Origin of the sequence: Streptococcus sp. HMSC073A12 (assembly GCF_001812815.1) — a bacterium.
Classification (GTDB): Bacteria; Bacillota; Bacilli; order Lactobacillales; family Streptococcaceae; genus Streptococcus; species Streptococcus vaginalis.
The window spans coordinates 272,759-319,783 of record NZ_KV810527.1 but is presented as its reverse complement, the minus strand read 5'-3'; the positions used below and the strand labels follow the sequence as shown (position 1 = coordinate 319,783).

Here is a 47,025-nt window from a genome sequence, read left to right as displayed (position 1 = left end):
TAACCGTTTGGTCTTTAGCCTTAGGTTCGTTCTTATCCGCATCTGGAGTTGGAGTCACTAATGTTTTTTCTAGATCAGAAACCTCTGTTATTTTATTATCAATATCTGCTTGTGTCTTGGGATTAATATCGATATCTGTTTTAATGTCATCTAACCCTGTTAAAACTTTATTGCGACTTTCCTCATCCCATTTAGGGTCCTTCGCATTCTTTTCAACTTCATCTATTTTAGCTCTCAATTCTGAAGAATTGTAAATTGTCAATGAAACACTTACAATATCTACCTGTCCATCAGGTTTTAAGTGATTACTTCCGTCTGCTTCAAATATAGTATAATTGATTGTAGCTTGTCCAATATTAGTCAATTCAGAAGGTTGCGTGAAATAACGACCGCCTTGTCTAATGACATACTGAGCTGTAAGAGTAGGTGGATTTAACGTAATTAATTGTAATGGGTCTATTTTTCCATTTTTTACATCATATAAATCTATGTAAGCTCTGCCATTCTTAATGTTTTTAGTCATTTTTGTGTTTAACGTAGCAGCACTTCCTGGAATTACTTCAGCCGCAAATACTGTACTTACAGAAGTATTAAGCTGTCCTTGAACAACTCCCCCTAAAAAACTAAGACCTATCAATACAGACGCTACACCAACTTTAAATTTCTTAATCGAAAAACGCTGTTTCGTCTGTGCGACATCATAATTTCTTTGATCATATTTCCTAAGCATAACTTGCCTCCTTTTCAAAATTTAAAATAAAGTAACTAACAACAGCTATTTGCTATTTATATTTTACTCTATTAAAGGTTTTGGAGCTTTACATTATCTTGATAAATGTGAACTATTATTTGAATTTGTATTGTATACTCGTGGTACTAGTTAAATGCCCTGTTGTAAAATGAAGAGCAATATGGTCCTTTCTCGATGTTGACTTTTCCTTACCCACTACAGTTGACATTGAGTCCTAAATCCTTACAATAATTATTTGTCCAATTTTCGAGGCGGTTTACCTCTAACTAATACTAGCTTTTTATTACTTGCAATTAAATAGCCTCTCCAGCCAACCGATAAATCGTTTCAGCATAAATATCCATTGCGTTATATAGATCGTCAATCACAGTTCGTTCATTCGCTTGATGTTCTGTTTGCAAAGCACCAGGGAAAAGTGCACCAAAAGCTACACAATTTGGCATAGTACGAGCAAATGTAGCACCGCCAGAAGACACAGCAGGGCTATCATCATTGGTTTTTTCTTTATAGACAGCCATTAAGGTGCTGACCAATTCACTATCAAGTGGCACATATAACGGTGCAAGATAGTCAAATTCTTCATAACGTAATTGATATTTTTCAGCAATTTGACTTAGTTCTCGTACTAATTTATATTTGTCAGCAAGAACTGGAATCCGCAAATCAATCCGAATCTCGGACTCGTCTTGATTTATAGTTAACCCAGAAACATTGAACGACAACGTTCCTGAAGGCTCATCTGAAATTTCACCAAACAAGCTGCTGCCTGTAGCATCTTCACCAACTGCTTCAGCCATAAATTGAATAGTAGAGTGTTGAACAAGTGGATTTAGCCCCATTGCCAAACGTACAATAGCATTCACTCCCTCAGCTGCATCTTTTGAATGCTTAGGGACACCAATGACTGTTACTGTATCTGCAGTTCGTTCGTATTCAAAAGCCTGTTTTTTCAATTCAGCTTCTAATGAATCTGCTAAATTTCCCGTATAGCTTGCTTTTGCAGGTACAACATTAAAAGCTTCTCCTGCTTCAATAGCAAGTTCTTGCGAACCTGAACCATGTAACTTAACCTGCAGTAAACCTTTTTCAGCATAGGTCAGCGGGAAAGAAGAATCCGGTGCAAAACCAAGCGTTGCTGTTTCCTCCAGCTCATTGTAACGAGCCATACAGCGCCACAGCGTTTCTTCGTCTGTACCATAGATAAAACGAATCCGCTTGTTAAATGTCACACCCGCATCCATCAGTGCTTTAACAGCATAAAGTGCAGCTAGGGACGGACCTTTATCGTCCTGAACCCCACGCCCATGTATCCAACCATCTTTTATCGTCGCTTCAAATGGAGAAGTTTCCCAATCAGACAAATCTCCCGCAGGAACAACGTCTAAATGGCAGAGAACGGCCAGGAGTTCTTCTCCCTGACCAATTTCTGCATATCCATAATAGCCTTTAGGATCAATGTAAGTTTTAAAACCTAAACTCCTAGTGAGATCTAGCATTTTTTCTAAGACGTTTTGAATAGATTGTCCGAAAGGTGTTCCGTTTTCTCCTTCATTAAGAACTGATGGGTAGGAAACGATTGTTTTCAGCGATTCTAAATAATCAGACTTAATTTCTTCGGTTAAAAATTGTTTCATAGAGAACACCTCATTAATTTCTTATTATAAGAAAGTTCCTAAAATAAGAAGTAGAATACTTACTACAAAGATTCCCGCAACCAATTTTGCAACGAATTTCCACCAAGTACCCAAATCAATACGTCCAAGAGCAAGAGCTCCCATTACGATACCAGATGTTGGAGTAAGAAGGTTCAAAAGACCGGAAGCTGATTGGTAAGCAGTGATAATCAAGCTTGCTGGAACGTTGACGAATTTTCCAAGAGGTGCCATGATACCCATTGTTGCACTGGCAAGACCAGATGTTGATGGGATAAGGAATGACATTGGCAGATAGAAAATGTAAGTCAATACGATAAATACTTGAGATGATAGACCTTTCAGTCCTACTTCACCCCAGTGAAGGATTGTAGCAGTAATCATACCGTCGTTCATGATAACTTGAATACCACGCGCAACAGCTACGATAAGCGCAACACTTAGAAGATCAGCCGCACCATTGATAAAGACAGTGATAAAGCGGCTTTCTTTCATGCGGTAAACAAAACCAATGATGATACCCATTACCATAAAGAGCATTGCCCCTTCTGGGAAGTACCAGGTACCCAAAGCAGATGTTGAACTACCAACAATCTTACCAATGAACGGAAGTCCAATCAACCATTTATTGAAACTTTCAAAAATAGTTACCTTCAAGTCTGTCCATGGAATGAAACTCATAATCATGAGAACAAAGGTCAAGACAAAGAGTACCAACACTTGTTTTTGTTTCTTGCTAAGAGTGGATTCTACATTAGCAACTGCATCTACATTGAAATGTTTTAAATCTTCTTCACGATGACTGTAAACCAAAGATTTTGTAGGATCTTTTTGAATCTTATCCGCATAACGATAAACGAAATACGTACCAAGTGCTGTCATTACAACAAAGAAGATTAACCGAAGAACGATACCGTCACCAGTACCTACACCTGCTGTCGCAGAAGCTATACCTGTAGCAAATGGATTCAGAGTAGAAGCCAAACATCCAATTTGAGAACCAAGAAGGATAATAGCCACCGCAGTCAAACTATCAAATCCTACTGCCATCATAACTGGCACAAGAAGTGGATAGAAAGCCATGGTTTCTTCACCCATACCATAAGTGGATCCGCCAAGAGCAAACAAAGGCATCAAGACTAAAATCAACATCTTTTCGCGGCCTTTGTACTTCTTCACGATAGAAGCAATCCCTACATCAAGGGCACCTGTTTCGTTGACAACACCAAGGAAACCACCAACCATCAGAATAAAGAAGGCAACATCAATTGCTGCTGATGTTGGTTCTTTCCCAAGCATAGCACGAATCGGAGCCATTAAGACATCCCAAATCCCTTGCGGATTTTGAGCAACAGTCTTATAGGTTCCTGTAATTAGATTACCAGACTTATCAGCATCATATTGACCAGCTGGAATAATCCAGGTCAATACTGCCATAATGGCAATGATAATCATCAAAACGGTATAAGATGACGGCATCTTAAACCCTTTTTTTGCTTTTTCACTCATTTGTTTTCCTCCTAAATGTAACAAATTGTAAAAATTTAACCGAATCCCATTTTAAGAAAGCGTTTCCTTTGACTATATTTTAACATATTCAAATGAAAAATACTAGTCATTTTCAAAAAAATTATCATTTTACAACAGTAAAATAGACTTAAAGAAAGCAAATCTAAAAATAGGAAACACCGACATTGTTTTAAAAAGTTTTATTACAGTCTTAAACTTATAAATGATAACACTCTGTTATCCTTTTTCAATAATCGTTCCGCTTTCAGACTCAATTAAAGCACCTAAGTTTTCAAGAGAAGTAATGACAGCTTCGCCTTCTGGTCGATCATTTACAAAGGCAATAGCTGCTTGCACTTTAGGTAACATACTTCCTGGTGCAAACTGTTCTTGCTTGATGTATTCTTCAAGCTGAGCTACATTAACACGCTCTAACTTAGCTTGATCTGGTTTATTGTAGTTCACATAAACATAGTCAACACCTGTCAAGACAATGAAAAGATCTGCTTCGACCAATTCAGCCAGACATTGTGAAGCAAAGTCTTTGTCAATTACTGCTTCTACGCCGGCAAGATGACCATTGTCTTCCTTGATAACAGGAATGCCGCCACCACCAGCAGCCACAACGACATGTCCTGCATTGATGAGTGTACGAATAGTTTCAATTTCTTTGATTCCAACTGGTTTTGGTGAAGCAACTACTTTTCTCCAGCCACGTCCAGCATCTTCTTTGAAAGTAGCTCCACTCTTTTCAGCTTCTGCTTTTGCTTCTTCCTCTGTGTAGAATGGTCCGATTGGTTTGCTCAAATTTGTGAAAGCTGGGTCGTTTTTGTCAACCACGACTTGTGTCACAACAGAAGCAACTTCTTTTTCAATCCCTTCTTCACGTAAAGCATTTTGAAGAGCATTTTGCAACCAGTAGCCGATACTTCCTTCTGTCATCGCAACGAGCGAATCAAGCGGGAATGCTGGATTTTTTTCAGAATCTGCTGCTAAATGTTGCAATAAAAGATTTCCAACTTGCGGTCCATTTCCATGAGTGATAATCAAGTCATCACCATTTTTAATCAATTTTACAAGATGACTTGCTGTTTCTGCTAATGCTTCTTGTTGTGCTTTAGCTGATGGATCAGATGAAAGGATGGCATTTCCTCCCAAAGCCACAACGATTTTCCGATTTGCCATAAATAATTAGCCTCCTTAGAGTTTTCTCATTATAGTGTTTCAATTTCATTTTAGTAGTCCAAGATAGAATCCAGCTGCAACAAACGTAGGAATGAGGTTAGAATAGCATTGTCTCAGACTACATTTCTCTGAGAGTGACTGCATCAGTAATTATAGTTGTTTGTTCTATCGCCTTTTTCCTCTATTAACATCATACTAAAATGAACACAAGAACTATCAAAAATGAGGACTGGACTAAAGCTATTAGTCGCAGCCCTCATAGCTGTTGGTAAACGGTTTTGGTTTTAAATTATACTTTTGGAATATAAAGGTTACCAAGAGTTGCTGCCATAACTGCTTTAATAGTATGCATACGGTTTTCAGCTTGGTCAAATTGGCGAGCGTATTTGCTGCGGAATACTTCGTCAGTTACTTCCATTTCTTCAACGCCGAATTTTTCAGCAACATCTTTACCATAAACAGTATTTGTATCATGGAAAGCTGGTAAGCAGTGCAAGAAGATCAAATCTTCATTGTCAGCTTTCTTAATCAAATCCATATTTACTTGATAAGGTTTCAACAGTGCAACACGTTCTGCAAATTTGTCTTCTTCACCCATAGATACCCAAACGTCTGTGTAAAGGACATCCGCACCTTTAACAGCTTCATCTGCATTGTCAGTAATTAAGACATGTGCGCCACTTTCTTTCGCATATCCTTCTGCCAATTTCACAATATCTTCAGCTGGGAAGAGTTCTTTTGGAGAAAAGATATGAACATTTACACCGAGGATAGCACCTGTTACAAGGAGACTGTTTGCAACGTTATTGCGTCCGTCACCACAGTAGACAAGAGTCAAACCTTCCAAACGCCCAAAGTTTTCTTGAACTGTCAAATAGTCAGCTAACATTTGAGTTGGATGCCATTCGTCTGTCAAACCATTCCATACAGGAACGCCTGAAAATTCTGCTAGTTCTTCTACCATACGTTGGCTAAATCCACGGAATTCAATCCCGTCAAACATACGTCCCAATACTTTAGCTGTATCTTCAGTAGATTCTTTCTTGCCAAGCTGAATGTCGTTAGCTCCTAGATATTCTGGATGAGCGCCAAGATCAATCGCTGCTGTTGTGAAAGCTGCACGAGTACGAGTTGAAGTTTTTTCAAACAAGAGAGCAATATTTTTACCTGCTAGGTAGTGATGTTCAATATTGCGTTTCTTCAAATCTTTCAAGTGAGCTGCTAAACCAATAAGGTATTCTAATTCTGCACGTGTAAAATCTTTTTCTGCCAAGAAGCTGCGTCCTTGGAACACTGAGTTTGTCATTCTATTATTTCCTCTTTCTAATCTTAAAGTTCTTCACGTTCAAATGGCATTGACATACAACGAGGTCCACCACGACCGCGAACCAATTCACTTCCGCGAATCTTAATCAAACGAAGTCCGTATTCTTCAAGAATCTTATTTGTAACAACGTTACGGTCATATACCACTACTACACCTGGTGCTATTGTAAGGGTGTTTGAACCGTCGTTCCATTGTTCACGAGCAGCTGCAACAGCATTTCCGCCACCGCAACGAATCAAATGAACTTTATCAATACCAAGATTCTTAGCTAACAATTCAGCCAAATCGCCTTTTTCTTCTGCAATATGAAGTTTTTCATTTTCATAAGTAACAGAGTAAACGCGAAGGTCGCCTTCAATTTCTGGGTGAATCGTGAATTTGTCATAGTCAACCATTGTGAAGACTGTATCTAAGTGCATGAATTTACGATTATTAGCAAATTCAAATGCAATCACTTTCTTAAAGCCAACATTCTTCTTGAAGATATTAACCAAAAGTTTTTCAATAGATGCTGCGTCTGTACGTTGTGAAATACCTACTGCAAGGACATCTTTAGAAAGAACGAGTTCATCTCCACCTTCAATACGAGTTGTTTCTTCACGGTTATAAACCAAGTCAACATTGCCACCATATACTGGGTGGTATTTGAAAATGTATTTACCATAAAGTGTTTCACGATTACGTGTATCTGAGTACATGTGGTTCAATGACACCGCATTACCAATTGTAGCAAATGGGTCACGTGTGAAATAAAGGTTTGGCATTGGGTCAATGGCAAATGGATAGTCTGATTCTACCAAGTCAGTCAGTCCTTTAGCTTCTTCAGGAATTTCTGGCAATTCTGCTTTTTGGAAGCCTGCCATTGTCTTTTCAACCAACTCAAGGTTATCTTCTATACCATGAAGAATGTCGCGAATAGCAACTTTTGTTTGTGCTCCGCGAATATTTGCTTCGTCAAGATATTCTTCAATAAATTCGTTACGAATTTCTGGAGAAATCAATGATTCAGCAGTCAATTTTTCGAGGTAAAGAACTTCAATACCTTCTTTACGTAGAGCGTCTGCGAATGCATCGTGTTCTTTTTGAGCATCTTCCAAGAATGGAATATCGTCAAAAAGTAGACGTTCCAAATGGTCTGGCATCAAGTTTTCCAACTCTTTACCAGGACGATGTAGCATAACTTTTTTCAGTTTTCCTATTTCTGAGAAAACATGAATAGGATGTGTAGACATCTTATGTCCTCCTCTTTTTTTCTTTGTGACTTAAGTTTCCTTAAGTTCTATTTACATGTCATATTGTAATATCTTTTGTTTTCGCTTTCACAATCAATTATACATTTAAAATGCCAAATCCTTTGCTTTTTTTAAAAGAAATTCAGATATTTCTCCAAAATAAAACGCTTTCTATAAATATTTTATGCATTTTATTGATTTTATGAATAATTATTTTTTAGAAACAAATGAAGTTTTTGAGGATATTTTTAAATGTTTAGGTTTCTAAATTAAAAAAGGACCAAAAATTGCTTTTTGGACTGCAATTCTGTCCTTCTTTTCTACATATCTTCAAAATACTTTAAAAAGTATTCTTTATTCAAAAAGACGAGTTTCTTTCGATTATATTGAATAATGTTTTCTTCTGTCAATTTTTTCAACACTTGATTAACTGTTTCACGAGTGGTCGCCCCCAACTTGGCTAACTCTTTCATACTAAGGGCAAAAGGAATATCATCTCTATCTTGACAAAAATCAATACATAAAATTGAAATCACTTGGATAACTCGCTCTGTCGCACTCGCTAAAACGGAATTTCGCAAGCGTAATTCATGGAAACGCAAAATATTTGATAACTTATGCGTAATGAATAACATTTGCTCTATAATTTGTTTGGAATAGTATTCATACAAGTCAACAGGAATCGAAAAGTATTCTAAATCCGTCACAGAAATCCCAGAATAATGATAATCTTTATCTTCAAACATGCCACCATAAGGAAACATGGTATTTTCTTTCACATAATCAATGTAATTAAACGAATCTGTCTGATCATACTGCTCAATCCGAACATAACCCTTATAAATCAAAAAAAGTCGCTCTCGCTTATCTCCAGAAAAGAAAATAATTTGCCCTTTTGGCACTTTGCGAAATTGAATTTCAACCGCTATTTTATCAAAATGTTCAACTGGTAAATTTTCAAAAGCAGGATGTTCCCTAATGTAACGATAATGCTCTTTGTTAATCATGATATCCTTGTGATCCTTTTTTACATTCTGTTCTTATTATAACACAAAAGGGCTTCAATCTTAAAGAGAACCCTTACATTTTTCTGAAATTTGTTCTTTTTACAACGTGTCCTTCACCCTATAAATATATGCATCTTAATTCATATTCACTCGATGCCATTCATTGATGACATAGGCCAATTGTCCAACTTGCGTAATACCAACGCCGCTAATCTCATCGCTTTCGGAAGTCGTTCCCCCTAGACCTGCTGTATAAAGGGCAATCAAATAAGACTTTGCTTCACATACAACTGCGTCTATATTCAGGGCTTCTGCAACGTAACCTGGCTTTTGGTAGATTGGAATATCTCTTACATATCGTTTATAGTATTCGTTTGGAAAAGATTCACCGATATAATACAAAATCTCTTTATACTTCTCCTGATGTTTCCAAAGATAATCCAATACCTGAATATAATAATCCGTCGTTGTTTGATTCTGTTGGTTGATTGTCTTAATCTCGCCCTTTCCTTTTCCATAGCGCTGATACATCGTATAGGCTTTATCCAAGCCACCTAAGCGTTCTGCTAAAGCATAAGCAGGTGTATTTTCAGAATAGAGAAGAGAGTATTCCTGCATCTCAGGAATGTTCATTGTCCCATTAAATGCCGCTACGTAATTATTGTGTTCACCGATATATTCATAGCGAGTATGTGTAATATCAAACCGCTCGGTTAGTGATAAATTTCCCTTTTCTACCTCATCAACGACCAACATATTTAATGGCAATTTGTAAGTTGAGCCTGCTGTCATCGGCTGCGTCTCATTCATAGCATAGGTTTGCCCACTCGTTAAATCCTTATAAGAAAATGCAACTTGTGAATGTTCAATACCCATTTCATCAAGATAAGCCTGTACAACTTGAACCAAATTTAGATTGGCATAATCATAATACAAACCATAGGCACTCATTACCGGCAAATCAGCTTCCATGACCTTCTGCTTTTCTTCCATACTTTTTATTGGAACACGAGTGGCTGGTTTTGACTCTTTTGACGGACTTTTTTCTTTTCTTGACTAACTGTGTAACTTTTAGCTACCTTCGTATGATGTGGCTTTCTAGCTTGCCCAAAGTGCACAGTACTTAACACCAACACACCACACATCATAAAGCAACCAAGCAAACAAAGAATTATTGTCTTTTTACTCACGCACTTCTCCTAACTTATATACCTCATTATATAGGAAGAATGAAAAAATGACAAGATATGATAAACAGAATCATCAATTATTTTCAACTTCCTTTATTGTATATATACAGTATAAAGTAACAATTCTAGTTCATTTAAAATAAGCCTGAATGGTAGCTTTCACATCCTAAATAGTGTTTTTTAACCATTTAAGACATCAGAACTACCATTTAAGATTAAAATACTCTTTTTCTTGCGTATTTTGAGAAAATAACATTACAAAACGAAAGGAAAACATTATAGTGAATTTTAAAAAATCGTTTGTTCCACAAATAGATGCTAGAGATTGTGGTGTTGCTGCTCTGGCTTCCATTGCTAAATACTATGGTTCAAATTATTCTTTAGCACACTTGAGAGAGCTCGCAAAGACAAACAAAGAAGGGACAACTGCACTTGGAATTGTCAAAGTAGCAAAAGAAATGGGCTTTGAAACCCGACCAATCCAAGCAGACATGACATTGTTTGATACAGAAGAGCTTCCCTATCCTTTCATCGCACATGTCAACAAAGACGGCAAGCTTCAACACTATTATGTCGTTTATAAAAACGAGCAAAAGCACTTGCTTATCGGTGATCCTGATCCAACTGTCAAAATAACTAAGATTAGCAAAGAACAATTTACTAAAGAATGGACAGGTGTTGCTATCTTTCTCGCCCCAAAACCTAGCTATAAACCTCATAAGGATAAGAAAAATGGACTTGCTAGCTTTTTACCACTCATCTTTAAACAGCGTTCTTTGATTTTTTATATTGTCTTAGCTAGTTTGCTCGTGACCCTCATCAACATTGTTGGCTCCTATTATCTGCAAAGTGTTTTGGACGAATACATCCCAAATCAGATGAAATCAACTCTTGGGATTATTTCGATTGGACTTATCATTGCCTACATCTTACAGCAAATGATGAGTTTTTCAAGAGACTACCTGCTAACAGTACTCAGTCAACGATTAACAATTGATGTGATTTTGTCTTATATTCGGCATATTTTTGAATTGCCAATGTCCTTTTTTGCGATGAGACGCACTGGAGAGATTATTTCTCGTTTTACAGATGCCAACTCTATTATTGATGCTCTAGCTTCAACTATCCTGTCTTTCTTTCTTGATTTGTTCATTGTGATGATTGTCGGTAGTGTTCTTTTACTGCAAAATGTCAATCTCTTTTTACTAACTTTGCTTGCAATTCCTATCTACGCTCTCATTATTTTTGTTTTTATGAAGCCCTTTGAAAAAATGAATAACGATGTTATGCAAAGCAATGCTATGGTAAATTCTGCCATTATCGAAGATATCAATGGAATTGAAACTATTAAATCCTTAACCAGTGAAGAAAGTCGTTACCAGAAGATTGATAGCGAGTTTGTTGATTATCTGGATAAAACTTTCAAATTAAGTAAATATTCCATTATGCAGACCGCTCTCAAACAAGGAGCACAATTTGTTTTGAATGTGGTCATTCTCTGGGTTGGATCGTCCTTAGTCATGTCTCAAAAGATTTCAATTGGTCAACTGATTACTTTTAATGCACTCCTTTCGTATTTTACAAGCCCGCTTGAAAGTATTATCAATCTTCAAACCAAACTGCAATCAGCTAAAGTTGCCAATCATCGACTGAATGAAGTTTATCTGGTAGAATCCGAATTCAAAACCAAACAAGTCCTTACGGAGAAAAATTTCTTAGCTGGTGATATTACTTTTCATAACGTCTCCTATAAATATGGCTTTGGACGAGATACTTTATCAGATATTAGTTTAACTATCAAGAAGGGAGATAAAATCAGTCTTTTCGGTATTAGCGGTTCGGGAAAAACAACACTTGCTAAGATGATTGTTCATTTTTATGAGCCTTATCAAGGACAAATTCGCCTCAATGGAAATGACCTCAAGACAATTGATAAGAAAGTTCTTCGGCAATATATCAACTACTTACCTCAGCAAGCTTACATCTTTAGTGGTTCCATTCTAGACAACCTCACATTAGGAGCCGATCAAACAGTTTCTCAATCAGATATTCTTCGTGCCTGTGAAATTGCAGAAATTCGTTCAGATATCGAACAAATGCCCATGGGATACCAGACAGAATTGTCTGACGGAGCTGGATTATCTGGTGGACAAAAGCAACGAATTGCACTTGCACGCGCTCTGCTGACGAAATCTCCCATTCTCATTTTAGATGAAGCAACGAGTGGATTAGATGTTTTAACAGAGAAAAAAGTCATTGATAATCTCATGAAATTACCCGACAAAACCATTATTTTTGTTGCTCATCGTCTCAGCATTTCAAAGCGTACAAATCAGATTATCGTCCTTGACCAAGGAAAAGTGACTGAAATTGGTTCTCATACTGAATTGATAGGAAGAAAAGGTTTTTATTATCATCTATTTAATAAATAAGGAGTAAATTATGAATCCCAATCTGTTTAAAAGTGCAGAATTTTATCATCGAAGATACCACAACTTTGCGACTGTTCTCATTCTGCCTTTGGTAGTCTTCGCTCTATTTCTTGTCCTCTTTTCCTTTGTCGGGCAAAAAGAAGTGACTGTCAAATCCATTGGCGAAATCACACCAACGAAAGTCATTACCATGATTCAGTCAACTAGTGACAATACGGTTCTGACCAATCATTTAGCTGAAAATAAGACCGTCACCAAAGGAGAGCTGTTGGTTCAATATACAAAAAATATAGATTCTTCTCAACAAACAACCATTGAAACGCAACTTGCCACTTACCAGCGCCAAAAAGCAGAATTAGAAACATTAAAAAACAGTTTACATCAGGGAACAAATCTTTTTACAGGCAAAGATGAGTTTGGCTATGCCAACACATTTAACATTTTTATCAAACAATCAGAAGATTTAACTATCGGCATTTCAAAAAATAATTCTGAAGTTAGTAAGCAAGTGTCTTTAACCAATCAAACAATTGCTACTATTGATCAGCAAATGAACGAATTAACAAAACAAATCAATGATTATCATGAATTGTATAATGCCATTTCTAGCAATGCCTCAAATTTCCCAAAAAGCAATCCTCATCAAGCAACCTTTAACTTATATAAAAATGAATATCACGTCAAACATGATTCGTCAACTACAAATCAATACTTAGCTCAAATTGATACAAAGATATCCAGCCTAAATTCTTCCATTGCCAATCTAAAGATTCAAAAAGCTGGCACTAGAACTGCGACGACCTATGATAATAGCCTTTCGACTAAGATTGAGGTACTTCGCACACAATTTATCCAAACAGCAGACCAACAGTTAGCAAGTCTTACGACACAAATTACTGATTTGCAAAATCAATTGAACCAAGCAAATGCTCAGCTTCAAAACAATCAGTTAACTGCTCCTGAAACAGGTATTCTTCATATCAGCAGTACGCTCAAAGGAAAGACTTTACTACCAAAAGGAACGGAAATTGCTCAGATTTATCCAGATATTACGAAAACAAAAGAAGTTCTTATCACCTATTACGTTCCTTCAACCTATATGACCAATTTAAAAAAGGGACAAACTTCCCGCCTTACTCTAGAAAAAATTGGAAATCAGACAATCACTATTATCGGTAAAATTAACAGCATTGACACTTCTGCTACTGAAACAAAACAGGAAAACCTGTTTAAAATCACTGCAAAAGCCTCCGTATCTAAAAAAGATAGCCAAATCTTGAAGTACGGTTTGCAAGGACGAGTAACGAGTGTCATTGCGAAAAAATCATTCTTTCATTACTACAAAGATAAACTGTTAAACAACGTTGAATGATCGTTTAAGACGAAATCAATTCCGTTTAAGATCCAATGATACACAAAGCAAAATTTAGTTTATAATAAATTTATCAAAAAGGGGGGTCCTATTATGGACAAAGAACAAACACTTAATCACTTTCATACTCTCACAGACCAAGAACTTGAACAAATTGTTGGTAGTGGCTGGTTAGAGAAGCTACTTTCTCCTTACTTAAATAAATATAAATTAGGTCAATCCAGCCAAACTAATTTAGGATAATATACAAAATCATTACTGAATTTAATTACAGTAATGATTTCCTTTTATTTGAATCTCAATTGTCTGACGAAAACAATAATTTTGACTAGTTGTATTAAGCGAAACATTAGGATATCTATCCAAAATAGATATTACATTATGCAGTCCCACTCCTCTCGTACCCCCTTTCGAACTAACTCCCAAGTCAAAGATTTGTGAAATATCCACACTTTCTTCTTTTACTGAATTTTCAACGGAAAATATCTGCTTTTGTCCTGATGAAACATAGGCAATCGTCATATTTGGAGCAGCAGCTTCAATAGCATTATCGCACAAAACGGAGACAATAGTGATAAAGTCAACTAATTCCATTCCCTGTGAATAAATATCTTCTGGAATCTCCAATGAAACTGCCACATTATGTTCTTGAGCTTGTGCACACTTAGCTGCTAACAGGCTCTTTAAAGCATCATTTTTGATATGGATTAATCGTCCAATATCATACTTTGGATTACGAAAGTGCTTATTGGAATCTTTTAACACTGAGTCATAAACATTTTTTACAATTTCTATATCATTTTGCTCAATTCCTAATTTCAAAGTCGTTAAAATATTTGCGTAATCATGCCGAAAACTCCGAACTTCTGTATATAATCCCTCAAAATGATGACTGTAGTCTTTCAAATTTTTTAACTGCAAATCTTTTTGGAACATTAAATCACTTTGAATCCTTTCTCGTAAACGCTTATCCAAATAATTTGCAGCACTCATGAAAAGGATAAGATAAAAGACTACCAAACTTTCTCTAAAAACTAATGTTTGTGCACCACTCTCATTCTCTAAATAAGCCAAGATTTGAACAATTAAATGGTAAATTATCATACTCAAATTTACAAAGATTAAAACTTTTTTTATCTTTTTGGTCAATCAATTGAAATGATAATGTCTTAAAATTATATTGAATCAATCGTAAAAAAGGCAATACCATTAAAGCAGCCATAATCGATGTCATAATCGGCCCCAACAAACTTTTATTAAGTCTTACCACACCAAATCCAAATAAGGGAAATATAAAAAAGATTATCAAACGTTGTATCAAATTCCATAACGTAATCGGAAAAAGCCCATAAAAAATCTTTAATGTTTTACTATAAGACTTTCCAATAATCCAAGCAAATATCAAGGAATAGGTCGGACCTATTAAGTACGAAAATAAACTATTTGGGATAGCAGAAAAACTTATACTATAAAGTAAATTTGTTAAAATTGCTACTAGATATATTTTACTTGTTAATTTTTGGCCACTAACATAAGAAAAAAGAAACAATAACAGAAACATATCTAAAACTACTAATAATAGTTGTATTATCTATCATCTCCTCCGATGTAGGGCTGCAACTACTTCTAACAACCCCTTTAATTTTGTTCTTGCAATAAGGCAAGTAGCACCGTTTGGGAAATAAAGGATACGTTCTTTTTTCTCTATTCGAGCAATGTTCGCAGGGTTAACAACAAAGGAACGGTGACATTTATATAGCCGTTTTTCTTGCTCTAAAATATCTGAAAGATTAGCAGTAAATTCTGTCCGTCCTCTATATGTGTAAAGGACTAAGCGATGAGGGCGAGACGAAGTTTCTATATAAAGGATGTCTTTAAATGGAACTTGAATCTGTGCATTAGGAGACTCAAAAATAAAGGAGTCATCCGCCAGTCCTTTTCCCGTCATACTATTAGCGTGAAACAACGCAGTTTCTATCCGTGCTTTAAAGGCTTTATTGGATAAAGATTTGTCGATATAATCAAGAGCAGCAACCTGTAGTCGAAAAGCAGTGGGCATCAATTCAGAATGACTGGTTACAAACACGATGACTGCATAAGGAGCTATTTCGCGTATCTTTTTGGCAACATCTAAGCCCTTTTTTCTTCGGTTTTTATTTCAATATCTAAAAAGAAAACCTGATGGCTTCCCTTCTCAGATATGGCTTCTAGTAATTGTTTAGGTTTTCCAAAGACTTCAAAATTGTGATATTGTAGATGATGTTCTTCTAGAATCTCTTTAATAATCGTTTCAATGCGATATTGTTGCACAATGTTATCTTCTAATATAAAAATATTCCTTTCATGATTCTCCCTATCATATAATTTATTATATAAAAAGAATAAGAAATTCACAAAAATAAAATGAAAGAATATTTTGTATATTCAAAATAATTAAACAAAAATAAACAAGCTAATACCTATCAACTTGTTTTCACCTATTAAAAAAAGAAATGAAAATAAATCCAATTATAAATGATATACCAAATAGAAGCTATAAAAGTATATACATTCCATGATATATGAAAGAAAATCTGGAGTCGTATATTTTTACAATAACGATAAAATAGAGACATTGCAAACCCACTTAAGAAATAAAAGCTGAGATTGACCCAATCTCTTTGAAGTAAGACCATATGCCCCAATGCAAACAGACTAGCTGAAAATAAGACATCTAAATAATATTTTGACTTAACAAAAATACGAGACATGACATAACCTCGGTAAAAGAGTTCCTCAATTATTGGAGAAATCAACATTGTTATCAAAACGCTACAAATCTCAAATAGTTTACCCCCAGTCCAAATACCAACCTTACTATAAAGTTTTGCATTCATGGTTGTCCGAGCCATATACTGCACCAGCTCTTGTCTAATATGCGTTAAGAAGTAAAATATAAAACACAAAGCAAGCAACCCTAGTATATCTCCTCTACGGATCTTTTTCTTTTTAAAAATAGAATATAAATTTGCTCGTTTCAAGAGATAAATGATGAAGAATAGCAACAAAATCTCTTGAACCAACACCATCACACCAACTGCATCTAAATTCCACTTAAACAAAATAGCAATATGAAGCGCTACTGTTTCCGGAAAGCCAGCTAGCAAAATAGTGAAAAATATTAGAAAAATAAATGAACATGCTAGTTTCTTCATCACGTCTCCTGATTTTAATTATGGACGAACTCCATATGCCCATGCAGTCATACGTGCGTGTAAAGCTTGTGGGCTTAATGCTTGGCTATAATATGATGGTGGCGGAAACTCACCACGATATGCTTCAAAAGTGTATCCACCACCGTTATAGTTGGCTAAGTCTTGTTCCGACAATTATCTAAATGTTAAATGATTCATAGATATTCCTCTTTTCTATAATTTATTTTTGTAACGTTACATTCTCATTTTATCAACTTTTTATAAAAAATTTCCGGAAAATCCTGAATGGTAATTCTGATGTCCTGAATGGTCAAAAATATCGTTCAGTACATATGACGACTATTTAAGATTTTGCTCATCCATACATCATATTATATGGTAAGATAATTCTACAGGAGGAAAAATTATTATTGTCGGAGAAAATATTGATTATGAGCTATTATTTAAAAATCACTATCTCGTTTTTGGTGTGATTGACAGAACAAACGATCATTCTCTGAAATTCTTCAAACAACAAATCTGGTTTTATTTGGAAGGAATTTATAGGTAATTTTACTATAACAGAAAAAAACGAACCTAATCAGATTCGTTTTTTCTATCTCATTGCACACCTTATTTTGCTGCTGCGTACAATTCATTAACCTTATTCCAGTTGATGACTGAGAAGAATGCTTTGATGTAATCTGGACGAACATTGCGGTACTTCACATAATAAGCATGTTCCCAAACATCAATTCCTAAAATTGGTGTTTTCCCTTCAGAGATTGGTGTGTCTTGATTAGCAGTTGAAGTCACTTCTAATTTACCATCATTATTGACCACCAGCCAAGCCCAACCTGAACCAAAGCGACTTGCCGCAGCTGTTGTAAATGCTGCTTTGAAGTCATCAAATGAACCAAATGTTGCTTCAAGGTCTGCTGCTAATGCTGCTGATGGCTCTGTCTTTTCTGGTGTCATCAATTCCCAGAAAAGAGCATGGTTGAGATGACCACCACCGTTATTGATAACAGCTTGACGAATATCCGCTGGAATAGTTGCCACATCTGACAAAAGTTGCTCCAAATCCTCACCGATTTCAGGGTGTTTTGCCAGAGCTGCATTTACATTATTGACATAAGTATTGTGGTGTTTGTCATGATGCAAGTGCATCGTTTCTTCGTCAATATATGGTTCCAAAGCGTCGTAAGCATAAGGTAGATCAGGTAAAATAATTGCCATTGGTTTGTTCCCCTTTTTCAGTTTATATGAAAATGATAACGTAGAGCTACAAAATTTTCAACTTATTTGCTTATAAGTTGTGGGTAGCAATCTTTAACAAAGCCAAGTCAAATAAGTAACTTTTCTCATAAACTCCAGACTTGATTTGGTAATCGGTTTCAATCAAGCAAGCAAGTACTTTTTTTAGAAAATCAAGCTGTAAAGATCGCACATCACGCAAAGCATATTTGATTTGAAAAGGATTCACCTTTCGTCCTAAATAACTGGACAAGTCTGCTACAATCTGACTTTCATTACGTCCATTTTCAAAGAGGATTTTCACTTGTGCAAATATACGAAACTGTCCCAACATAATCGCAATCAGCTTAATTTCATCTTCACCTTGCAATGTCAAGTCTCGCACCAGACTTCTTGCCGCATCTACCTTTTGATGCAAAATCATCTGGGTAAGATCAAAAATATTATCCTGTAAAGTTTTTGGAATTGCTTCAGCAATGTCATCGCTTGTAATGATGCCATCTTTTTTATAATCCTTTAAAAAAGCTAAGTTTTTACTAATTTCACTAAAATCAAAGCCGGATTTGACAAACAATTCCTCGAAAACTGGTGAACTAAATTCTAATCCTTGTTCCTGAGCCAACTTACTAAAGTATGCCCGCAGCTCCTGCTCTTTTGGCTCACTTGCTTCAAAAATTTTACCATCTCGCTTGAGCAATTTTACAATTCGCCGTTTACTGTCTAACTTCCCTTCTGCAAAAATGACTAATTTTGTCGTATCTGCAGGATTTTCCAAATATTGCTCAAAAGATTTTAGCTCATCATCCGTCAAATAGCATTTTTTAGCTGTTGTCACATCCAAAAAATGATCCAAAATGACGATCTTCTCTTCAGAAAAGAAGGGCAAACTCACTAGATCAATCTCCACATCTGGATAAACGGCTTCTTTCATATCAAAGTAAGTCATATTTAAATCTGCAGCATCGTATTGAATTTGACGTAAAAATTGTGATTTCATCAATTCAAATTGCCCTGTATCATCACCAGTCAAAATCGTCAAACTAGGTAGATTTGTCAGATTTACAGCTTTGCACTCTTCAATCGCTAACACCATGATCTCCTTTTATAAATTTACGTTTCTCTCTTCACGTGTTGTTTATTCTATTAAATTAAATACCTTTATAAATCTCAACTAAGTGCTGAACTTTAACAAGAATTTGCTGTTTTTTCAACTCTCGAGCTCCCTTACGACGAGAGGTTGGTGGAATGATTTCATCCAAATCTGTTCCACTATTTTCCGCATAGCCCCGTTGAATCGCCCGATCAATGAATAATTGATAGCCATCTACTAGCTTTTCAGACTCTGCCAATTCACGAATAGCGACTGCTTTACGTTCTTTACCATAAGCATAGAATGCATTGATAATCTCATCATGATCTTTCAGATTCGCTAAATCAGTATCATTGATAAATCCAATAACCAACTCTTCTTTGGCACGAATATCAATACTAGAACGAATCACACGACTAACTTCTGCTTTCATTGCCTCTTTGGACTCAGAATTCTTAGATTTTTCAACAATCAATGCCAGAATATAATCTAGATTAATCTCATCTGTTTTTAAGAGTTCAATTTCAAATTCAACATCTGAAAGGTCAACCTCTAAATCTTTGCTCTTTCCATAGTTTTTAAGGTTTAAGAATTCATCTCGAATTTCTACATAAGCACTCTTCAAATCTTGGAGATATCCTTCTGAGATTGGTTTGTCTAACTCTTGGAATTCATCGTAGTTTCTGAGAACATTGTCTAGTTTCAGCAATTCACCGAATAGCTTGACAAACTCTTTTTTATCATTTTCTGTTTTAATTTCTTGTGGATTTGGGAATCTCTCAAGAATTTCCCGACAGACTTCTGCATATCCTTTGACCTCGATACCCGTTACTTGATCCACGAAACCATCCATGTATTCACTAAAGCTTTTTTCTAAGATAATTTCAAGCTTATTTGTGTCTCCAAAAGTCTTAATAGCTTCTTGCGTAGCCTTTTCTAAATCACGGAAACAAACAATATTTCCAAAAGGTTTAACCTTATTAAAAATTCGATTGGTTCTCGAGAATGCCTGAATCAAACCATGATAACGTAGGTTTTTATCGACAAAGAGAGTATTCATAGTCGGAGCATCAAATCCCGTCAAGAACATTCCCACTACAATTAGAAGGTCCACTTCCTTGGACTTAACTCGTTTAGAAAGGTCACGATAGTAATTTTGAAACTCTTTACCATCGGTTGAGAAGTTGGTCTTGAACATGTGATTATAGTCATCAATCGCCCTAGAAAGAAACTCTTTAGAAGATAGAGGCATAGCTGTATCTTGAGGTTCTAGCTCTTCGTCTTGAATTTCCCCATAAGCAGACTGTTCTTCGTTAGGTGCAAAGCTAAAGATGGTAGCAACTTTCAAACGCTTAGCCTCTGGTAAAGCTGCTTGTTGTCGATGGAGTTCGTCATAGTATAACTTAGCAGCTTCAATACTTTGTACTGCTAACATGGCGTTAAATCCAGACATCTGTTTTTGTTTATGGGTATAGTGTTGATTTCGGTGCGTTTTGGTATTATAAACTCTCAACAGGTAGTCAGTGATTGTCGCTATCCGCTCTGGATGGAGAAGAAGTTCTTTCTCCATCTTTTTGAGTTTCTTCTCATCAAGCTCTTGACCGACTGCCTTTTCTGCGTCTCTATATTTATTGATTTCAGGCTTGATATAGTTATAGTCAACCTTGAACTTCAATACTTTTTTATCTCGAATAGCATCTGTGATAACGTAGTTATGAAGTTGTTCTCCAAAGACTTCTTGTGTCGTTTCACCCGTCAAGCTATTTTCTGGGAAAATCGGTGTTCCTGTAAAGCCAAATAGAGCATACTGTTTAAAAGCCTTCTTAATACGCTTTTGCGCCTTCCCAAACTGAGAGCGATGACATTCATCAAAGATTAGAACACATTTTTTACTATAGATTTCATGGTTTGGATTCGCAGTTATAAATTTATTTAACTTTTGAATGGTTGTGACAACGATTCGATCATCATTTTCTTCGATACTTCGTTGAAGCTCTTTGGTATTGTTGCTACCATTGACTGAATTTGGCTGGAATTTTTGATACTCCTTCATGGTCTGATAGTCAAGGTCTTTTCTATCGACCACAAAAATCACTTTGTCAATGTAGTCCAACTCTGTTGCCAAGCGCGCAGTCTTAAAGCTAGTCAAAGTTTTTCCTGACCCCGTTGTATGCCAGATATAGCCACAAGCATTGATAGTGCCAAAGTTCTTCATTTCATTGGAAGAATGAATCTTGCGCAAAATACTCTCAGTTGCTGCTATCTGATAAGGGCGCATGATGAGCAAGGTATTATCAGCATCAAAAACACAATACTTGGTCAAAACTTCCAAAAGGACTCGCTTACTTAAGAAAGTGACAGTAAAGTCTTCTAGGTCGTGGATTGTTTTATTCTTGCGGTCTGCCCACTCACAGGTGAACTCATAGTGATTTTTATTTTGAGCAGTCGTATTTGCAAAGTAGCGTGTATAAGTCCCATTCGAAATCACAAAAATCTGAATGTATTTGTATAAAGAATTTTCGCTATTGAAGCTTTCCTTGCTATAACGGTGAACCTGATTAAAGGCTTCTTGCAGACTAACTCCACGTCTCTTTAATTCAATCTGAACTAAAGGGAGGCCGTTTACTAGGATGGTCACATCATAACGGTTGGTATGACTCCCCACCTGGGTCACTTGATTGATGACCTGCATGCTGTTGTTGTGAATGTTTTTCTTATCAAGGATAAAAATATTTTTAATCCGTCCATCATCAAAGACAAAGTCGTAGATATGATTTTCTTGGATTTTTCGTGTTTTTTCAACTAGTCCTTCATTGGGACAGTCCAGATACTCCACTACAAAGCGATTCCACTCAGTCTCCGTAAAGGTTACCTTATTAAGTTTTTCAATTTGGAGCTTGGCATTTGCTAAAAGCTCTTTAGGTGTATGAATATTTAAGCGTTCGTAGTTGAGATGATTTACTAAATCAGAAATCAACCGATTTTCTAAATCTGCTTCTGACTGATACTCTCTATCCGTGCGATACTCTGGTTGATACTCAGCCAAGAGAATCCCTTCATTTGTTTCCGCAATTACTTCATGCACTTTTGAATAATCAACCATAGTCTGCTTCCTTTTATTGTATTAATTGAGATTCTTTCTCAAGATGATTGAAGATATTTATCTAGTAAAGTTTAATAATTGTTCCCGCCAGTATTCATACTGTTTCTGTCTTAGTTCGATTTCTTTTGGAAGACCCTCAGAAAGAGAGTTGGTTAGGGTGTTAAAATTGTCAAGAATGGAGACGATTCTTTTTTGTTCAGTGAGAGGTGGAAGAACAATTTCAAATTTTTCCATCTCCTTCGAATTGATACGAATAACTTTTGTTCCAGTTACTTTTCTTTCCTTTTGAGATTGAAAAGATGTAGACCGGAACCAATAATTTAAGTAACGTGAGTTTTGATTCGTTTGAATGATATAACTATCTCCAGAAATTCCAATCTCTTCTTTTCCTTCCCAAACAATCGATTTCCCAACATCTTCAACATTTTCAGATGTTGTTGCCATTATCAAATCATTAGGATTGGCTTTTTTTAACTTTTTGAACACTATTTCACTAGTTTTAGAAAGAGTTTCAACGACTGTAAAATCGTATCTAGTGTAAATTTGTCCGTAGTGAATAACAGATTTCCCAATTTCGGTAAAATCTTTCTTCTGAAGTCCATTTCCTCTTACAAATTCACAAATCGCTCCCAACTCCACTCGAATTGGACCAAATACCCACTGTAAAAGTTTGATAATTGCAGAGTTGTCCCACTCCTCTACTCTACTCTACTCTACTCTCAGTGTACACGCCTTCGGCGATGAATGTCAAGAGTTTATCTCGGAAATATTCGTACTGTTTTTGACGTAGTTCAATCTCCTTAGGTAGTCCGATGTTGAAGTCATTACAAACCGTATCAAAGTTGTCTAAAACTTGAACAATACGAGATTGGATTTCGAGGGAGGGGACTGGGATTTTGAATTTTTCAGTATCATTACTAGAAATTTGTGGCATCTGCATATTATTAGCGATGTTTTGAAAATGTTCTTTATTATGAACTAAGTAATGATAGATATATCTTAAGTTGATATTTTCATTGTCTGAACTGTATGACCAAAATTCATTTTTAAAACTAAATGGTTCTGTACAGTATTCAAAATCAATAATTCCACGAGATTTTACAACAATTGCCTCTTCTGTATGAATATCTTTATCGGGAATATCTCCATAGTTCACATCAGCGTAAGTCTTTCCTCCTGCAAAGATACGGATTGGCGCACCTTCTTTGTGAAGTAATTTCATCTGACTAGCTGTAATTTTAGTTCCTTTCCCTTTTTTAAGAAACTCATTTAACCTCTTCCACTCAACCTGATAAACCTCATGCTCAAATGATAAAAGTTTATCTCGATAAAAAGAATATTGCTTTTTACGTGAGGTCAATTCTGAGGTCAATTCTGTAACATAATCAGTGAATTTGTCAAGTATTTGCACGATTTTTTCTTGGATTTCTTCACTTTGAGGGATTGGTATTTGAGTAGTTCTTGCTTTACTCCAATGTCTTTTATAGCTCCCTTCTTTCTTATAAAAGTTACAAAAGCAATAGTATATATATTTTGCTTTTATGTCACTTTTAGGTTTCAATATTTTTAAACCATCTGCTCCTTGAACAAAAGCAAAGTCTACATATTTTATATGCTCTGAGTGATCTCCAAAAATGATATATTCATATTTTTCAAGATATTTTTCATTATCTGTATAACCTGCTACGAATTGTTCACCCTGATCAACAATTGGTATTCTTCCTGTTACTTGATACTCCTTTTTAGTTAACTTTACTGGACTTGTCACAGTATCAACCACTTCCCCCAACTCTTTCCATTCAACAGGACAGTTTTGTATTTCTTCTAGGATGTTCATCACTTACCTCCTTCCTTGGCTAGATTTTCAATGCTTTTAATTTCTTTGAGGTAATCTTTTTCAACTTGACTGAGGGTCTTGACTTGGTAGCTCTTATATTCCTTATCTACCTTCTGCTTCATCTGTTCACGAGAGATAGAACCACTATTGTCCAGCAAGGCTTCTCCAGTAGCCAGAAGGATACGGTCTACATGTGTCACCCAGTCAGCCATAGTCATGACTTCTTCTCGCTCTGCCTGTCTTTCCGCAAAGTCTAGGTATCCTGATACAAGCTGATTAAGCCCACGGAGTTCCTTTTCTGTCAGATAGTTCTTTGCAACTTTTGCTTCAGATAGAGTAGGAAGGTCTCCCTTAAAAGTGGTTAAGCCCATAAACTCCTTTTCACTATCAACACGGTTATAAATGAGTTCACTCGCAGTATTGTGGTGAATGGCATAATGCATCTTGTTTTGCACCGTCGCAAAGAATTTCTTTGCCTCTGGTGAATTTGCATTGTAGTCACTTGATGTCGCAAAAAGATCCAAGGCCTGACGGTAAAAGACTTTTTCACTTGAGCGAATGTCTCGGATTCTTTCCAGGAGTTCTTTAAAGTAAGAGCCTCCACCCAAGTTTTTCAAGCGCTCATCATCCATAGCAAAGCCCTTGATCAGATACTCTTTCAAAACTGTCGAAGCATAGTGTCTGAACTGGATGCCACGAGAGGAACGAACACGATAACCAATCGCCAAAATCATATCGAGATTATAGTAGGCAACATTTCGCTGAACACTTCTATTCCCCTCATTTTGAACTGTCAACTTATAGTTGACAGTTGCCTCTTCCGATAATTCACCATCATCAAAGATAGCCTTGATATGTTTACTAATATTTTGCTTGGAAGTCTGAAAGAGTTCAGCTAGTTCTTGTTGGGTCAGCCAGACTGTTCCATTATCTAAGTGAAGCTCAATAGCGGACTCTCCGTCATCTGTTCTATAGAGAATCACATCATTTGCCATGGCTCAATTCCTCTACAATCTTATCTATCTCTGCACGCAAGTGGTCAATCTTGGCAACAGTCTCAGCGATTTCTTTATTGAGCACATCAATATCAATTTTCTCACGTGTGTCTTCTTGTTCCACATATGTTGATACGGACAGATTGTAATCCTGCTCTGAACCAATCACATCATTATCAACAAGAGCAGATTTATAGTCAACATTTTGATAATTAGAGAATAATTCGACAATATGTTCGATATTGCTATCGGTCAAGACATTGTTGTTGGTCTCTTTTTTGAATTCCTTACTTGCATCAATAAAGAGTGTCTTGTTTTCCAGTTTATTCTTCGCCAGAACTAAAATCGTAGTTGCGATAGAAGTTCCAAAGAAGAGATTATCTGGAAGAGCAATGACTGCTTCAACAAAATTGTTATCTACTAGATACTGACGAATGGTCTTTTCAGCACCCCCACGATAGAAAATACCTGGGAAACAAACAATAGCTGCCCGACCTTTATTGGACAAATGATTGAGACTATGCATGATAAAGGCAAAGTCAGCTTTTGACTTGGGTGCTAACTTGCCAGCTGGTGCAAAACGATCATCATTGATAAGGGTCGGATTTCCATCCCCCACCCATTTGACAGAATAGGGTGGGTTCGACACGATGGCATCAAAAGGCTTTTCTTCCAGATGCTGAGGGTTTAAAAGTGTGTCCCCTCTCTTTATATTGAAACTATTATAGTTAATATTATGCAAGAACATATTCATGCGAGCTAAGTTATAGTTGGTCATATTGATTTCTTGACCAAAGAAACCGTCCTCCAAGATGTGTTCTTCATATTGTTTTTTCATCTGAAGCAAGAGTGAGCCCGAACCACAGGTCGGGTCATAGACCTTATTAATCTTGTCCTTGCCGACCATGACTAGTCGAGCTAACAGTTTAGATACTGTCTGTGGTGTAAAAAATTCACCCCCGCTTTTCCCTGCGTTACTGGCATAGTTGGAAATCAAGAACTCATAAGCATCCCCAAAGGCATCAATATCATTTTCTTCAAAATTTCCAAAATTAATACTATTAATACCATTTAAAATATCCGAAAGACGTTTATTTTTTTCTTTTACTGTTCCTCCCAGGATATTACTGCGGGTATCCAAATTATCAAATAAGCCCTTAATATCTTCTTCTGACTTAAAACCTATCGCAGATGCTTCAATGTCTTTGAAAATTTGATCCAACTCTATATTCAGATCATCATTTTCAGCAGCATGCCTCACAACATTTTCAAATAATTGACTGGGAAGGATGAAAAAACCTTTGTCCTCAACTGTATCTGGACGAAAATCTTCTTCTGCTTCCTCATCACTCAAGTCTGCATAACGAAAGTCCAAATCACCCGCTTCATGCTCCGCTTTATCAAAATAAGCAGACATGTTTTCTGAGATAAAACGATAGAAAAGAATTCCGAGTACATACTGCTTGAAATCCCATCCATCGACTGCCCCCCTTACATCATCAGCAATTGCCCATATTTTTCGGTGCAACTCTGCTCTCTGACTCGCTTCATTATTATGTTTCGCCATATTCATTCCTTCATTTTCTTACTACTCTCTATTGTACAAAAAACAAATGCTTGTTTCAATTGACAACAAGCATTTTCTTTTTAAATCAACTCCGTCCCAGTCGCGTTCTGTTTAATCTTACCAGCTTTCATGAGGCCACCCAGGGCTTTTTTAAACTGTCCCTTGGAAATGCCGAAAGTCGCCTTAATATCCTCTGGAGCTGACTTATCATTCAAGGTCATGAAGCCACCGTTAGTCTCCAGATAAGTCAGGATCATCTGAGCATCATTTTCCAGCATTTCAAAAGAGCGTGGTTTGAGCGAAAGGTTCAAAGTCCTATCCACCTCACGAAAACCAATGACACGCACATCCAATACCTGGCCCAGACGCGGCTCAGCATAGCGCTCGCTGGGATGGATAAAGCCCAGCATGTTATTTTCAGGCAGATAGACAAAGGTTCCAGATAACTTCAAACGATAAACAATAGCCGGCCAATTTTGATTTTGCATATTATTATAAGCTGGACGAGCTAATTTCTGGAAATCTTCTTGGTAGGCCAAAAGCCCCCAAATGCGGTCTTTTTTATCCACATCCAGACGGATATAGAGGCAATCGCCTTTTTTAGGCCAAAGTTCTTTTATTTCTGGCAAAATGTCAAGAGACACTACAATTTGCTTATCTGGAAGTCCTGTGTCAACAAAAACACCTAAGTCCTTACGAACATCCGTCACTGTTCCCCAGCCAAAAGTCGTCTGGGTCGCTGTTACATCAAGAGTCGTCAAGCGAAGTTTCTGCTTCATGTCGCTGTAGGCAAAGCCCTTGACCGATTCGCCCAGTTGATGCTCCCCCTCTTCTTTAGCTAAAGCATATGTCTGCCCATCTTTTTGAACAAAGTAAAAACGATTATTTTCATCGGTTACAAGACCTGTTATAAATGTTGCAAGATTTGTATTCATTTTTCATCTTTCTATCGTTCGAAGCGGATATGAAACTTTCTTCCTACTTCAAAAGAAGAAGCTGGAACAAAAGTGTTCAGCTTCCTTTGTTTATATAGTTATCATTCTAAGACGTAGTGATTTGGAGAAACTACGTTGACTTTAGTCAATTAGAGTTTCTCATACACAATTATTTGGCACTTTAGTGCCTAATCAATCACTGCTGAGTGGGTTCTAACTCGTTGATAAATCAACTTTTACAGCCCTACTCAACTTTGCGAAGAGTCAAGTTTCTAGGAAACGACTGATTTCGTCCCACCCTCCTTGCTTTCTATTTTTTACTACATACAGAGAAAAGCTTACACTTCAATCAATTCTTTTTCCTTGCTGGCAGTCATATCATCAATATGCTTAACAGCCTCATCTGTCACTTTTTGAATATCTTTTTCAAGTGTTTTCAATTCATCTTCAGTAATTTCTTTTGCTTTTTCTTGCTTTTTTGCTTCATCCATGGCGTCACGGCGGATATTACGAATAGCAATTTTAGCATTTTCACCGACTTTCTTCACTTCCTTAGCAAGATCACGGCGAGTTTCTTCTGTCAAAGCGGGAATGACCAAACGAATAACCGTACCGTCACTCGCAGGGGTAATACCAAGATCAGAAGCGTTGAGTGCGCGCTCAATATCTTTGATAGAAGATTTGTCAAACGGCGTCACCAAAAGGACACGCGCTTCAGGAATCGTGATAGACGCGATTTGATTAAGTGGAGTTTCCACTCCATAATACTCAACTGAAATCCGATCCAAAAGGCTGGCATTCGCACGACCAGCACGAATGCTACCAAATTCACGCGCTAAACTTTGGTGTGATTGTGTCATTCTTTCTTTCGCTTTTTCTACAATTGCATTTGCCATAACTTATTCCTCTTCTTTTTCTACATTATTTGAAACGGTTGTTCCGATTTGCTCACCAAAGACAACGCGTTTGATATTACCAGGTTCGTTCATATTAAAGACAACAAGGTCAATGTCATTATCCATTGAAAGAGTAGAAGCCGTTGAATCCATGATACGAAGACCTTTGTTAATCACGTCACGGTGGGTTAATTCATCAAATTTCACCGCAGTCTTATCTTTCTTCGGATCAGCGTTATAAACACCATCTACACCATTTTTTGCCATCAGAATCGCATCAGCTTCAATCTCAGCCGCGCGAAGGGCAGCTGTTGTATCTGTTGAGAAGTAGGGAGAACCAACTCCAGCACCGAAGATAACGATACGTCCTTTTTCCAAGTGTCGCAGAGCGCGTCCACGAATATAAGGTTCTGCTACTTGCTGCATCGCAATCGCTGTTTGTACGCGCGTATCCACCCCCACTTGTTGAAGGGAATCAGCCATAACCAGAGCGTTCATGACTGTTCCTAACATTCCTGTGTAATCAGCCTGCACACGATCCATTCCTGCTTCTGCCGCAGGCTCTCCACGCCAGAGATTCCCACCGCCGATAACAAGGGCAATTTCAATACCCAAATCATGTACTTCCTTGATTTCCTCTGCCATTTTTTGAACGGTTGAAATGTTAATTCCAATACCTTTCTCACCAGCAAGAGCTTCACCTGATAATTTGATTAAAATACGTTTATATTTCGGGGCTACCATTTTTATTCTCCTTATTTTATCTGTACTATTTTACCATATTTTGAGATTTTTATATAGTCAAATTCTTTAAAAAATAAAAATTTCGATAAAAGGGAGAAGATAGTTTGCTACGCTATTTGAGCAACCAGCTATGGTGTCGTTCATTCATTATGCAACGAATATTGAAATCAGAAACTTTTGTCTCAGCTTCTTTGCCGTTTGTTTCATGTGTAAAAATCAGAACCTAAGCTAAAAAATCTAATAAAACCTGAGTGAAATCACTCGTTGAAAGCGCAGGGACACCTTCTATCTGACTAGCAAAATCATCTGTCATCTTTTGAAGTGCTAACGCTTTTTCAATTGCTTTTATAATAACTTGCGCAGCTTCGGACCATCCAATGTAATCAAACATCATGCAGGCAGACAATAAAAGTGAACAAGGATTTGCTTTATTTTGATCTGCGATATCAGGAGCCGTTCCATGCGTTGCTTCAAAAATAGCATGACCTGTTTCATAATTGATATTAGCTCCAGGAGCAATACCAATGCCGCCGACTTGAGCAGCCAGAGCATCACTAACATAATCCCCATTCAAATTTGTCAAAGCTACTACTTGAAATTTTTCAGGATTTAATAGAATTTGTTGTAAAAAATTATCTGCAATCACATCTGTCACAATCAATTTTCCAGCTACTAATTCCTTTGCAAACTCCTTCTCTGCAAGCTCATAGCCCCATTTTCTGAAACCACCTTCTGTAAATTTTTGGATATTCCCTTTATGAACCAGAGTTACGTTTTTTACATTGGCAGATAGAGCATAATGAATCGCTGCACGAATCAACCGTTCACTTCCTTGGCGTGAAATTGGTTTAATGCCAATAGCACTCGTCTTCGGAAAACGAATTTTATCAATTCCCATTTCCTTTTGTAAAAATTGTATCACTTGTTGAGCCTCATCAGACTCACCTTCCCATTCAATTCCTGCATAAATATCTTCGGTATTTTCACGAAAAATTGTCATATTCGTCTTTTCAGGATGTCGTAGTGGGCTAGGAACGCCCGCAAAATACCGTACGGGACGTACACAAGCGTAGAGATCTAGTTCTTGACGAAAGGCAACATTTAAAGAACGAATGCCACCACCAACAGGAGTTGTAATAGGACCTTTAATCGCAACCAAATGATGCTGAATTGTCGTTAAAGTCTCTTCTGGCAACCATTCTCCTGTCAAACGAAAGGCTTTTTCTCCCGCCAATATCTCTTTCCAAAAAATCTTTCTACTGCTTCCATAAACTATCTCCACCGCTTTATCCAAGACAAGCTGTGCATCTTTCCAAATGTCGTGCCCAATTCCATCACCTTCGATATAAGGGATAATGGGATTATCTGGAACTAGCAACTGCTTATTCACAAGACGAATTCTTTCTGCCATTTTATCTCCTCCCAATAGGAATATAATGTAAATTTTGAGCGCCAACATAATGAGAGCGAGGTCTAATCAACTTATTATTTTTGCGCTGTTCTTGAATGTGGGCAATCCAGCCAGACACCCGACTCATTGCAAAAATCAATGTATAGATACTACTGTCAATACCTAAAACATGATAAACCGTTGCTGAGTAAAAATCTACATTCGGTATTAAATGCTTGGTGTGCTTCATATAACGTTCGATTTCTTCTGAAATCTGGTACCAAATTTCTTTTTCTGTTCCCTTTGTCAATTCCTCTGCCATTTCTCGCAAATATTTTTCACGAGGATCCTGTGTTTTATAAACACGATGACCAAAGCCCATGATTTTTTCATGTGAGGCTAATTTTCGATCCAAATATGCATTCGTATCTCCCTCTGCTTTAATTTCCTTTAACATGTCAAAGACGCATTCGTTGGCACCTCCATGAAGTGACCCTTTTAAAGCGCCGATTGCCGCCGTCACACAAGAATAAATATCGGTTAAAGTGGAAGCACAGACCCGCGCTGCAAAAGTTGAAGCATTTAACTCGTGATCTGCATGAAGAACCAAAGCACGATTGAAAGCTTGAATTTCTAATTCTGTTGGTTCCTGCCCATTTAACATATATAAAAAGTTCGCCGCAAATCCTAAATCTTTTCTCGGTTCAATCGGAGTTTGTCCCAATCTCAACCTTGTAAATGTTGCAATAATCGTTGGAATCTTAGCCATCAATTGAATACTTTGTTCATAAGTTGCTTCTAGAGACGTCTCTTCGGCATGGATATTATAGACTCCTAAAAGACTAACTGTAGAACGCAATACACTCATTGGATGCAGATGCTTGCGCGACTGGATGAGAATACATTGTTCCACCGCATCACTAAGGGCATAGTTGGCACGTAAATCGTTCACAAAATGTTTCAATTCAATCTGAGTTGGCAAATGTAAATTCCAAAGTAGGTAAATGACTTCTTCAAAACTTGCATTATTCTCCATCAATTCTGAAATATTATAGACTGCATAAGAAAGAGTATCATCTATAATCTGACTGATACGAGTCTCACAGGCAATCGTATCTTTTAAACCATTGCTTTGTGTCATTGTTTTACCTCTTGCAATTTCTTTCTAACCACCATTGGTAAAATTCCCCCATTTTCATAATAACGAATATCCGCATCTGCATCAAAACGAAGACGTGCTTTAAATCGTGTGATTCGATCGCCTTCTTTTGCAATAACCGTTATGACTTGCCCTACCTGTGGCTCTTTCGGCAATTGAATATCAAATATTTCTTTTCCAGTTAATCCAATATTTTGAGCATTTTCGCCGTCCAAATATTGAAGAGGAAGAATGCCCATCATGACTAAATTGGAACGATGAATTCTTTCAAAACTTTCAGCTAAAACCACTTTAACACCTAAAAGATTTGCTCCTTTAGCTGCCCAATCACGACTAGAACCCATACCATAATCTCGACCTGCCAAAATAATCGTATCCACTTTTTCTTTCTTATAACACATAGCAGCTTCATAAATCGGCATCAGTTCACCCTTATACTTTGTATAACCACCAAGTTTTCCAGCTGCTAGTTCATTTTTTATCCGAATATTGGCAAAGGTGCCTCTCATCATCACTTCATGATTCCCGCGACGACTACCATAAGAATTAAAGTCTTGATAGCTTACACCATGTTCCTCTAGATATGATGCTGCTGGACTATTTCTAGCAATATTTCCTGCTGGAGAAATATGATCTGTCGTAATCGTATCTCCAAATTTTGCTAAAACAGCTAGATTTTTCAACGTTTGAATGTTTGTATCATCTTCCAAGCCATCAAAGTAAGGAGGATTTTGTATATAAGTAGAGGCTTGATTCCAATGATAGATTTTCGATTTTGTTGTTGAAATTTGATTCCATTTTTCACTATCAGTAAAAACATGCTCATACTCTTTTTTAAACAAACTACTGGTAACGTATTTTTGTACATAGTCTGCTACCAAATCATGATTTGGCATAAGATCCATGAAGTAAACAGGTAGTCCATTCCTATCATATCCAAGCGGTGCACTTGTTAAATCAATATTTGCATTCCCAGCTAAAGCATAAGCGACCACCAGTGGCGGACTAGCTAAAAAATTTGCTTTAACCAAAGGATTGATTCGTCCTTCAAAATTCCGATTACCTGATAGGACAGCGCTAGCAAGTAAATCCGTATCCGTAATTGCTTTTGCCACTTCTGGTAACAAATTTCCAGAATTGCCAATGCAAGTGGTGCAGCCATATCCAACAACATTAAAACCTAATTTGTCCAGATAGACTTGGAGACCACTCTCCTTCAAATAGGCCGTAACAACCTTACTGCCTGGTGCAAGTGACGTTTTGACTGTTTTTGAAACACGTAATCCTTTTTCCACAGCACGTTTAGCTACTAAGCCTGCCGCCATTAAGACATATGGGTTGGAGGTATTAGTACAACTAGTAATTGCTGCAATAGCGACATGACCCGTTTTAATCTCTTCTTCATAATCATCAAACAATACCGTCGCTGTTTTCCTCAATTCCTCTCTTGGCAAACCAAAACCTCGAACACCCACTTCTCGGATAAGACTCGCTTGAAATTCTTACTTAGCCTTTGTCAATTCAATTAAATCCTGTGGCCGTTTGGGACCAGAAATACTCGGAACAATGGTGGACAAATCAATCTCAACAATTTTTGAATAAATTGGCTCCACTTTTTCATCATAAAATAAATGATTCTTTTGGACATAGAGCCTCGTTAACGCAATATGTTATTCTTTCCGATTTGTTAGTCGCATATAATGAAGGGTCTCTTCATCAATAGGAAAGTAACCGCAGATTGCTCCATATTCTGGCGCCATATTTGCAACTGTTGCGCGGTCTGCCAAACCAAGTGTTGCTAGTCCTTCCCCAAAGTATTCTACAAATTTTCCAACTACATTTTCTTGTCGTAATCGTTGTGTTACTTTTAAAGCTAAGTCAGTTGCCGTTGTAATCTTAGGCAATTCCCCAACTAAGCGTACACCAATCACTTCTGGAACTGGAAAATAAGAAGCTTCTCCCAACATAGCAGCCTCTGCTTCAATTCCTCCAACTCCCCAGCCAAGAACCCCTATTCCATTGATCATTGTTGTATGACTGTCTGTTCCAAACATTGAATCTGGATAAAGCATGCCGTCTTTTTCAATAACAACATCACTAAGGAATTCAATATTAACTTGGTGAATAATCCCAGTTGCAGGTGGAACTGCACGATAATTATCAAAAGATTGCTCAGCCCATTTCAAAAATTCATACCGCTCATTATTACGTGAAAATTATTTTGTTATATTTTCTTCCAAAGCAGTCTCACAGCCATAACAATCAACTTGCACACTATGGTCAATGACTAAATCCACAGGAATTTCAGGATTGATAAGTTCTGGATCTCCCCCATTTGTTACAACTGCATCGCGCATACTTGCCAAGTCAACAACAACTGGTACTCCCGTAAAATCCTGTAAAATAACACGACTTGGTTTAAAGGGCACTTCACCTCTCGGTTTAACAGCTTGATAGTGCATTAGATTCTCTATGTGATGTTTTCTCACGACATCGCCATCTTCTTTTCGCAAAAGACTTTCTAATAATATGCGAATAGAATAAGGAAGATTGTCTAAGTCTCCACCCATATCTAATGCAACTTTTTCGAGATCAATATAGCTATATTCTCGCTTATCTTGATATAATATAGATTTATATGTTAGCATGAGAAACCTCCCACTAGGAATAATTATTTTATATTTTACAAAAATTCATGCAATAGTTTTTATAAAAATATGTAAGAAAATATAACATTACTGGTTTTCGTTTACTATTTCAAATATGTATTCGCCAAAAAATCCAAAGCATAAAAAAGCGATGAATTTCATCAATCCAATGCTTTTGATTTTGCAAAAGAAAAACTCCATCCGAAGATAGAGTTTTAGATTCTAAATTAAAGTGAGTTAACATCAACCTTAATACCCACACCTTGAGTAGTGGTGATAGTAAGATTTGTTATGTAAGTTCCTTTTACTGTAGCTGGTTTAGCTTTTGCAATCACATCGTGGAATGCTTTGAAGTTTTCAAGCAACTTATCAGCGTCAAATGAAACTTTACCAATGATAGCTTGTACGTTACCTGCACGATCTGCACGGTAAGTAATTTTACCACCTTTAGACTCTTCAACTGCTTTTGCAACATCCATTGTTACAGTACCAGTTTTAGGGTTTGGCATCAAGTTACGTGGTCCAAGGATACGTCCAAGACGTCCGACAAGTGCCATCATATCAGGTGTAGCAATTACGACATCAAAGTCAAGCCAGCCACCGTTGATTTTTGCAACGAGGTCATCTTCACCAACGAAGTCTGCACCAGCAGCTTTTGCTTCTTCTGCTTTTGCACCACGTGCAAAAACAAGCACACGTTGAGTTTTACCAGTTCCGTTTGGAAGAACCATTGCACCACGGATTTGTTGATCCGCTTTTTTCACATCAATGTTCAAGTTATAAGCAACTTCTACAGTTGCGTCAAATTTTGCAAAGTTTGTTTCTTTTGCAAGTGCTACAGCTTCTTCTACACTGTATGCTTTTGTGCTGTCGATTTTTTCAAGAGCAGCACGAAGTTGTTTGCTTTTTTTAGCCATTTTCTATTCTCCTTGTAAGTGGTTCAATCGATTTTCATCTCCCACGTCCTTCTCGAAATGATGAAGTCTTGCGGGTTTGGGTGTTATTGATTAGTCAACAACAGTGAATCCCATAGAACGAGCAGTACCTTCGATCATACGCATTGCAGACTCAAGGTTTGCAGCGTTCAAATCTGGCATCTTAGTTTCAGCAATTTCTTGTACTTGTGCACGAGTAACTGTTGCAACTTTTGTTTTGTTTGGTGTACCTGATCCTTTTTCAACACCTGCAGCTTTTTTCAAAAGAACAGCAGCTGGCGGTGTCTTTGTTACGAAAGTAAATGATTTGTCTTCATATACTGAGATAACAACTGGGATAATCATACCAGCTTGATCAGCTGTACGAGCGTTGAACTCTTTTGTGAATCCCATGATGTTGATACCGGCTTGACCAAGCGCAGGACCAACTGGTGGAGCTGGAGTAGCTTTACCAGCAGGAATTTGCAATTTTACAAGTTTTTCGACTTTTTTAGCCATCTTTAAATCCTCCTTTGTGGTTTTGGCGGTAATGTAAGATTTTTACCTCCCACAAGTATGCTTCTTGCATACCTTTCTATTATACACTAAAACGACTAAATTGCAAGAAAAAATACTAAAAAAATTCTCTATTTTTCTCGATTTTTGTGGTAAAATATGTGTATGACATTATTAAAAATCGCATCTATTTTATTTATCTTTTTAACTATTATTTTAACCATTATTATTACTAAATTATTTCGCTTGAAACGATTTGGCTGGAATTTTGCAGATTTGGCTTTTCCACTTTTTGTGTTGGAATTCTATGTCATCTCTGATAGAGCTTTCTACCACAGTTTCTTGCCAGAATTAGCATTAGCCCTTTCTGCCTTAGCAATTGCCATTACTGTCTACTTTCTTCGAATTAAACGCAGTTTTTACTATCCTAAGTTCTTTAAATTTTTCTGGCGAGCTGGTTTTATTTTGACCTTCTTTCTCTACCTCGCCATGGTGATTGGCTTATTTTTAACAAAATAATAAAAAATATCGGACAGACTCATCTGCTTCCGATATTTTTATATTTAATATTTTGTTGAGAACTTATCAAATAGAGCAAATAACTTATTTGTTATGAATTGGAACAGTCTCATGAGTGATTCTAACATTAAGGAGAGAATGACTGTGAGGATAATGGTAATCGGTGAGATTTTGGATAACAAAAAAATAGAGTGAAATAACAAGCCCGAAATCACTAAGCCGATGAGGTTAAAGAGTACGACAATAGTTTTCATTCGATTGAGCGGCTGAATAAGCTTGATGATGATAATGAAACCAACCACTGCTAATAAGATAACAGATGATGTCGCAACTTCTTGCGTAGATAATCGAAAAATCCGACCACAAGCCATGACAATCAAAACGGCCAATAAATCAACAAAAGCTGCTGGTATCGCATTCTGTAAAACCGTTCTTATGAAACGCCCTCGAATGCGCTGCTTGTTGGGCTCCAAAGCTAACATAAATCCAGGTATACCAATAGTGAACGCACTAATCAAGGAAACTTGTGATGCTTGCAAAGGATAGGTAAAAGCAAACAAACTGGACAAAATAGCTAGTGAAATGGAAAAGATATTTTTTACAAGAAATAAACTAGCGGAACGCTGAATGTTATTGACAACCCTACGTCCTTCTGCCACAATATGCGGCATATGCGAAAAGTCAGAATCCAGCAAAACAACTTGTGCAATCTGTTTGGTAGCACCGTTGCCTGACTCCATAGCAATGCTGCAATCTGCAGTCTTCATTGCTAAAATATCATTTACACCGTCACCTGTCATTGCAACTTTATGTTGATTAGCTTGAAGTGCTTGAACTAATTTTTGTTTCTGTTGAGGGGTCACTCGACCAAAGACCGTATATTTTTCAACTGCTTGAGTGATTTTTTCATCAGTATCCAAGTTTTGCGCATCTACATAATTTTCAGCATGAGGAATCTCTGCTTTGGTAGCCACTGCAGCAACTGTGACAGGATTATCTCCTGAAATAACTTTGACTTCCACACCTTGAACATCAAAATATGAAAAGGTCTCGGCTGCATTTTCTCGAATTGGATTTTCTAATAAGATGAAGAGTAGGGGTTCTACTGTTTGAGTCAAATCACCTGTAAATGGCTGATCTTTTGATTCAGCAAAAACAAGAACACGTGAGCCGCTTTCTGCATATTGTTGAAAATAGCTGCGATATTCTTCCAACTTTTCTTTTAATACAAACTCTGGAGCACCTAAAATAAAATTGCCTTCTTTGAAAGAAATAGCACCAAACTTGGTCTTTGAACTAAACGGAAAGGTTTTCACTACGGTCCAAGCCTTTTCTACTACTTCTGAAACAAAAAAGTCTCGAATCGCTGCAATCGTTTCATTTTCATCTGGACTTGCTACCAGATATTGTTTAAGAGCTTCCTGCGAAGCATTCTTGTCTTGCTGAACAGAGAGTACTTGTGCAACTTTCATCGTATTTTCCGTAATGGTTCCTGTCTTATCTACACACAAAACATCTACACGAGAAAGAGACTCAATCCCCTTCATACTGTTTAATAAAACCTGCTGTCTTGCTAGACTAGCTGATCCCAAAGCCAGCGCTAGAGTCATCAAAAGATAAAACCCTTCTGGAATCATCCCAATAATAGCTCCTACCGTGGAGACAATACTAACTTGAAAACTTTCGTGATTGGTCACATAACTTTGGAAAAATAGAAGAAGCCCTAAAGGAATAATCAAAAATCCAATCACTTTAACCAAATTATTGACCGAACGTACCATTTCAGATTCTTCTTTTCCAGAGACTTCTTTTGCTTTCAACGTCAGTTGATTGATATAGGATTCATCACCTACTTTTTCCAAGCGAGCATAGGCTTTACCAGATACGACAAAACTGCCTGACATAACTGTATCACTTATTTGCTTTGCTATTTCATCCGCTTCTCCTGTCAACTGTGATTCATTGACTTTCAATTCACCTGATACAATCTTAGCATCTGCATAGATTTGGTCCCCTGCCGAGAAAAGAACGATATCATCTTGTACTAAATCTTTTGTCTCTAGTTGGATTTCTTTACCGTCTCGCACTGCAATCGCTGTATAGTGATGAAGTAACTGCATGTTGCTCAATATTTTGCGCGCTCTAAGCTCTTGAACAATTCCAATCAAAGAATTGATAATAAGAATAGGTAAAAAAAGTAAATTATTCCATGATTGTACAATAACTAGCAACATAGCAAGGACAAAAAATATAAAATTAAAATAAGTAAACACATTCGACTGAATGATTTGCCAAGTTGTTTTTTCCGTGCTAACTATTACTTTATTGACTAAGCCTTTTTGAATTCGTTCTTCAACCTTTTATTGGCTAAGCCCTGTGTATATCTGTTCTGACATATAGCCTCCATTCACAAATCATATTAGTATTCTATCAAAAAAGTTATCCTTAGGTCATAGAAAAGTCATAAAACTGGAAAACATGAGATTTTTCATACCTTTTCTACAAAACTTTAAAATAGAACAGCTACAAAAAAATCCCAACAGAAATTTGTTGGGAAAGGATGTTACATTTTTTAAACCACACCTATTTAGTTTTAGTTATTCAATAAAACTTTTCTTGGCTTGGTGCCTTCTGCTGGACCGATGACACCCGCAGCTTCTAGCTCTTCCATGAGCCGAGTCGCACGATTAAACCCAACAGACAATCGACGTTGGAGCATTGAAGCACTCGCTTTTTGCGTCTCGATGACTAAAGCCTTGGCTTCTTCAAAGAGTGGATCTCCTTGTTCACTCTCACTACCTGAATCCATGTCATTCTCAGATACTTCGCCTGGGTCAAAATTATCATCATAATCTGCTTCGGCTTGATTCTTAACAAAAGTGACAATGCGCTCTACATCTTCATCGGAAATAAATGAGCCTTGCAGACGGACAGGATGATTTTCATCAATCGGCTTAAAGAGCATATCCCCACGTCCCAAGAGTTTCTCGGCACCATTTTCATCTAGAATCGTTCGGCTATCAGTTCCGCTAGAGACAGCAAAAGCAATCCGCGAAGGAACATTGGCCTTGATGAGCCCAGAGATAACATCAACAGACGGTCGCTGAGTGGCCAAAATCATATGAATACCAGCTGCTCGAGCTTTTTGTCCCAAGCGAATAATGGCATCTTCCACTTCTTTGCTGGCTACCATCATAAGGTCTGCCAACTCATCCACAATGACCACAATCAAGGGAAGAGGAATTTGTTTATATTCTGGTTGACTGGCATTGTACTCGGCTACTTTGGCATTGTAACCTGCAATATTGCGAGCACCGACCTTAGAAAATAGCTCATAGCGATTTTCCATTTCATCTACCACTTTTTGCAAAGCTCGGCTCGCCTTGCGCGGATTAGTCACAACAGGGATCAGCAAGTGAGGAATATCATTATAGACAGACAATTCAACCATTTTTGGATCAACCATCATGAACTTGACTTCATCTGGTCGTGCTTTCATGAGAATACTAGCAATAATGCCGTTGACTGCAACGGATTTTCCAGAACCAGTCGATCCTGCCACCAGCAAATGAGGCATCTTTGCCAAATCAAATGTCCGAACAGAGCCATTGACAGCTTTTCCTAAAGGAATTTCAAGTAATTTCTTGTCGTCTGTCTTAGACTGCTCCCAAAGCTCACGGAAAGTAACCGTCGCAATCTCGGAATTCGGAACTTCAATTCCGACTAAAGATTTGCCCGGAATAGGTGCCTCAATTCGCACATCTTTGGCAGCCAAAGCCAGAGCTAAATCGTCAGCCAGATTGGAAATGCGATTGACCCGCACTCCGACAGCTGGCTTGACCTCGTACTTAGTCACAGACGGTCCGATTTCAGCACGTTCAACGCTAGCACGAATGCCAAAACTAGCAAATGTTTCTTCCAAAATCTTGATATTTTCGTGGACAATTTTCTTTTCTTTGGATTGATTTTTAGGCTTGTCTGGCGCAAACAAATTGATTGTTGGAAGTTTGTAATCTAAACTTTCTTTGGGTGTGAAATTAACCTCAACATCTTCATCTGTGTTATCTTGCTGCTCTTCTTTGTGTTGTTTCTCAGACAAACTCTCATCATAATCATAAATTTCTGGCTCTGCTTCTTCAAACTGAATCGGCGTATGAGCTAAGACCTCATCATCTAAAATTTCTCCCGTTTCAGAATCAATTTGTGGCTCGTCTTGCTCTACCTGAATAGCATTCATCGCTGCTTGCGCAGCTTTTTCTTCTTTTTCGATAAAACGTTGCTGACGCTTTGCTTCTCGCTTCTCACTCCAAGTATGATAGGTTTCACTTAATTTTTCAAAAATATCATAAATCGAATATGGACTGATGAGTAGCGCCCCTAGCAATATTAAGAGGAGTCCGATAAAGTAGGTGCCAATATTTGAAAATAAAAAGGCTATAGGAGTATAGAGTGTCGCTCCTAATAAACCGCCACCAGCAAAAGCACTGACTTTAACAGCTGTCAAATCCGTTAAAATCCGTGACAAGGTTGTACTTAGAACCTGTCCTTTTAAATTTAAAACATTTACAAAATAAGCTTGAAACATAAGCAGCAAGCCAATAAAAATACTGAAAAAGCCTGATTTATACCCTTCATGCTTATTGACCCACTTAAAAAAGAAAAGATAAATGAGACTGGCTATAATAGCCATATAGGCTAAACTTCCTACTAACAATCGAATAAGGTTATATAGAGTGATTCCAACGGCACCCCATTTTAATGCTGCAAAAAGAAGCAAAAAAGCGATACCGAAAGTTGCAAGCATCCTCCGAATGGCTTTTTGCCGCTCCATTTCTGCTTTTGTAGGTCGTCTCGTTGTCCGACCTTTTTTACTATTTTTCTTACTTGCCATAAATTTTATTATACCACAAATTGAACACTAATCCAATGCAAGAAAAAAGCAGAAGCTCCATGCTTCCACTTTTGAAACAACATTGCTTACTTCCATATCACATCATCATTCCCATCATCTTCTGGCAAGACAAACCACAAAATCAAATAAGGGATTAGACCGATTCCATATACAAAAAATGCTACTCCCCAGATCAGTCGTACAATGGTAGGATCAATGTCAAAATAATTTGCTATACCTGCACAGACACCCGCAATTTTCTTATTTCGCACATCTCTTGTCAATCGTTTAGCCATTCTCTGTCCCTCCTTTATAAATCTATTATAACATAAATTTTTTACCATTAAATAAATATCATAAAGAATTTCCATGAACCAATTGTCAAACGTTCATCGTCAGCAAGATTAAAAAAGTTGCTGTTGCAGTTGACCTAAAATAAAGCGAGAAATTGGTCCAACAATCAGAAAATTCAAGGGAAACGCTACAATAAAATTGGTCAACCAAGCTCCAAGGTAATTGGTTACTGAAAGCGGCACGCCGTTAAAAAGCAGATCATAAAGAGACATCAATGAAACCATAATCAGAACCATACCACCTGAAACAACGAGGATCTTCTACCAAGGTTTATGGCGTTCTGTTAAAAAATTAAAAACAAGTCCCTTCACAACTGGTCCTGCCACAAGAAGGTCTAAGAGAAAAGTCTTTTATTTTGTCTAATAGGCTCATTGTTGCCCTCCTTATGTGTTACCCACGCGCAAACCTAGTATTTTAGCATTATCTAATACAAAATATTCGCGGTGTCGCATGTGTGGTCATCTTCTTTGATCACATTAGGATTGTCTGATTTGATAGTTTTCTCATCCCATCTGTACATCTTATGCTCCTCAACAAATATCTTGTTATTCTCTGTATTCAAATAATAAAAGCGACCTTGTGCCAACAATGACTGAAAACTATCAATCATTGTTACCTTTTTGAGTTTAGCTACTGGATGCCATCTGATAGCAAAGTCAAGATACATTTGATTACGCAAAGCACCCTCTGCGCTGTCGATTGTGTATTGCAATACTGGTACTTTATACTTATCCACAATCCGATTGATAAAACTGTTAATATCTTGCGATAGCTGGCTGGGCGCTTTCTTGACAATTTGACCAGCTGGTGAATAGTACCACGTATCAAGTAAGATTACCTTACCTTTAGCTGTGATACCAAAAGCACATACAGCCGTTGCTGACTGTTGATGTCCTCCGTCAAGCGCAAATGAGATACCTATCAGCTTATCATCACTCGGCAAAGTCTCAATAGCGTGAAACGTGCTCATGTTATACACGTTGTTACCTAGTCCGACTGCCTCGCCTAAATACAAGTATCTGTAATAGTCGTAATCATTTTCTTTGATACGTTCTATATCTTCTAGCATCTGATCAGTTACAAAGCCTAATTCATCATCAAGATAAGTGCTAGAGTGCGCTAGATAATTGTCATTAGTCTTGACATCCTCAAACCATTCATTTATCCAACTATATGGATTTCGTGGTGGGTTGTAAGACCAAAAGAATTGTACAAATTTAGCGCGTGGATGCTTCTGCCGCATGAATGTTACGTTAGATTGGTCAAAATCTTCTCGGCTTGCAAACTCTGCCGCTTCTTCATACCAAACAGCTATCAGATTACCAATATCATTAGATTTGAGCTTTTGAAAGTCATCTTGACCGTAAAAGTAAAATGTTGAACCTGTTTTCTTGTGGATGATTTGAAACGGGCTGACTGTCTTTTTAAACTTATCACCAACTCCAAATAGATTTAAAGCCCACCAGATTTTATTAAACACGCTATCTCTAATAGTGTTAGCAACCTTACGAATAACCACTACATTTGCTGTCTCTCCAGTTTTTATATATCGCAACATCATATAGACTAGTTTCAACGCGATTACAGACGATTTGAAAGAGTTACGCCCGCCCTTTAATACGTTATAAGGCAATCCGGAAATCCACACAGGCTTAAAATGAGGATTGACATTTTTCTGTATATTAAAGGTCATCTGTCGCCCCCTCTACTTCACCAGCCCACTCATCTATGATGTTAATAGGCGCATCAGTTATCTTATTATTCTCTGTGCGCTCCTTATTATCCAATTTGAGCAATTTAATGCGCTCTCTTTGTTCTTGAATGTCGTACTTATCTTTTGTATTGGTTAGCTTGATGATGTTTTCTGTGGCTTTTTGATTGCCCTTTACAGCTTGCTGAAATGTGGCAAAGGCTAACAAAGCCTCATTACTGCCATCCATTCCCATATCTTCAAGTTGCTTCTTGATATTTTTATCCGTTACGTCCAATGAGAGCAACGTTTCAAATGCTTTTTTGAGGTCAGCTTTTTTACGTCTGGCTTTGCCGCTGTTTATGCCACCTTTAGATGCAATCTTCTTTACTTCATCTTTGCTTCGTTCGCTCATTGGCTTTAAGTTATTAGTTCCATCTCTAGGCAATTCTGACCTCCTTTCAAACAAAAAAATCACAAGTATTTATTACTTATGATTTCATTTTATTTTATTAAAAAGGGGATGTTTTACGCTATTTTTAGGAGCTTTTCAATATTATCGAGTAACTCTCTGTATTTCTCATTGTCATTTTCGTTATTGATTAGATATTCATTTGCGACAATGTTTAGAGATTGATAAAGACCACCCATAATACCAGATTGTTCCTCTGTCATTTTATCTAATTTTGAGTATTTATCATAATACATCTTGCAATTCTCGTAGATGCGTTCATTCAATTTATCATACAAATCAATCATTTTCTATTTCTCCTATCTATTATTTTATTTATATTTCCTTTGAAAGCTCTTATCTCAGCTTCCCAATGGTTAATGTATTCAGTGTCCCGCCCTGTTTTCTTAGCTAACCTTATTTTATCATAATGCTTGTTAATTTGCTTTTGATAACTTGCTATAGCTTTACGTTTGTTTTTAGGTATGCCTGACAAATTTATTTTTGCTCCTCTGCCTCCCATGTTTTAACCTCTTTTTCGTTTATCAATACTTGTGCCAATCCCATTCATTAGAATTAACTACTCTTGATAGTTTCGGATTATATCCTTTAGAGTATTCACCAATAATTTTTCCAATATCATTTTTGGATTTTTTATCTAGGTTCTTATACCCTTTTTGGTTCGCCCATTTTGCTATTGCGTACTCTTCGTTATGAGCTAATATACCGTGAGTCAAGCTGCCATTTTTCTGGAACATTGTAGCAAATGACTTAGCTCCTCTAGGAGTGTTTTCTTTTCTATAAGCAAAATCACTAAATTTACTAATTTCTTTTGCTCTATTAAAGGATGGTTTTGAGTTATTTTTAGGGGCATCCCTTTTCTGCTCTATTTTAAAATATCCTGCTTTTATCAGTCTTCTCCGCTCAGCTCTGGTTATAGAAGGTTTAGATTTATAAAAATTAAAATAATGTGCAATAACTGAACCACACAAAAAGCTGATGTGAAAGGAAAATATTATGGGATTGTTTGCACAACGTTGTCCTTATTGTATGTCAACTGATATTGAGTTTATGAACCAAGAAAGAAAAGGTTTCAATGGTCTTGTAGGATGTATAGGTTTTCTGATAGCTTGGCCATTGGTATTGCTTGGCCTTGTTGGAAAAAACGGAAAAAACAATTGGCACTGTAAAAACTGTGGTAGAACATTTAAAGCAAAATAAAAAGTTTTAGTGGGGTGAAATTTTGGATAGACAAGAAGACTTGGAATTGTTGTCAGCGTCATCTAGCAGATTACTTGAGTTAATCAAGCGTAACCCTCAATATCATAAATCTTTAGGAATGGGGCAAAGTTTTTCAAACTATGTCAATCAACTCGAAAGAGATATTAAACAATATAGACGACGCTATAAAAAATATCTACCCGATACAATTGTTTATGTTCACTTTGGAATGAATTTTGGGGAAGAATTTTCAAAAACACATTTCGCTATTACCCTATCTAAAAACGATCACAAAAAGAAAAGGACAATAACTGTTGTACCGCTTACCTCAAAGTCAGGAAAAGATAAACTCAAACTTGATTTCAATTTTTCAAGAGAATTATTTCATATGACACATCAAGTTGCGGTTGAAAATAGTAAAAAAGTAGACCAAACATTGCTCGATGAAATCAATTCAGCATTACCATCTAGAATTGAACCAACGACGATTCTTTTATCTTTCTTGCCTCTCATAAAAAGAACCCGCTCTCCATTCGTTCATTTAATTCTGTACTTGCTTCCACAGAAGAAGAGTTACATTTCAAAAAGCATTTAACTAGCCACATATTCAGACATTCTCACATCTCTTTGTTATCCGAGTTAAACCTGCCGCTTAAGGTAATTATGGAACGAGTAGGACACTCTGATCCAAAAACTACTCTAGCTATTTATAATCACGTCACAAAAAACGCAAGAAAAAAAGCTATAGACGCTCTAAACAAGTTATAATCTTTTGCCCCTTTTTTGCCCCTCCTTGCCTTTAATCGTGTTTCAGAAAATAGTAAAACCCTTGATATTACAAGGGTTTTAGTTATATATACCATCATGCTACACATAAGGGCTGTAAAAAATAATAATTCCTTAAAATTCTTCGGCATAAAAACTCCATTTCTTTGTTGATAAACGCTATTTTAGCACAAAAAATTTTTTCTCGTAAGCGAATTTACAAAACTTTTCATAAGAAAATATTTTCATACTCAAAACGATTGAGCTATCTTTACATCAAAAAGATAGCCCGATAGTACCTTTCAGTTAGCAGAGACAACCTCTCAAAAGATTTGAAAAAGGCTTTTACTTATAGTAAAATGTGAATAGTTCAACATTCAGAAAGGAAATCTATGAAAAAATTACTTATCTTAGGACTGGCTGCTGGTTTATTTTTGACAGGTTGTACCAATTTACAAAGAGCTATCAGAGGAAATGACTATGTAGACTCCAGTCTTGCTTCCGAATCCAGCTCAAAAGCAGCTGAAAAACAAAAAGAAGAGCAAAAAGCTGCTTTGACCGATAAAAATGCTCATTTCCCACAGTTGTCTGACAAGGTCGCTAACGATGAAGCGGAAGTGAAAATAACCACAACTGAAGGTATTATCTCCTTGAAGCTCTTTCCAAAATATGCTCCACTTGCAGTTGAAAATTTCTTAACGCACGCTAAAGAAGGTTATTATAACGGTGTAACTTTCCACCGTGTCATTAAGGATTTCATGATTCAAACAGGAGATCCTAAAGGAGACGGGACTGGTGGTGAGTCCATTTGGAAAGGCAAAAACTCTAAGATCGACTCTGGAAGTGGCTTTAAAACAGAGATTTCGTCTTATCTCTACAATATCCGTGGTGCATTAGCCATGGCTCGTTCTTCCAATCCAAATTCCAACGGTAGTCAATTTTTCATCAACCAAAACACCAAGGACAGTTCGAGTCAACTCTCTAGCACAATTTATCCTGAAAAAATTATTGAAGCCTATAAAAAAGGTGGAAATCCAAGTTTAGATGGAAATTACACTGTCTTTGGGCAAGTCATTTCTGGCATGGATGTCGTGGATAAAATCGCTACGACTGAGACAGGCGAAAACGACAAACCAAAAAAAGAAATCAAAATCGAGAAAATTGAAGTCATTAAGGACTATACACTTAAGAAATAATTACAAAACGAAGAAGCTGGGATAAAAGTCCGACCTCAAATATAAAAAGCGAACAAA

39 protein-coding genes and 4 pseudogenes are annotated in these 47,025 nt (G+C 36.9%); 8 read left to right on the top strand and 35 right to left on the bottom strand.

Annotated features, from left to right (window positions below; genetic code table 11):
- The 8 genes and pseudogenes from HMPREF2876_RS02320 to HMPREF2876_RS02285 all read right to left on the bottom strand — a co-directional run.
- A partial coding sequence (locus HMPREF2876_RS02320; RefSeq protein ID WP_070584074.1) for an alpha-like surface protein occupies nt 1-730 on the bottom strand: 730 nt, incomplete at its 3' end.
- Between the two features lie 314 nt (nt 731-1,044).
- Nucleotides 1,045-2,385, bottom strand: a complete 1,341-nt coding sequence (locus HMPREF2876_RS02315; protein WP_070584071.1) for a dipeptidase — start codon at nt 2,383-2,385, stop codon at nt 1,045-1,047.
- A 24-nt stretch (nt 2,386-2,409) separates the two neighbouring features.
- Complete coding sequence (locus HMPREF2876_RS02310) at nt 2,410-3,912, bottom strand: YfcC family protein (RefSeq protein WP_070584069.1); 1,503 nt, start codon at nt 3,910-3,912, stop codon at nt 2,410-2,412.
- 237 nt (nt 3,913-4,149) lie between these two features.
- Nucleotides 4,150-5,097, bottom strand: coding sequence for a carbamate kinase (gene arcC, locus HMPREF2876_RS02305; protein WP_003025409.1), 948 nt, complete (start codon nt 5,095-5,097; stop codon nt 4,150-4,152).
- Between the two features lie 289 nt (nt 5,098-5,386).
- Complete coding sequence (gene argF / locus HMPREF2876_RS02300; protein WP_003028184.1) at nt 5,387-6,403, bottom strand: ornithine carbamoyltransferase; 1,017 nt, start codon at nt 6,401-6,403, stop codon at nt 5,387-5,389.
- Nucleotides 6,404-6,426: 23 nt separating this feature from the next.
- Entirely contained in the window at nt 6,427-7,656 is a 1,230-nt protein-coding gene (arcA, locus tag HMPREF2876_RS02295; protein ID WP_021001457.1) for an arginine deiminase, read from the bottom strand.
- 320 nt (nt 7,657-7,976) lie between these two features.
- A complete protein-coding gene (locus HMPREF2876_RS02290; RefSeq protein WP_024051968.1) occupies nt 7,977-8,663 on the bottom strand; it encodes a Crp/Fnr family transcriptional regulator in 687 nt (228 codons plus the stop codon).
- A 135-nt stretch (nt 8,664-8,798) separates the two neighbouring features.
- Nucleotides 8,799-9,853 (bottom strand): annotated as a pseudogene (locus HMPREF2876_RS02285) (serine hydrolase).
- A 281-nt stretch (nt 9,854-10,134) separates the two neighbouring features.
- On the opposite strand from HMPREF2876_RS02285, the gene HMPREF2876_RS02275 reads away from it, so the two are divergent.
- The 3 genes from HMPREF2876_RS02275 (at nt 10,135) to HMPREF2876_RS02265 (ending at nt 13,900) form a co-directional block, all read left to right on the top strand.
- Entirely contained in the window at nt 10,135-12,285 is a 2,151-nt protein-coding gene (locus HMPREF2876_RS02275; RefSeq protein WP_070584065.1) for a peptide cleavage/export ABC transporter, read from the top strand.
- A 10-nt stretch (nt 12,286-12,295) separates the two neighbouring features.
- Nucleotides 12,296-13,657, top strand: a complete 1,362-nt coding sequence (locus tag HMPREF2876_RS02270) for a bacteriocin secretion accessory protein (protein ID WP_070584063.1) — start codon at nt 12,296-12,298, stop codon at nt 13,655-13,657.
- A 93-nt stretch (nt 13,658-13,750) separates the two neighbouring features.
- Nucleotides 13,751-13,900: a ComC/BlpC family leader-containing pheromone/bacteriocin gene (locus HMPREF2876_RS02265; protein ID WP_022526763.1), complete on the top strand. Its 150-nt coding sequence runs from the start codon at nt 13,751-13,753 to the stop codon at nt 13,898-13,900.
- Between the two features lie 21 nt (nt 13,901-13,921).
- Here the strand turns inward: HMPREF2876_RS02265 and HMPREF2876_RS10825 are convergent, their stop codons facing one another.
- From HMPREF2876_RS10825 to rplK, 18 genes and pseudogenes are all read right to left on the bottom strand, one after another.
- On the bottom strand, nt 13,922-14,761 hold the full coding sequence (locus tag HMPREF2876_RS10825; protein WP_224784196.1) for a sensor histidine kinase: 840 nt from the start codon (nt 14,759-14,761) through the stop codon (nt 13,922-13,924).
- 490 nt (nt 14,762-15,251) lie between these two features.
- A pseudogene (locus HMPREF2876_RS02255) lies at nt 15,252-15,991 on the bottom strand (response regulator transcription factor).
- A 146-nt stretch (nt 15,992-16,137) separates the two neighbouring features.
- Complete coding sequence (locus HMPREF2876_RS02250) at nt 16,138-16,851, bottom strand: CPBP family intramembrane glutamic endopeptidase (protein ID WP_070584061.1); 714 nt, start codon at nt 16,849-16,851, stop codon at nt 16,138-16,140.
- A 612-nt stretch (nt 16,852-17,463) separates the two neighbouring features.
- Complete coding sequence (locus HMPREF2876_RS02245; protein WP_003040044.1) at nt 17,464-18,069, bottom strand: superoxide dismutase; 606 nt, start codon at nt 18,067-18,069, stop codon at nt 17,464-17,466.
- 70 nt (nt 18,070-18,139) lie between these two features.
- Nucleotides 18,140-19,177: a DNA polymerase III subunit delta gene (holA, locus tag HMPREF2876_RS02240; protein WP_070241624.1), complete on the bottom strand. Its 1,038-nt coding sequence runs from the start codon at nt 19,175-19,177 to the stop codon at nt 18,140-18,142.
- Between the two features lie 58 nt (nt 19,178-19,235).
- Nucleotides 19,236-22,280, bottom strand: coding sequence for a type I restriction endonuclease subunit R (locus HMPREF2876_RS02235; RefSeq protein ID WP_070584059.1), 3,045 nt, complete (start codon nt 22,278-22,280; stop codon nt 19,236-19,238).
- 57 nt (nt 22,281-22,337) lie between these two features.
- Nucleotides 22,338-22,919, bottom strand: a complete 582-nt coding sequence (locus HMPREF2876_RS02230; RefSeq protein ID WP_070584056.1) for a restriction endonuclease subunit S — start codon at nt 22,917-22,919, stop codon at nt 22,338-22,340.
- Nucleotides 22,920-22,983: 64 nt separating this feature from the next.
- Nucleotides 22,984-24,117 (bottom strand): restriction endonuclease subunit S, encoded by a 1,134-nt coding sequence (locus HMPREF2876_RS02225; protein ID WP_070584054.1) that lies wholly within the window; start codon nt 24,115-24,117, stop codon nt 22,984-22,986.
- Nucleotides 24,117-25,112: a virulence RhuM family protein gene (locus HMPREF2876_RS02220; RefSeq protein ID WP_070584053.1), complete on the bottom strand. Its 996-nt coding sequence runs from the start codon at nt 25,110-25,112 to the stop codon at nt 24,117-24,119. The genes HMPREF2876_RS02225 and HMPREF2876_RS02220 overlap by 1 nt, the downstream gene beginning before the upstream one ends.
- The gene (locus tag HMPREF2876_RS02215) at nt 25,102-26,679 is read right to left on the bottom strand and encodes a type I restriction-modification system subunit M (protein ID WP_070584050.1); all 1,578 of its coding nucleotides are present in this window, start codon (nt 26,677-26,679) and stop codon (nt 25,102-25,104) included. The genes HMPREF2876_RS02220 and HMPREF2876_RS02215 overlap by 11 nt, the downstream gene beginning before the upstream one ends.
- An 80-nt stretch (nt 26,680-26,759) precedes the next feature.
- A complete protein-coding gene (gene cvfB, locus HMPREF2876_RS02210) occupies nt 26,760-27,614 on the bottom strand; it encodes an RNA-binding virulence regulatory protein CvfB (protein ID WP_024051982.1) in 855 nt (284 codons plus the stop codon).
- Nucleotides 27,615-27,952: 338 nt separating this feature from the next.
- Nucleotides 27,953-28,510, bottom strand: a complete 558-nt coding sequence (gene frr, locus HMPREF2876_RS02205) for a ribosome recycling factor (protein WP_003034284.1) — start codon at nt 28,508-28,510, stop codon at nt 27,953-27,955.
- A gap of 3 nt (nt 28,511-28,513) precedes the next feature.
- Nucleotides 28,514-29,254 carry a UMP kinase gene (gene pyrH, locus HMPREF2876_RS02200; protein WP_003025453.1) on the bottom strand — a complete coding sequence of 247 codons (741 nt, stop codon included), beginning with the start codon at nt 29,252-29,254 and terminating at the stop codon, nt 28,514-28,516.
- A gap of 223 nt (nt 29,255-29,477) precedes the next feature.
- Nucleotides 29,478-30,680, bottom strand: a complete 1,203-nt coding sequence (icd, locus tag HMPREF2876_RS02195; protein ID WP_186822501.1) for an NADP-dependent isocitrate dehydrogenase — start codon at nt 30,678-30,680, stop codon at nt 29,478-29,480.
- Complete coding sequence (locus tag HMPREF2876_RS02190; RefSeq protein WP_024051984.1) at nt 30,667-31,785, bottom strand: citrate synthase; 1,119 nt, start codon at nt 31,783-31,785, stop codon at nt 30,667-30,669. Before HMPREF2876_RS02190 ends, icd begins: the two co-directional genes overlap by 14 nt.
- A pseudogene (acnA, locus tag HMPREF2876_RS02185) lies at nt 31,782-34,451 on the bottom strand (aconitate hydratase AcnA). Before acnA ends, HMPREF2876_RS02190 begins: the two are co-directional and overlap by 4 nt.
- 227 nt (nt 34,452-34,678) lie before the next feature.
- Entirely contained in the window at nt 34,679-35,368 is a 690-nt protein-coding gene (rplA, locus tag HMPREF2876_RS02180; protein WP_024051988.1) for a 50S ribosomal protein L1, read from the bottom strand.
- Between the two features lie 90 nt (nt 35,369-35,458).
- Nucleotides 35,459-35,884: a 50S ribosomal protein L11 gene (gene rplK, locus HMPREF2876_RS02175; protein WP_003025466.1), complete on the bottom strand. Its 426-nt coding sequence runs from the start codon at nt 35,882-35,884 to the stop codon at nt 35,459-35,461.
- 162 nt (nt 35,885-36,046) lie between these two features.
- Here rplK and HMPREF2876_RS02170 point away from each other — a divergent pair, with 162 nt between their 5' ends.
- Complete coding sequence (locus HMPREF2876_RS02170; protein ID WP_042754001.1) at nt 36,047-36,400, top strand: DUF3397 family protein; 354 nt, start codon at nt 36,047-36,049, stop codon at nt 36,398-36,400.
- Between the two features lie 44 nt (nt 36,401-36,444).
- Here HMPREF2876_RS02170 and HMPREF2876_RS02165 read toward each other — a convergent pair whose 3' ends face one another.
- The 9 genes and pseudogenes from HMPREF2876_RS02165 to HMPREF2876_RS02125 all read right to left on the bottom strand — a co-directional run bounded on the left by HMPREF2876_RS02165 (nt 36,445) and on the right by HMPREF2876_RS02125 (nt 44,778).
- Nucleotides 36,445-38,745, bottom strand: coding sequence for an HAD-IC family P-type ATPase (locus tag HMPREF2876_RS02165; RefSeq protein ID WP_259294978.1), 2,301 nt, complete (start codon nt 38,743-38,745; stop codon nt 36,445-36,447).
- A 248-nt stretch (nt 38,746-38,993) separates the two neighbouring features.
- The gene (locus tag HMPREF2876_RS02160; RefSeq protein ID WP_070584048.1) at nt 38,994-41,291 is read right to left on the bottom strand and encodes a DNA translocase FtsK; all 2,298 of its coding nucleotides are present in this window, start codon (nt 41,289-41,291) and stop codon (nt 38,994-38,996) included.
- Between the two features lie 86 nt (nt 41,292-41,377).
- The gene (locus HMPREF2876_RS02155; RefSeq protein ID WP_022525195.1) at nt 41,378-41,587 is read right to left on the bottom strand and encodes a PspC domain-containing protein; all 210 of its coding nucleotides are present in this window, start codon (nt 41,585-41,587) and stop codon (nt 41,378-41,380) included.
- Nucleotides 41,588-41,695: 108 nt separating this feature from the next.
- Nucleotides 41,696-41,881 (bottom strand): DUF2798 domain-containing protein, encoded by a 186-nt coding sequence (locus tag HMPREF2876_RS02150; protein WP_042754003.1) that lies wholly within the window; start codon nt 41,879-41,881, stop codon nt 41,696-41,698.
- Nucleotides 41,882-42,028: 147 nt separating this feature from the next.
- Nucleotides 42,029-43,338, bottom strand: a pseudogene (locus tag HMPREF2876_RS02145) (PBSX family phage terminase large subunit).
- A complete protein-coding gene (locus tag HMPREF2876_RS02140) occupies nt 43,328-43,783 on the bottom strand; it encodes a stress-induced protein (RefSeq protein WP_070584046.1) in 456 nt (151 codons plus the stop codon). The pseudogene HMPREF2876_RS02145 and the gene HMPREF2876_RS02140 overlap by 11 nt, the downstream one beginning before the upstream one ends.
- 80 nt (nt 43,784-43,863) lie before the next feature.
- Nucleotides 43,864-44,094, bottom strand: coding sequence for a hypothetical protein (locus HMPREF2876_RS02135; protein ID WP_070241577.1), 231 nt, complete (start codon nt 44,092-44,094; stop codon nt 43,864-43,866).
- Nucleotides 44,091-44,309 carry a hypothetical protein gene (locus HMPREF2876_RS02130; RefSeq protein ID WP_049507591.1) on the bottom strand — a complete coding sequence of 73 codons (219 nt, stop codon included), beginning with the start codon at nt 44,307-44,309 and terminating at the stop codon, nt 44,091-44,093. The genes HMPREF2876_RS02135 and HMPREF2876_RS02130 overlap by 4 nt, the downstream gene beginning before the upstream one ends.
- Before the next feature lie 22 nt (nt 44,310-44,331).
- Nucleotides 44,332-44,778 carry a hypothetical protein gene (locus tag HMPREF2876_RS02125; protein WP_024051994.1) on the bottom strand — a complete coding sequence of 149 codons (447 nt, stop codon included), beginning with the start codon at nt 44,776-44,778 and terminating at the stop codon, nt 44,332-44,334.
- Between the two features lie 25 nt (nt 44,779-44,803).
- Here HMPREF2876_RS02125 and HMPREF2876_RS02120 point away from each other — a divergent pair, with 25 nt between their 5' ends.
- The 4 genes from HMPREF2876_RS02120 to HMPREF2876_RS02105 all read left to right on the top strand — a co-directional run bounded on the left by HMPREF2876_RS02120 (nt 44,804) and on the right by HMPREF2876_RS02105 (nt 46,968).
- Nucleotides 44,804-45,007, top strand: a complete 204-nt coding sequence (locus tag HMPREF2876_RS02120; protein ID WP_024051995.1) for a hypothetical protein — start codon at nt 44,804-44,806, stop codon at nt 45,005-45,007.
- 22 nt (nt 45,008-45,029) lie between these two features.
- Complete coding sequence (locus HMPREF2876_RS02115) at nt 45,030-45,602, top strand: type II toxin-antitoxin system PemK/MazF family toxin (RefSeq protein WP_142917728.1); 573 nt, start codon at nt 45,030-45,032, stop codon at nt 45,600-45,602.
- On the top strand, nt 45,503-45,775 hold the full coding sequence (locus tag HMPREF2876_RS10085; RefSeq protein ID WP_081333900.1) for a tyrosine-type recombinase/integrase: 273 nt from the start codon (nt 45,503-45,505) through the stop codon (nt 45,773-45,775). Before HMPREF2876_RS02115 ends, HMPREF2876_RS10085 begins: the two co-directional genes overlap by 100 nt.
- Nucleotides 45,776-46,164: 389 nt before the next feature.
- Nucleotides 46,165-46,968 carry a peptidylprolyl isomerase gene (locus HMPREF2876_RS02105; protein WP_024051998.1) on the top strand — a complete coding sequence of 268 codons (804 nt, stop codon included), beginning with the start codon at nt 46,165-46,167 and terminating at the stop codon, nt 46,966-46,968.
- The last annotated feature ends 57 nt before the right edge of the window (nt 46,969-47,025 follow it).

Bases quoted from the DNA above. Each gene is read 5' to 3' on its own strand.
- HMPREF2876_RS02315 (WP_070584071.1), bottom strand. From the start codon at position 2,385: ATGAAACAATTTTTAACCGAAGAAATTAAGTCTGATTATTTAGAATCG.
- HMPREF2876_RS02310 (WP_070584069.1), bottom strand. From the start codon at position 3,912: ATGAGTGAAAAAGCAAAAAAAGGGTTTAAGATGCCGTCATCTTATACC.
- arcC (WP_003025409.1), bottom strand. From the start codon at position 5,097: ATGGCAAATCGGAAAATCGTTGTGGCTTTGGGAGGAAATGCCATCCTT.
- argF (WP_003028184.1), bottom strand. From the start codon at position 6,403: ATGACAAACTCAGTGTTCCAAGGACGCAGCTTCTTGGCAGAAAAAGAT.
- arcA (WP_021001457.1), bottom strand. From the start codon at position 7,656: ATGTCTACACATCCTATTCATGTTTTCTCAGAAATAGGAAAACTGAAA.
- HMPREF2876_RS02290 (WP_024051968.1), bottom strand. From the start codon at position 8,663: ATGATTAACAAAGAGCATTATCGTTACATTAGGGAACATCCTGCTTTT.
- HMPREF2876_RS02270 (WP_070584063.1), top strand. From the start codon at position 12,296: ATGAATCCCAATCTGTTTAAAAGTGCAGAATTTTATCATCGAAGATAC.
- HMPREF2876_RS02265 (WP_022526763.1), top strand. From the start codon at position 13,751: ATGGACAAAGAACAAACACTTAATCACTTTCATACTCTCACAGACCAA.
- HMPREF2876_RS10825 (WP_224784196.1), bottom strand. From the start codon at position 14,761: ATGATAATTTACCATTTAATTGTTCAAATCTTGGCTTATTTAGAGAAT.
- HMPREF2876_RS02250 (WP_070584061.1), bottom strand. From the start codon at position 16,851: ATGAAGAAACTAGCATGTTCATTTATTTTTCTAATATTTTTCACTATT.
- HMPREF2876_RS02245 (WP_003040044.1), bottom strand. From the start codon at position 18,069: ATGGCAATTATTTTACCTGATCTACCTTATGCTTACGACGCTTTGGAA.
- HMPREF2876_RS02235 (WP_070584059.1), bottom strand. From the start codon at position 22,280: ATGGTTGATTATTCAAAAGTGCATGAAGTAATTGCGGAAACAAATGAA.
- HMPREF2876_RS02225 (WP_070584054.1), bottom strand. From the start codon at position 24,117: ATGAACATCCTAGAAGAAATACAAAACTGTCCTGTTGAATGGAAAGAG.
- HMPREF2876_RS02220 (WP_070584053.1), bottom strand. From the start codon at position 25,112: ATGGCAAATGATGTGATTCTCTATAGAACAGATGACGGAGAGTCCGCT.
- HMPREF2876_RS02215 (WP_070584050.1), bottom strand. From the start codon at position 26,679: ATGGCGAAACATAATAATGAAGCGAGTCAGAGAGCAGAGTTGCACCGA.
- cvfB (WP_024051982.1), bottom strand. From the start codon at position 27,614: ATGAATACAAATCTTGCAACATTTATAACAGGTCTTGTAACCGATGAA.
- frr (WP_003034284.1), bottom strand. From the start codon at position 28,510: ATGGCAAATGCAATTGTAGAAAAAGCGAAAGAAAGAATGACACAATCA.
- pyrH (WP_003025453.1), bottom strand. From the start codon at position 29,254: ATGGTAGCCCCGAAATATAAACGTATTTTAATCAAATTATCAGGTGAA.
- HMPREF2876_RS02190 (WP_024051984.1), bottom strand. From the start codon at position 31,785: ATGACACAAAGCAATGGTTTAAAAGATACGATTGCCTGTGAGACTCGT.
- rplA (WP_024051988.1), bottom strand. From the start codon at position 35,368: ATGGCTAAAAAAAGCAAACAACTTCGTGCTGCTCTTGAAAAAATCGAC.
- rplK (WP_003025466.1), bottom strand. From the start codon at position 35,884: ATGGCTAAAAAAGTCGAAAAACTTGTAAAATTGCAAATTCCTGCTGGT.
- HMPREF2876_RS02170 (WP_042754001.1), top strand. From the start codon at position 36,047: ATGACATTATTAAAAATCGCATCTATTTTATTTATCTTTTTAACTATT.
- HMPREF2876_RS02160 (WP_070584048.1), bottom strand. From the start codon at position 41,291: ATGGCAAGTAAGAAAAATAGTAAAAAAGGTCGGACAACGAGACGACCT.
- HMPREF2876_RS02155 (WP_022525195.1), bottom strand. From the start codon at position 41,587: ATGGCTAAACGATTGACAAGAGATGTGCGAAATAAGAAAATTGCGGGT.
- HMPREF2876_RS02150 (WP_042754003.1), bottom strand. From the start codon at position 41,881: ATGGTTCTGATTATGGTTTCATTGATGTCTCTTTATGATCTGCTTTTT.
- HMPREF2876_RS02135 (WP_070241577.1), bottom strand. From the start codon at position 44,094: ATGATTGATTTGTATGATAAATTGAATGAACGCATCTACGAGAATTGC.
- HMPREF2876_RS02130 (WP_049507591.1), bottom strand. From the start codon at position 44,309: ATGGGAGGCAGAGGAGCAAAAATAAATTTGTCAGGCATACCTAAAAAC.
- HMPREF2876_RS02120 (WP_024051995.1), top strand. From the start codon at position 44,804: ATGGGATTGTTTGCACAACGTTGTCCTTATTGTATGTCAACTGATATT.
- HMPREF2876_RS02105 (WP_024051998.1), top strand. From the start codon at position 46,165: ATGAAAAAATTACTTATCTTAGGACTGGCTGCTGGTTTATTTTTGACA.